This is a genomic window from Enterobacter ludwigii (genome assembly GCF_001750725.1).
GTDB lineage: Bacteria > Pseudomonadota > Gammaproteobacteria > Enterobacterales > Enterobacteriaceae > Enterobacter > Enterobacter ludwigii.
In genome coordinates this window covers 4,532,397-4,589,738 of the sequence record NZ_CP017279.1, presented here as the reverse complement: position 1 = coordinate 4,589,738, position 57,342 = coordinate 4,532,397, and the positions used below count along the sequence as shown (strand labels likewise).

55 protein-coding genes and 1 tRNA gene (2 of these 56 running past the window's edge) are annotated in these 57,342 nt (G+C 54.2%); 27 read left to right on the top strand and 29 right to left on the bottom strand.

Annotated features, from left to right (window positions below; genetic code table 11):
- The 3 genes from mutH to BH714_RS21605 form a co-directional block, all read left to right on the top strand.
- Positions 1–690 carry the 3' portion of a DNA mismatch repair endonuclease MutH gene (gene mutH, locus BH714_RS21615; RefSeq protein ID WP_032678891.1) on the top strand. The gene continues 3 nt to the left of window position 1, outside the view, so 690 of the gene's 693 nt are visible here — the last part of the coding sequence; its start codon lies off the left edge, out of view; its stop codon occupies positions 688–690.
- 128 nt (positions 691–818) lie between these two features.
- Positions 819–1,037 (top strand): YgdI/YgdR family lipoprotein, encoded by a 219-nt coding sequence (locus tag BH714_RS21610; RefSeq protein WP_020883776.1) that lies wholly within the window; start codon positions 819–821, stop codon positions 1,035–1,037.
- A gap of 132 nt (positions 1,038–1,169) precedes the next feature.
- The gene (locus BH714_RS21605) at positions 1,170–2,210 is read left to right on the top strand and encodes an NADP(H)-dependent aldo-keto reductase (RefSeq protein WP_025203341.1); all 1,041 of its coding nucleotides are present in this window, start codon (positions 1,170–1,172) and stop codon (positions 2,208–2,210) included.
- A 78-nt stretch (positions 2,211–2,288) separates the two neighbouring features.
- Here the strand turns inward: BH714_RS21605 and lplT are convergent, their stop codons facing one another.
- On the bottom strand, positions 2,289–3,482 hold the full coding sequence (lplT, locus tag BH714_RS21600; protein ID WP_025203340.1) for a lysophospholipid transporter LplT: 1,194 nt from the start codon (positions 3,480–3,482) through the stop codon (positions 2,289–2,291).
- Positions 3,475–5,634, bottom strand: a complete 2,160-nt coding sequence (gene aas, locus BH714_RS21595; RefSeq protein ID WP_020883773.1) for a bifunctional acyl-ACP--phospholipid O-acyltransferase/long-chain-fatty-acid--ACP ligase — start codon at positions 5,632–5,634, stop codon at positions 3,475–3,477. The genes lplT and aas overlap by 8 nt, the downstream gene beginning before the upstream one ends.
- Before the next feature lie 424 nt (positions 5,635–6,058).
- Here aas and galR point away from each other — a divergent pair, with 424 nt between their 5' ends.
- On the top strand, positions 6,059–7,075 hold the full coding sequence (gene galR, locus BH714_RS21585; protein ID WP_020883772.1) for an HTH-type transcriptional regulator GalR: 1,017 nt from the start codon (positions 6,059–6,061) through the stop codon (positions 7,073–7,075).
- On the opposite strand, the gene BH714_RS21580 is transcribed toward galR, so the two are convergent.
- The 4 genes from BH714_RS21580 to BH714_RS21565 all read right to left on the bottom strand — a co-directional run bounded on the left by BH714_RS21580 (position 7,036) and on the right by BH714_RS21565 (position 11,133).
- Positions 7,036–7,512, bottom strand: coding sequence for a GNAT family N-acetyltransferase (locus BH714_RS21580; protein ID WP_014171458.1), 477 nt, complete (start codon positions 7,510–7,512; stop codon positions 7,036–7,038). The two genes, galR and BH714_RS21580, sit on opposite strands and share 40 nt — an antisense overlap.
- On the bottom strand, positions 7,509–8,282 hold the full coding sequence (locus tag BH714_RS21575) for a GntR family transcriptional regulator (protein ID WP_014171459.1): 774 nt from the start codon (positions 8,280–8,282) through the stop codon (positions 7,509–7,511). Before BH714_RS21575 ends, BH714_RS21580 begins: the two co-directional genes overlap by 4 nt.
- A 90-nt stretch (positions 8,283–8,372) precedes the next feature.
- A complete protein-coding gene (locus BH714_RS21570; RefSeq protein ID WP_040019076.1) occupies positions 8,373–9,800 on the bottom strand; it encodes a glycoside hydrolase family 1 protein in 1,428 nt (475 codons plus the stop codon).
- A gap of 7 nt (positions 9,801–9,807) precedes the next feature.
- Entirely contained in the window at positions 9,808–11,133 is a 1,326-nt protein-coding gene (locus BH714_RS21565) for a PTS sugar transporter subunit IIC (RefSeq protein WP_020883770.1), read from the bottom strand.
- A 300-nt stretch (positions 11,134–11,433) separates the two neighbouring features.
- Between BH714_RS21565 and BH714_RS21560 the strand changes: the two genes are divergently transcribed.
- A complete protein-coding gene (locus tag BH714_RS21560) occupies positions 11,434–12,471 on the top strand; it encodes a LacI family DNA-binding transcriptional regulator (RefSeq protein WP_032678896.1) in 1,038 nt (345 codons plus the stop codon).
- Here the strand turns inward: BH714_RS21560 and lysA are convergent.
- Positions 12,441–13,703, bottom strand: coding sequence for a diaminopimelate decarboxylase (lysA, locus tag BH714_RS21555; protein ID WP_040018884.1), 1,263 nt, complete (start codon positions 13,701–13,703; stop codon positions 12,441–12,443). The genes BH714_RS21560 and lysA overlap by 31 nt on opposite strands.
- A gap of 122 nt (positions 13,704–13,825) precedes the next feature.
- Here lysA and BH714_RS21550 point away from each other — a divergent pair, with 122 nt between their 5' ends.
- Positions 13,826–14,749 (top strand): LysR family transcriptional regulator, encoded by a 924-nt coding sequence (locus BH714_RS21550; RefSeq protein ID WP_014171464.1) that lies wholly within the window; start codon positions 13,826–13,828, stop codon positions 14,747–14,749.
- Here the strand turns inward: BH714_RS21550 and BH714_RS21545 are convergent.
- Positions 14,744–15,436, bottom strand: a complete 693-nt coding sequence (locus tag BH714_RS21545; protein WP_020883767.1) for an aspartate/glutamate racemase — start codon at positions 15,434–15,436, stop codon at positions 14,744–14,746. The genes BH714_RS21550 and BH714_RS21545 overlap by 6 nt on opposite strands.
- Positions 15,437–15,572: 136 nt before the next feature.
- Here BH714_RS21545 and BH714_RS21540 point away from each other — a divergent pair, with 136 nt between their 5' ends.
- On the top strand, positions 15,573–15,896 hold the full coding sequence (locus BH714_RS21540) for a cupin domain-containing protein (protein ID WP_020883766.1): 324 nt from the start codon (positions 15,573–15,575) through the stop codon (positions 15,894–15,896).
- Positions 15,897–15,937: 41 nt separating this feature from the next.
- On the opposite strand, the gene wzz(fepE) is transcribed toward BH714_RS21540, so the two are convergent.
- Positions 15,938–17,062, bottom strand: coding sequence for an LPS O-antigen length regulator Wzz(fepE) (gene wzz(fepE) / locus BH714_RS21535; protein WP_040018883.1), 1,125 nt, complete (start codon positions 17,060–17,062; stop codon positions 15,938–15,940).
- A gap of 541 nt (positions 17,063–17,603) precedes the next feature.
- Between wzz(fepE) and BH714_RS21530 the strand changes: the two genes are divergently transcribed.
- Genes BH714_RS21530 through BH714_RS21515 form a run of 4 tightly spaced genes read left to right on the top strand, consistent with a single transcriptional unit; the run spans position 17,604 to position 21,830 of the window.
- Positions 17,604–18,494 (top strand): carbohydrate ABC transporter permease, encoded by an 891-nt coding sequence (locus BH714_RS21530; protein ID WP_014171468.1) that lies wholly within the window; start codon positions 17,604–17,606, stop codon positions 18,492–18,494.
- Positions 18,487–19,389, top strand: a complete 903-nt coding sequence (locus BH714_RS21525; RefSeq protein WP_020883764.1) for a carbohydrate ABC transporter permease — start codon at positions 18,487–18,489, stop codon at positions 19,387–19,389. Before BH714_RS21530 ends, BH714_RS21525 begins: the two co-directional genes overlap by 8 nt.
- Before the next feature lie 12 nt (positions 19,390–19,401).
- Complete coding sequence (locus BH714_RS21520) at positions 19,402–20,529, top strand: ABC transporter ATP-binding protein (protein ID WP_020883763.1); 1,128 nt, start codon at positions 19,402–19,404, stop codon at positions 20,527–20,529.
- A gap of 14 nt (positions 20,530–20,543) precedes the next feature.
- Positions 20,544–21,830: an ABC transporter substrate-binding protein gene (locus tag BH714_RS21515; RefSeq protein ID WP_020883762.1), complete on the top strand. Its 1,287-nt coding sequence runs from the start codon at positions 20,544–20,546 to the stop codon at positions 21,828–21,830.
- A gap of 38 nt (positions 21,831–21,868) precedes the next feature.
- On the opposite strand, the gene araE is transcribed toward BH714_RS21515, so the two are convergent.
- The 3 genes from araE to kduI form a co-directional block, all read right to left on the bottom strand.
- Positions 21,869–23,302 (bottom strand): arabinose-proton symporter AraE, encoded by a 1,434-nt coding sequence (gene araE / locus BH714_RS21510; protein ID WP_223862521.1) that lies wholly within the window; start codon positions 23,300–23,302, stop codon positions 21,869–21,871.
- A 295-nt stretch (positions 23,303–23,597) separates the two neighbouring features.
- Positions 23,598–24,359, bottom strand: a complete 762-nt coding sequence (gene kduD / locus BH714_RS21505; protein WP_040018882.1) for a 2-dehydro-3-deoxy-D-gluconate 5-dehydrogenase KduD — start codon at positions 24,357–24,359, stop codon at positions 23,598–23,600.
- A gap of 63 nt (positions 24,360–24,422) precedes the next feature.
- The gene (gene kduI / locus BH714_RS21500; RefSeq protein ID WP_025203329.1) at positions 24,423–25,259 is read right to left on the bottom strand and encodes a 5-dehydro-4-deoxy-D-glucuronate isomerase; all 837 of its coding nucleotides are present in this window, start codon (positions 25,257–25,259) and stop codon (positions 24,423–24,425) included.
- A 298-nt stretch (positions 25,260–25,557) separates the two neighbouring features.
- Between kduI and BH714_RS21495 the strand changes: the two genes are divergently transcribed.
- Positions 25,558–26,733, top strand: coding sequence for an oligogalacturonate lyase family protein (locus BH714_RS21495; protein WP_040018881.1), 1,176 nt, complete (start codon positions 25,558–25,560; stop codon positions 26,731–26,733).
- 152 nt (positions 26,734–26,885) lie between these two features.
- Here the strand turns inward: BH714_RS21495 and BH714_RS21490 are convergent, their stop codons facing one another.
- The 3 genes from BH714_RS21490 to BH714_RS21475 all read right to left on the bottom strand — a co-directional run bounded on the left by BH714_RS21490 (position 26,886) and on the right by BH714_RS21475 (position 30,024).
- Entirely contained in the window at positions 26,886–27,569 is a 684-nt protein-coding gene (locus tag BH714_RS21490) for a porin (protein ID WP_014171477.1), read from the bottom strand.
- Positions 27,570–27,885: 316 nt separating this feature from the next.
- The gene (locus BH714_RS21480) at positions 27,886–29,064 is read right to left on the bottom strand and encodes an acetyl-CoA C-acetyltransferase (protein ID WP_040018879.1); all 1,179 of its coding nucleotides are present in this window, start codon (positions 29,062–29,064) and stop codon (positions 27,886–27,888) included.
- A 93-nt stretch (positions 29,065–29,157) separates the two neighbouring features.
- On the bottom strand, positions 29,158–30,024 hold the full coding sequence (locus BH714_RS21475) for a LysR family transcriptional regulator (RefSeq protein WP_014171479.1): 867 nt from the start codon (positions 30,022–30,024) through the stop codon (positions 29,158–29,160).
- A 103-nt stretch (positions 30,025–30,127) separates the two neighbouring features.
- On the opposite strand from BH714_RS21475, the gene BH714_RS21470 reads away from it, so the two are divergent.
- Positions 30,128–30,589 carry a multidrug/biocide efflux PACE transporter gene (locus BH714_RS21470; protein ID WP_014171480.1) on the top strand — a complete coding sequence of 154 codons (462 nt, stop codon included), beginning with the start codon at positions 30,128–30,130 and terminating at the stop codon, positions 30,587–30,589.
- A 118-nt stretch (positions 30,590–30,707) separates the two neighbouring features.
- The gene (locus BH714_RS21465) at positions 30,708–31,937 is read left to right on the top strand and encodes an amino acid permease (protein WP_040018878.1); all 1,230 of its coding nucleotides are present in this window, start codon (positions 30,708–30,710) and stop codon (positions 31,935–31,937) included.
- A 32-nt stretch (positions 31,938–31,969) separates the two neighbouring features.
- On the opposite strand, the gene BH714_RS21460 is transcribed toward BH714_RS21465, so the two are convergent.
- Positions 31,970–32,443: an Lrp/AsnC family transcriptional regulator gene (locus BH714_RS21460; protein WP_032670215.1), complete on the bottom strand. Its 474-nt coding sequence runs from the start codon at positions 32,441–32,443 to the stop codon at positions 31,970–31,972.
- Between the two features lie 116 nt (positions 32,444–32,559).
- Between BH714_RS21460 and BH714_RS21455 the strand changes: the two genes are divergently transcribed.
- The gene (locus tag BH714_RS21455; protein ID WP_040018877.1) at positions 32,560–33,171 is read left to right on the top strand and encodes a LysE family translocator; all 612 of its coding nucleotides are present in this window, start codon (positions 32,560–32,562) and stop codon (positions 33,169–33,171) included.
- A gap of 28 nt (positions 33,172–33,199) precedes the next feature.
- On the opposite strand, the gene BH714_RS21450 is transcribed toward BH714_RS21455, so the two are convergent.
- Positions 33,200–33,472: a GNAT family N-acetyltransferase gene (locus BH714_RS21450; protein WP_014171484.1), complete on the bottom strand. Its 273-nt coding sequence runs from the start codon at positions 33,470–33,472 to the stop codon at positions 33,200–33,202.
- Between the two features lie 10 nt (positions 33,473–33,482).
- Entirely contained in the window at positions 33,483–33,713 is a 231-nt protein-coding gene (yjdI, locus tag BH714_RS21445) for a 4Fe-4S mono-cluster protein YjdI (RefSeq protein WP_020883756.1), read from the bottom strand.
- 178 nt (positions 33,714–33,891) lie between these two features.
- Here yjdI and BH714_RS21440 point away from each other — a divergent pair, with 178 nt between their 5' ends.
- From BH714_RS21440 to BH714_RS21420, 5 genes are all read left to right on the top strand, one after another.
- On the top strand, positions 33,892–35,529 hold the full coding sequence (locus BH714_RS21440; protein ID WP_040018876.1) for an ATP-binding protein: 1,638 nt from the start codon (positions 33,892–33,894) through the stop codon (positions 35,527–35,529).
- Positions 35,530–35,532: 3 nt separating this feature from the next.
- Positions 35,533–36,234: a response regulator gene (locus tag BH714_RS21435; protein WP_014171487.1), complete on the top strand. Its 702-nt coding sequence runs from the start codon at positions 35,533–35,535 to the stop codon at positions 36,232–36,234.
- Positions 36,235–36,402: 168 nt separating this feature from the next.
- Entirely contained in the window at positions 36,403–37,491 is a 1,089-nt protein-coding gene (locus tag BH714_RS21430) for an ABC transporter substrate-binding protein (protein ID WP_020883753.1), read from the top strand.
- A gap of 78 nt (positions 37,492–37,569) precedes the next feature.
- On the top strand, positions 37,570–39,339 hold the full coding sequence (locus tag BH714_RS21425) for an ABC transporter permease (protein ID WP_040018875.1): 1,770 nt from the start codon (positions 37,570–37,572) through the stop codon (positions 39,337–39,339).
- Positions 39,332–40,402, top strand: a complete 1,071-nt coding sequence (locus BH714_RS21420) for an ABC transporter ATP-binding protein (RefSeq protein WP_020883751.1) — start codon at positions 39,332–39,334, stop codon at positions 40,400–40,402. The genes BH714_RS21425 and BH714_RS21420 overlap by 8 nt, the downstream gene beginning before the upstream one ends.
- A gap of 77 nt (positions 40,403–40,479) precedes the next feature.
- On the opposite strand, the gene manA is transcribed toward BH714_RS21420, so the two are convergent.
- From manA to BH714_RS21395, 5 genes are all read right to left on the bottom strand, one after another.
- Positions 40,480–41,646 (bottom strand): mannose-6-phosphate isomerase, class I, encoded by a 1,167-nt coding sequence (gene manA / locus BH714_RS21415; RefSeq protein WP_040018874.1) that lies wholly within the window; start codon positions 41,644–41,646, stop codon positions 40,480–40,482.
- Positions 41,643–43,061 (bottom strand): glycoside hydrolase family 1 protein, encoded by a 1,419-nt coding sequence (locus BH714_RS21410; RefSeq protein WP_040018873.1) that lies wholly within the window; start codon positions 43,059–43,061, stop codon positions 41,643–41,645. The genes manA and BH714_RS21410 overlap by 4 nt, the downstream gene beginning before the upstream one ends.
- Positions 43,062–43,112: 51 nt before the next feature.
- Positions 43,113–45,308, bottom strand: a complete 2,196-nt coding sequence (locus BH714_RS21405) for a CBM35 domain-containing protein (RefSeq protein ID WP_040018872.1) — start codon at positions 45,306–45,308, stop codon at positions 43,113–43,115.
- Between the two features lie 11 nt (positions 45,309–45,319).
- Positions 45,320–46,657, bottom strand: a complete 1,338-nt coding sequence (locus BH714_RS21400; protein ID WP_025203318.1) for a maltoporin — start codon at positions 46,655–46,657, stop codon at positions 45,320–45,322.
- A 208-nt stretch (positions 46,658–46,865) separates the two neighbouring features.
- A complete protein-coding gene (locus tag BH714_RS21395) occupies positions 46,866–48,137 on the bottom strand; it encodes a PTS sugar transporter subunit IIC (protein WP_020883745.1) in 1,272 nt (423 codons plus the stop codon).
- 169 nt (positions 48,138–48,306) lie between these two features.
- On the opposite strand from BH714_RS21395, the gene BH714_RS21390 reads away from it, so the two are divergent.
- The 6 genes from BH714_RS21390 to BH714_RS21365 all read left to right on the top strand — a co-directional run bounded on the left by BH714_RS21390 (position 48,307) and on the right by BH714_RS21365 (position 52,553).
- Entirely contained in the window at positions 48,307–48,618 is a 312-nt protein-coding gene (locus tag BH714_RS21390; protein WP_014171497.1) for a PTS sugar transporter subunit IIB, read from the top strand.
- A 14-nt stretch (positions 48,619–48,632) separates the two neighbouring features.
- A complete protein-coding gene (locus tag BH714_RS21385) occupies positions 48,633–49,955 on the top strand; it encodes a PTS sugar transporter subunit IIC (protein ID WP_032680341.1) in 1,323 nt (440 codons plus the stop codon).
- Positions 49,955–50,287 (top strand): PTS lactose/cellobiose transporter subunit IIA, encoded by a 333-nt coding sequence (locus BH714_RS21380; protein ID WP_254915524.1) that lies wholly within the window; start codon positions 49,955–49,957, stop codon positions 50,285–50,287. The genes BH714_RS21385 and BH714_RS21380 overlap by 1 nt, the downstream gene beginning before the upstream one ends.
- Positions 50,288–50,328: 41 nt before the next feature.
- Positions 50,329–51,234, top strand: a complete 906-nt coding sequence (locus tag BH714_RS21375) for an ROK family protein (protein ID WP_040018871.1) — start codon at positions 50,329–50,331, stop codon at positions 51,232–51,234.
- 77 nt (positions 51,235–51,311) lie between these two features.
- Positions 51,312–52,271 (top strand): LacI family DNA-binding transcriptional regulator, encoded by a 960-nt coding sequence (locus BH714_RS21370; RefSeq protein ID WP_025203317.1) that lies wholly within the window; start codon positions 51,312–51,314, stop codon positions 52,269–52,271.
- 69 nt (positions 52,272–52,340) lie between these two features.
- Positions 52,341–52,553: a hypothetical protein gene (locus tag BH714_RS21365; RefSeq protein ID WP_080765218.1), complete on the top strand. Its 213-nt coding sequence runs from the start codon at positions 52,341–52,343 to the stop codon at positions 52,551–52,553.
- A gap of 82 nt (positions 52,554–52,635) precedes the next feature.
- On the opposite strand, the gene BH714_RS24540 is transcribed toward BH714_RS21365, so the two are convergent.
- The 6 genes from BH714_RS24540 to actS all read right to left on the bottom strand — a co-directional run bounded on the left by BH714_RS24540 (position 52,636) and on the right by actS (position 56,655).
- Positions 52,636–52,710: a hypothetical protein gene (locus tag BH714_RS24540; RefSeq protein ID WP_369797172.1), complete on the bottom strand. Its 75-nt coding sequence runs from the start codon at positions 52,708–52,710 to the stop codon at positions 52,636–52,638.
- Positions 52,711–53,363: 653 nt separating this feature from the next.
- Positions 53,364–53,774, bottom strand: a complete 411-nt coding sequence (locus BH714_RS21360) for a hypothetical protein (RefSeq protein ID WP_040018869.1) — start codon at positions 53,772–53,774, stop codon at positions 53,364–53,366.
- Between the two features lie 39 nt (positions 53,775–53,813).
- Positions 53,814–54,584, bottom strand: coding sequence for a DUF3800 domain-containing protein (locus BH714_RS21355; RefSeq protein ID WP_001547062.1), 771 nt, complete (start codon positions 54,582–54,584; stop codon positions 53,814–53,816).
- A gap of 81 nt (positions 54,585–54,665) precedes the next feature.
- Entirely contained in the window at positions 54,666–55,238 is a 573-nt protein-coding gene (locus tag BH714_RS21350; RefSeq protein ID WP_040018868.1) for a hypothetical protein, read from the bottom strand.
- Positions 55,239–55,760: 522 nt separating this feature from the next.
- Positions 55,761–55,834: transfer RNA gene (locus BH714_RS21340), tRNA-Gly, on the bottom strand.
- Positions 55,835–55,914: 80 nt separating this feature from the next.
- Positions 55,915–56,655: an amidase activator ActS gene (gene actS, locus BH714_RS21335; RefSeq protein WP_014171504.1), complete on the bottom strand. Its 741-nt coding sequence runs from the start codon at positions 56,653–56,655 to the stop codon at positions 55,915–55,917.
- A gap of 162 nt (positions 56,656–56,817) precedes the next feature.
- Between actS and idi the strand changes: the two genes are divergently transcribed.
- Positions 56,818–57,342, top strand: partial view of an isopentenyl-diphosphate Delta-isomerase gene (idi, locus tag BH714_RS21330; protein WP_040018866.1) — the 5' portion only. It continues 18 nt past the right edge of the window; the window shows 525 of its 543 coding nt (coding positions 1–525); its start codon is at positions 56,818–56,820; the stop codon falls past the right edge of the window.

Genomic DNA, 57,342 nt, shown 5'->3' with positions numbered 1-57,342 from the left:
CATTCGCTTTTACCCTTGCTTTCACCGCCGTCCAGCGAAACCCAGTTGCTACAGCAGGCGCAGCGTCTGGCTGGCTTTTCGCTTGGCGAGCTGGCGGCAATGGCTGGCCTGCCGATCCCTCAGGATCTGAAGCGGGATAAAGGCTGGATCGGCATGCTGCTGGAGCTGTGGCTGGGTGCAAGCGCAGGGAGTAAACCGGAGCAGGATTTCGCCGCCCTGGGCGTAGAGTTAAAAACCATTCCCATCGATAGCCTTGGGAAGCCCCTGGAAACGACATTTGTCTGCGTTGCACCGTTAACCGGGAATACTGGTGTGACGTGGGAAACCAGTCACGTTCGCCATAAACTGAAGCGCGTGCTTTGGGTCCCCGTAGAAGGAGAACGTCAGATCCCGCTGGCTGAACGCCGCGTTGGCGCACCGCTGTTGTGGAGTCCGGATGAAGATGAAGAGCATCAGCTGCGTCTGGACTGGGAAGAGCTGATGGATATGATTGTCCTCGGTCAGGTTGAGCGCATCACCGCCCGACACGGAGAGGTGTTACAGCTGCGGCCAAAGGCGGCGAACAGTAAAGCGCTCACGGAAGCAATCGGTGCCCGGGGCGAGCCGATACTGACATTGCCACGCGGTTTTTATCTCAAAAAGAACTTTACCGGAGCGCTCCTTGCTCGCCATTTCTTACTCAAAACGTAGTTTTTTACTTATTTTGAGAGCTCTCAAACATAATCACCTGGTTTTTAAGATTTTACCGCTTCCTCCTGTCGAAATATCGGGTTATTACTACACTATGATTTGATACGAGCCAGGTGAGGACGATAACGATGAAAAAATGGGCAGTGTTAATTTCAGCAGTCGGATTAGCGTTTGCAGTATCGGGCTGTAGCAGCGATTACGTGATGGCGACAAAAGATGGCCGGATGATCCTGACAGACGGCAAGCCGGAAGTCGATGATGACACCGGTCTGGTCAGCTACCGCGATCAGTCCGGGAATAAAATGCAGATCAATCGCGACGAAGTCTCGCAAATTATCGAGCGATAAACAGAGAGAGGTCAGTACCTTGCTGGCCTTTTTGATTTTTTTCTTCCCCTTTTGCTTCCCCTCTGCCATGTTTATATTCCTTTGTCGGGAGGTTCCTGACGCGGTCTACATGTCTATTGAAGGAAGCCGGCTATGCATTATCACCGTATCCCCCACAGCTCTCTGGAGATAAGCCAACTGGGGTTGGGCACGATGACATTTGGTGAACAAAACAGCGAAGCCGATGCCCATGCACAACTCGATTATGCCGTCAGCCAGGGCATTAACCTGATTGATGTCGCAGAGATGTACCCTGTTCCTCCACGCCCGGAAACGCAGGGGCTTACCGAAACCTACGTCGGCAACTGGCTGGCAAAACGCGGCAACCGCGAAAAACTGGTTATCGCCTCGAAAGTCAGCGGTCCTGCGCGTAACAGCGATGCCGGGATCCGCCCAAACCAGATCCTCGATCGCAAGAATATCCGTGCCGCGCTGGATGCCAGCCTGAAGCGCCTGCAAACCGATTATCTTGATCTCTACCAGGTACACTGGCCGCAGCGTCCAACCAACTGCTTTGGTAAGCTCGGCTACAGCTGGAACGAAAGCGCTCCCGCCGTTACGCTGCTTGAAACGCTGGAAGCGCTGACCGAATGCCAGCGAGCGGGCAAAATCCGCTACATCGGCGTGTCTAACGAAACGGCTTTTGGCGTTATGCGCTACCTGCACCTGGCTGATAAACACGATCTGCCGCGCATTGTCACTATCCAGAACCCCTACAGCCTGCTCAACCGCAGTTACGAAGTGGGTCTGGCCGAAGTGACGCAATATGAAGAGGTTGAGCTGCTCGCCTATTCCTGCCTGGGCTTTGGTACGCTGACGGGTAAATACCTGAACGGTGCGAAGCCAGCCGGCGCGCGTAATACGCTCTTCAGCCGCTTTACCCGCTATAGCGGCGAGCAGACGCAGAAAGCCGTCGCGGCCTACGTTGATATTGCGAAGCGTCACGGGCTCGATCCTGCCCAGATGGCATTGGCCTTCGTACGCCGTCAGCCGTTTGTGGCCAGCACCCTGCTGGGCGCAACGACGATGGAACAGTTGAAAACCAACATTGAGAGTTTCCATCTGGACCTGAGCGAGGACGTGCTGGCGGAGATTGACGCGGTGCATCAGGTTTATACCTATCCGGCACCGTAAAAAAAGCAAAACGGCAACCTCTGTTGCCGTTTTTAATGTTTGCACCCGCTTGTGAAAAGGCGCTGAAGACGACCCGAATCAGCGGCGGCGCTGCCAGACCCACAAGCCGGCAATCGCCAGCGCGAACAATCCACCGAACCCGACGCCAATCCCTACCACAGGCGCACCGGCTTTAACCGCCAGCGAATACAGGCCCAGCATCAGCAGCATCGCCAGGTTTTCACCGAGGTTTTGCACCGCAATAGCATTGCCCGCCCCGACCGTCTGCTTGCCACGCTCCTGTAATAGCGCATTCAGTGGCACCACGAAGAAGCCTCCCAGAATACCAATCAGGATCAGCAGTACGTAGGCTGGCAATAACGCGTGTTGCAGCGCGAAAAAAAGCACCGCAACGCCAATCAGTATCCCTGCCGGCATGCAGCGAGCAACGGTGTCGAGCGTCACCAGTTTTGCCGCTGCCCCCGCGCCCACCACAATCCCGATCGCCACCATCGCATTAAGGTAGGTTGGCGTCGCGTTGTCCGTGATCCCCAGCGCCACCGGCACCCACAGCACCAGCAGGAAGCGCAGCGTAACGCCAGCGCCCCAGAACATGCTGGTGCCCATCAGAGAGAATCGCGTTTCACCGTTACGCCACAGTACGCGGCAGGCATTGAAGAAGCTGCCGGTCATCGGCTTAAAGCGCCAGGATTGCCCCGGACGCGCCACCGGCAGTTTCGGAATAAACAGGTTAGCGACTACCGCGCCACCGTACACCACGGCACACACGCCGAGGGCCGCCAGCACGTGCCAGTCAGCGAGGACACCGCCTGCGACGGAGCCAAGCAGGATTGCCGCAATGGTGGAGGACTCCATCAGCCCATTGGCTTTCACCAGCTTATCACCGGTGGTCAGCTCCCCGAGAATGCCATACTTCGCCGGGGAGTAGGCTGCGGCGCCAATGCCGACCAGCGTATAGCCAATAAACGGATTGAAACCAAAACAAATGCTGGCGGCTCCCAGCAGTTTCAGGCCGTTGGCAAACATCATTACCCGGCCTTTCGGGAAGCTGTCCGCAACCTGTCCGACAAACGGTGCAAAGATAATGTAAGCGCCCACAAACACCATCTGCAGAACCGGCTGACTCCAGTCGGGGTAAAACTCAGCCTTGAGCAGTGCCAGCGTGGCAAACAGCAGCGCGTTATCGCCAAAGGCGGAAAGGAACTGGGCGGCAATCACCGCCATCATGCCTTTTGAGCGCAGAGAGGTGTTAGTGTGTACTGACTCACGCATTATGTTGTTCCGCCTGTTCAACCATGCCCTTGAGGGTCACGAAGTCGGGCTTACCGCTGCCGAGCACCGGAAGCTGTTTCAGGTAGCGAATATCACGAGGTACCGCCAGCTCCGGAATGCCGTGCTCGCGGGCATAGCTGAGTAACTGGTCGCGCTTAAGCTCGCTGTCGGTGGTGAACAGCACCAGCGCCTCGCCTTTACTTGCATCACTCTTCACAACCGTGGCATGCATCTTGTCGGCGGAGACGCCCGATGCCAGCTGTTCAACCATCTCAAGCGAGACCATTTCACCCGCAATCTTGGCAAAGCGTTTTGCACGCCCCTGGATCTGCACAAAGCCTTGCTCATCGAAACGTACAATATCGCCGGTGTCGTACCAGCCCGTTTCAATCTCGCCATTAACGTTTTCTGCGGTCGGTGCTTCCAGCACGCCGGGGTTTTCCACGCGCAGATAGCCGTTCATCACGTTTGGCCCTTTCAGCTGCAGCCGGCCGCCGTCTTCAATACCAGGCACCGCCAGCAGACGAGCATCCAGCCCAGGCAGAATTCGGCCTACTGTCCCCGGCTTCGCCGCCATTGGCACGTTGATAGAAACCACCGGCGCACACTCTGTCACGCCATACCCCTCGAGGATGCGCAGACCAAATTTGTCCTGCCAGATCTGTCGCGTGCTCTCCTGCAGTTTTTCCGCGCCAGCAACCACGTAGCGCACGCGGAAGAAGTCATACGGATTGGCGAAACGCGCGTAGTTCCCGAGGAAGGTTGAGGTTCCAAACAACACGGTACAGTTACGGTCATACACCAGCTCCGGCACAATGCGGTAATGCAACGGGCTTGGATAAAGGAAGACTTCGGCACCGGTCAGCAGCGGCGTGAAAAGCCCCACCGTCAGACCAAAAGAGTGGAACAGCGGCAGCGCTGACATAAACCGGTCTTTCGCGGTAAAGTCGGCAATGCTTTTGATCTGCTCAACGTTCGCCAGAATACTCTTGTGACTGTGGACGACGCCTTTCGGGTTGCCTTCAGAGCCAGAGGTGAAGAGGATAATCGCGTCGTCTTCCGGCTGCTGTTTCACCTGGGCCAGACGCGGCATCAGCAGATGAGCAAAAATCCACAGTTTGTCGCCTGTCGTCACGTCCGCTTTAAGATCTTCCAGGAAGACCCAGCGTACCTGGGTAAGCTGTTCAGGAAGATGCCACAGTTTGCCTTTGTCGAGGAACTGGCGGGAGGTAAAGACGGTTTTGATTTGCGCTGCCGTGATGGCACTGGTCAGCCCTTTCACGCCCGCCGTGTAGTTCATCATCGCCGGAATACGGCCACGGGAAACGGCACCAAAAATCACCGCCGCACTGATGCCTGCGTTGGGCAGCATCAGGCCAATCTTTTCGCCCTGCTGGCTGTACTTCTCAAGAATACGGCCCACGAACAATGTTTTGGTCAGCAGCTTGCGATAGGTATCCGGGGTAAAGTTGATATCTTCGATGCAGTTTTTCTTCGCGCCGTAGCGGTGCTGTGCCGACAGCAGGGATTCATACAGCGTCTCGCGCGGGCGAACCGCCATACGCGCTTCCATCATAATCTGGTGCAGCATCTCTCCGGCAATTTTACGGCGATCGCGTGCACGGGGCGCGTCAGGCATCGGTAACGACGTTGGCGGCAGGATATGCAACGTAATTTTTGGGAACACGCGCTGCTTTACCAGCCCTTTCAGACGGCTGAAATAGGAGCGCTCCGCCCCTTCAATACGCAGTGGCACCACGGTCGCTTTTGACTTCGCCGCGACAAACCCGGCGCCGTCGTAGATTTTCATCAGTGAACCGGTCACCGAGATGCGACCTTCCGGGAAAATAACCACCGGACGCCCCTGCTCCACCAGACGCACCAGATGTTTAATCATCATCGGTTTGGTCGGGTCGAGCGGCACAAAATCAATCAGCGGCGTGAGCCAGCGCATGTACCACTGCTGGCTGATGGAGGTATAAACCGCAAACACCGGACGCACGGGCAGAAATAGTGCCAGCAGAATGCCGTCGATAAAGGAAACATGGTTTGGTGTGATAAGAACGCGTTCGCCGCGAAGCGCCTGAGCATCGCCAGTGACGCGAATGCGAAAGAGAATACGGAAGAGTGTACGGAAGAACCCAAAAAGCATCTCAACTCCCTTTGCCAGCCAGTGTGAAGGGTTGATAGTAAATGGTGGCAGATTACACGAGAAGTGATACGGGAGCGACTGCAAAGTTGAGGCGAAAAAAAACCTGCGCATCCGCGCAGGTTGGTGCAAGAGAAGAGTACGAAACCGTACTAAGAATTCTCACCAATCAATACCTCTGGGATCTCGACTCTATCAATCTCCCCCTCATCCTCGCCATCGGACAATCGCAACAGCCTGAGGCAAAGTGTAACTAAAGGTTCAGATTGACATTATTCAGACATGACTGGCCGTGTAACGATTACACGGTCAGGGTTGTGCTGCGTCACGTTTGTGGAGGGCGAACCCCCGCGCCCCTTGAATGCACGGCGCTTTTCCGCAACACTATTTCGTGTGTAAACGCTTACCCCCACTAAGAAGGTATGTAATGGCGACAATAAAGGATGTGGCCCGTCTGGCTGGTGTTTCCGTGGCGACCGTCTCGCGCGTGATTAATGACTCCCCTAAAGCCAGTGACGCATCACGCCAGGCGGTGCAAAACGCCATGGAATCATTGAATTATCATCCGAATGCCAACGCCCGCGCCCTTGCCCAACAGTCTACTGAAACCATCGGACTGGTGGTGGGCGATGTGTCTGACCCGTTTTTTGGCGCCATGGTAAAAGCGGTTGAACAGGTTTCTTATCAGACCGGCAATTTTCTGCTGATCGGCAATGGCTATCACAACGAACAAAAAGAACGCCAGGCTATCGAACAGCTGATGCGCCACCGCTGCGCTGCGCTGGTTGTTCACGCCAAAATGATCCCCGATGCTGAACTCATTCATCTGATGAAGCAGATCCCCGGCATGGTGATCATCAACCGAATTATTCCCGGTTTTGAGAAACGCTGCGTGGCACTCGACGACCGCTACGGCGCCTGGCTTGCTACCCGCCATTTGATTCAGCAGGGCCATACCCGCATTGGTTATCTCTGCTCCAATCACCCGATTTCCGATGCCGAAGATCGCCTGCAGGGCTACTACGATGCCCTGCGCGAAAACGGTTTGCCGTGTAATGACCGGCTGGTGGCCTACGGCGAGCCGGATGAGAGTGGCGGCGAACAGGCAATGACAGAGCTGCTGGGGCGTGGACGGAATTTCACGGCGGTTGCCAGCTATAACGACTCGATGGCCGCCGGGGCAATGGGGGTGTTAAATGACAATGGAATCGAGGTGCCGGGAGAAATTTCACTCATTGGCTTTGATGATGTGCTGGTGTCCCGCTACGTGCGTCCGCGCCTGACCACCGTACGTTACCCGATTATCACAATGGCAACGCAGGCTGCGGAGCTGGCACTGGCGCTGGCCGAACAACGCCAGCCACCGGATATCACCCACCTGTTCAGCCCCACCTTAGTCCGCCGTCACTCCGTAGGTTCGCCAGCAGAAGCGGGAGAGGAATAGCGATACAGATGTACCGTTTTGTTCGGGTATTCGAGCGCATCGCCAATGTACTGCCAGCCGTAACGTTCGTAGAAGTCGCGGCAGGCAGACCACAGATGCAGTTCGTGATACCCGGCCTGTGCGGCATAGGCGATAACATGCTGCTGCAGTTTTCCCGCCAGTCCGTTACCACGCGCCGCTTCATCAACGTACAGCGCAGCCAGCCACGGACAAAGATCCTGTCGGGTGATTAAATCGCAGCGCCAGATCCCGACCGTACCCAGAAGCTGTTCGCCCTCCAGAGCAATAAAGGTCAACGGTAACGCGCCCGGCGTCTGGCTATGTTCAACGATGCTCTGGAAAAACGCCCGCGTAAGCCCGTCACCGAACGCCTGCCAGATCCAGTCAGTTACCTGTTCCGCATACTGAGGCGCGGCATAGAGAGGCAGAATAGTCACACCAGCTTCCCCTGAAACACGGGCACAGATTCAAAAAGATAACCGTCAAAATCCGGCGCATCTTCATCGGAGAGTTCAAGTAAGCTCTTTTTCACATTTTCCAGATGCTGGAACATCGCCTGCCAGGCGCCCATCACGTCACGACGGCGAAGCGCCGCGAGGATGGTTTGTCTGTCGCCCAGCCATTTCAGGCGGTATGCACGGCTGGCGATATGCCCATTGAATTGCTGCCACAGCGGGCTGCTGTCCATGTGGTGCCAGATACTCTCTACCGTTGCCAGCAGCATCTGGTTTTGCGTTGCCCCCGCCAGCACCAGGTGAAACATTTTATTGTTGTCCTGGCTGTTATCGTTGGCGGCAATGGCGCGCTGCTCCTGCTCAATAATACGGCGCAGATTGTCGATGTCTGCGCGTGTCGCCATTTTGGCAGCAAACGCGGCGATGTTGCTTTCGAGGAGCTGGCGCGCCTGCAGGATCTCAAAGGGGCCGACGTCGCTGTTCAGAAAACGTTCTTCTTCGTTTTCGTGTTCTTCAGGAATGCGCATCACATAAACGCCAGACCCCTGGCGGATATCCACCGTGCCCTGAAGCTCCAGCATCAGCAATGCCTCACGCACGATGGTACGACTTACGCCGTACTTCTCAGCAATATTTCGCTCGGGCGGCAGACGGGAACCTACGGGATAGTGCCCCTGGATAATTTGCGCCCGTAAATCCTCGCCAATTTCCTGGTACTGTTTTTTTTCCGGCAGGATGACAGCCTTATCCACGTTTTCACCTGTTTTTTCAGTTAATGCGCAGGCCGGGCGTCCTCCCGGCCAGTTTGTGCGCTATTTTACCAGAACCAGCATGGTTTTCGCTTACTTCCATTCATCATCGACCGGGAGCGTGAGCACGCGCGCATCGCGCAGCTGCCGGAACCAGCTCGCCGACCTTTTCGCCCGCCTGGCGCGATTGTTATCGAGATCAATCTCAATCAGCCCGTAGCGGTTTTTGAAGGCGTTCATCGGCGATACGTTGTCCGTGAAGGCCCACAGCATATAGCCATGACAGTTTGCCCCCTCCTCCCGCGCCAGCAGCGTGTAATAGAGGTGCTCGCGAATGAACGCAATGCGGTACTCGTCGTCAATGACCCCGTCACTGTTGCGAAACTGCGCTTCGTTCTCCACGCCCATCCCGCTCTCCGCCACGAACCAGTCGATGTTGCGGTAGTCATTTTTTATCCGCATCGCCATATCGTAGATAATGCGGGGGTAGATTTCCCAGCCGCGGGATTTATTCATTCGCCGTCCTGGCAGTTCGAACGGTTCGTAGTAGTACGCCGGGTGGAACGGTGTCTCCGGATGCCAGGCACGAGACGGCGCTTTCACCCGATGCGGGTAATAGAGGTTTATCCCCAGCTCATCGACGGTGTTCTGCGCAATCAGTTCCAGCTCTTCTGCGGTGTAGTCCCACGCCACCTGATGCTGTTCCAGCAGCGTAAACAGTTCTGGCGGGTAGCGCCCGTGCACCAGCGGATCGAGAAATACGCGGTTATAGAACAGATCGTACTTCTCTGCGGCGTTAACATCGTGCGGCGCGCACGAGCGAGGATAGGTGACTTCGGGGTTGAGAATACAGCCAACCGAGCCAGGGTAGCCTTTGGCGCGAAACAGCTGTACAACCTTTGCCGTCGCCAGAACCTTATGGTGGTTCCACTGCATCCATTTACCGGTATTCTGCTCGTAGGGCCAGCGCAGCGCATCGAGATAAACGCGGGTCTGTACCACGATCGGTTCATTGAAGGTAAACCAGCGGGTGACTTTACCGTGGTAGCGTTCAAAGACTTTTTCCGCATAGCGGACAAACAGGTCGACAACCTGCTTTGAAGCCCAGCCGCCGTAAGTGTCAAGCAGCACGCCCGGCAGCTCGTAATGCTCAAGGCAGATCATCGGCTCAATACCCTGACGGTGCATCTCATCGAACAACGCGTCGTAATAGGCGGCGTACTCCTCGTCCACCGTCACTTTTTCATAGTCGGTTAAAAAACGTGACCAGTTAATCGAGGTTCGGTAGTGCGTCAGCCCTGCCTGCTTCATCAGCGCCACATCCTCGCGAAAGCGGTTGATAAAGTCGGTCGCCACCGCCGGGCCATAGCCGTTGTGCCAGACGTGGCGATCGTTTTTGTACCAGAGATCGATCCACGAATCCTGCCCCGCCTTTTTGCCGCTCCAGCCTTCGGTTTGCCAGGCTGACGCGGCCGCGCCCAGAATGAAATCCTGCGGAATGGTTATCTGTTTTGTCGTCATCACATCCTCATGCATTGTCGGTCGCCTGTTGCAGCGCGGCCTGTTCGGCACGTCGTGAAGCAATCTTCACAAACGGCAGGTAGATAATGACGGCAGTCACAATGCAGATAAGCTGAGTGATGACCGCCCCCATCGATCCGGCGGTGGAGAGCCAGGCGTTGATCAGCGGCGGCGTGGTCCACGGCACCATCACCACGGCTTTACCAGCAAAGCCGGTTACGGTGGCAAAGTAACCGATAGAGCCGGTCACCAGCGGCGTGATAATGAAAGGAATGGCGAGGATCGGGTTAAGCATGATTGGCATGCCGAAGATCACCGGCTCGTTGATGTTAAAGAGCCCCGGACCAATGGAAAGCTTGGCGATCTCTTTCATCTCTTTGCGTTTGGTGGCAATCATGACCGCGATCAGCAGGCCGATGGTCAGCCCCGACCCGCCGATGCTCATATACACATCCCAGAACGGCATGGTGATGATATTCGGCACCTCTTTGCCCTGCTCAAAGGCGCTCATATTAACGGTGATGGCGCCTAACAGCAGCGGCTCGCGGATCGGCTTGATCATCTGGTTGCCGTGAATACCAATCACCCAGAAAAGCTGTGCGACAAACATCAGCAGCAGAATGCCCGGCAGGCTTTGCACCACGCGCTCCAGCGGCTGTTGCACCACCTGATAGACCGCGTCATAGAGATACATGCCGGTGAGTTGATGGAAGACGAAACCCAATGTGGCAATCGCGGTAGTGGTGATGATCGCCGGGATCAGCGCGGAGAACGATGCCGCCACGTTTGGCGGTACGGTGTCCGGCATCCTGATCTTCAGCCCCTTGCGGTTTTCCAGCCAGCAGTAAATTTCTACCGAAAGAATCGCGATAAACATGCCGAGGAACAGGCTGCGGGTATCAGAGAACTGACGCAGCAGCACGTCTTTCACCACGTGCATTTCACCATCCACCAGCATCTCGACGGTTGTCGGCGTCACGCAGATAAAGCAGATCACCGCCAGCAGGCCAGGGAATAAGGATTTGATCCCGTTGATGCGGCCCAGTTCGATACCGATTAAGAACACCGCGCCAATGTTAAGGAAATTCAGGGTGGCGTAATTGAGCGCGCTGGTGATGGGTTTTAGCGTGGCGAGAAAAGAGAGGGACTGGAAGCTCGCCAGGCCATTTTTCGGATCCAGTACCATATTGGAGATCAAGACAGAGAATGCCCCAACGATGATGACCGGCATTAAGGTAATAAAGGCAGACTTGATCGCCATGATATAGCGATAACTGTTGAATTTTGTGGCAAAACTGCCCAGAGCGTCGATCAGTTTTTCCTGTAATGCCATAGGGTAATACCTCAGTAAAAGGGCTTTTATTGGATAAGGTGTACAGCCGGATACTATTGGCATACCAAAAATAGCTTCATGTCGGGTTTTGTTCTGTGATTAAGCTCTCAACGACGTAACAGGTATTCCAAAATGCAGTTTATATCGATTTTGGCATACCACTTAAAACCCTGTATTTCGAACTGACCGATCGTTACCTAAAAGCGTGATCGTGCTGGAAGTTTTGCCCTTCCCGCATCGCTTATGCACCGGATGGTCTGTGTTAAACTGCAGATCGTTACGTGGAATCAGGAATGTCTAATGGCAACAATGCTGGATGTCTCATTGCGCGCGGGCGTGTCGAAAGCCACGGTATCGCGCGTGCTGAACGGCACAGGTCAGGTTAAAGAGAGTACGCGTCAGCAGGTGTTTAATGCGATGGAAGAGCTGGGTTACCGCCCGAATTTTCTCGCGCGTTCGCTGGCGAACCAGACCAGCAACAGCATTGGTCTGGTGGTCTCTACCTTTGATGGTTTTTACTTTGGTCGTCTTCTTCAGCAGGCCTCCCGGCAGACGGAAACCCACGGCAAGCAGCTGATCGTCACGGATGGTCACGACGCCCCGGAGCAGGAAGAGCAGGCGGTACAAATGCTGGCCGATCGCAAATGCGATGCCATCGTGCTTTACACCCGCTACATGAGCGAAAAAGCGATCATGAAGCTGATCCATTCGGTGCAAACTCCGCTGGTGGTCATCAACCGTGAAGTCAGCCAGGCGCCCGATCGCTGCGTGTTCTTCGAACAGCAGGATGCCGCCTTTAAGGCCGTGGATTACCTGATCAACCAGGGCCACCGGGAGATCGCCTGTATCACCGTCCCGATCCACACGCCAACCGGGAAAGCGAGGCTGATGGGCTACCGTAAAGCGCTGGAAAAGCACGGCATTCGTCTGGACGAGCGGCGGATTAAGTATGGCGATGCGGGAATGACGCGAGGATATGAGCTCTGCAAAGAGCTGATTGCCGACGGTATAGCGTTTAGCGCTCTGTTTGCCTGTAACGATGATATGGCGCTGGGTGCGTCCAAGGCGCTACACCAGGCGGGGCTGCGGATCCCACAGGATATTTCCCTGTTTGGCTTTGACGATGCCCCATGCGCGAAATGGCTGGAGCCAGCGCTCTCGTCGGTTTACCTGCCTATCGACAATATGATCGTTACGGCTATCGATCAGGCGATCCGGCTGGCAAAAAACCAACCGGTCGACGCGATCCCGCCGTTCACCGGTACGCTGGTATTACGCGACTCGGTCACGACGGGGCCGTACTTCACTCAGACGAGTTCCAGCGCCAGCAGCTCCTGAATGGTCTGGCGGCGGCGGATCAGCCGCGCCTTGCCGTTATCAAACAACACTTCTGGCAGCAGCGGGCGGCTGTTGTAGTTTGAGGACATTGACGCCCCGTACGCACCGGTATCGTGCAGCACCAGATAGTCGCCTGGTTTAACTTCCGGCAGCGCGCGGGTTTCCACTTTCCCCCCTTCCTGCTGGGTAAAGACATCACCAGACTCACACAGCGGGCCCGCGACAACCGTCTCGATACGCGGCGCGTGAGTTAAATCGCGGCCATCGGCAGCCAGAGCCGAAATGTGGTGATAGCTGCCGTACATTGACGGGCGCATCAGATCGTTAAAGCCGGCGTCAATCAGCACAAAGTGGCGCGAGCCCATCTCTTTCACGCTGCGAACCTGCGCCACCAGCACCCCGGATTCAGCCACCAGGAAACGACCCGGCTCAATTTCCAGCTTCACGGCATGACCAAGATGCGCGGCTACCTGGTCACGCGCGGCGCTCCACAGGCCGTAATAGTGATCGGTGTCGATCGCCTCTTCCCCTTCACGGTATGGAATGGAAAGACCGCCCCCGGCGGAGATCGCTTCCAGATCCTGACCAAACTCGATCACCTGGCGTACCATTGCGCCACAAACCTGCTCAAGGTGCGCGTAATCCACGCCGGAGCCGATGTGCATATGAATCCCCACCAGCTTCAGATTGTAACGCTGCAGTACGTCCAGGGCAGCGGGCATATCGGCATACCAGATACCGTGCTTGCTGTTTTCGCCCCCGGTATTGGTTTTTTGGCTATGACCGTGACCAAAGCCAGGGTTCACGCGCAGCCAGACGCGGTGGCCCGGAGAAACTTGCCCAAGCTGTTCCAGCATATCCACGGACCCGGCGTTTACCGGCACCTGCAGCTCATGGACGCGAGCAAGCGTGGCGTCGTCGATCACATCGGCGGTAAATACAATCGCGTCAGGATCGGCTTTCGGATCAAACCCGGCCGCCAGCGCGCGCTCAATCTCCCCCAGGGAGACGGAGTCGACCTTCACACCCTGCTCACTCATCAGACGCAGAATGTGGATATTGGAGCACGCCTTCTGGGCAAAACGCACCACGTCAAACTGATGCAGGGCAGCAATCTTCTCGCGAACAATCTGCGCGTCGTAGACCCACACCGGACAGCCAAACTCGGCAGGCAGGCGTAGCAGGTTTTCGGCATTCAAATCGGTATCAGTCTGGTTAAGCGGGCGTGGCATGGTCTTTCTCCAGGGTGACATTTTTTTATGATTACGCCACAGCAGGAAGAGAATAAAAAATATCGTTTTATCGCAAGTCTATGCAAAAATGATATGGACAGTTCTCTATATTCAGGTGACCTATGCCCGCCGTCAATTTACGCCATATCGAGATTTTTCACGCCGTGATGACCACGGGCAACCTCACCGAGGCTGCGCAGATGCTCCATACCTCGCAGCCAACGGTCAGCCGCGAGCTGGCGCGGTTCGAGAAAGTGCTGGGACTGAAGCTGTTCGAACGCACCCGCGGCAGGCTTCACCCGACGGTACAAGGGCTGCGCCTGTTCGAGGAAGTGCAGCGCTCATGGTACGGCCTGGATCGCATTGTCAGTGCGGCGGAAAGCCTGCGCGAGTTTCGGCAGGGCGAGCTATCGATTGTCTGCCTGCCCGTCTTTTCACAGTCTTTTTTGCCGACGCTGCTCCAGCCTTTTCTGGCCCGATATCCGGAGGTGAATCTCACGATTGTCCCGCAGGAGTCACCGCTGCTCGAGGAGTGGCTCTCCGCACAGCGCCATGATTTAGGCCTGACCGAAACCCTCTCTACGCCCGCGGGAACGGAACGCACGGAACTGCTCTCTTTAGATGAGGTGTGCGTGCTGCCAGCCGGGCACCCGCTTGCCCGCAAGCAGATTCTGACGCCAGCGGATTTTCACGGTGAGAACTACATTAGCCTGTCACAAACCGACAGCTACCGGCAGCTGCTGGATTCACTGTTTGCCGAGCATCAGGTGAAGCGCAGGATGGTGGTCGAGACCCACAGTGCGGCCTCCATTTGCGCCATGGTGCGCGCCGGGGTGGGCGTTTCGGTGGTGAATCCACTGACGGCGCTGGATTACGCCGGGCGCGATATTGTCATCCGCCCGTTTAGCCTGTCAGTCCCGTTCACCGTGAGCCTGATCCGCCCCCTCCATCGCCCGGTCTCAGCGCTGGTGGAGGCGTTTACGGAGCACCTGATAGCCCATGCCCGTCAGGTGGCGCTTCGTTTATCCGATCGGCAAAGTTTATGACAGCATAAACTCCACGGCATCGGCGGCATGAATCGCGGCGGTATCGAAGACCGGAATCGGGCTTTGCTCTACCGGCACCAGTAAACCGATTTCCGTACAGCCGAAGATCACTCCTTCCGCCCCCTGCTGCGCGAGTTTTTCAATCACGCTGACGTAATATGCCCGGGATGATTCGCTAAAGGTGCCGAGGCAGAGTTCATCAAAGATAATCTGGTTGATGCGGGCCCGGTCTGCCTCATCCGGGATCAGGCTTTCAATGCCAAACTGGCTGCTCAACCGACCGCGGTAAAAATCCTGCTCCATGGTGTAGCGCGTTCCCAGCAGCGCCACACGACGTAACCCGGATGCGGTGATGGCCCGCCCGGTTGCATCGGCAATGTGCAGGAAGGGCAGCGAACAGCGCGCTTCGATATGGGACGCGACTTTATGCATAGTGTTGGTACAGAGCAAAATCCCCTCTGCTCCCGCACGCTCCAGCCCCAGCGCGGCCTCGGCCAGTATTTCCCCGGCTTTATCCCATTCACCGCTCGACTGGCAGGCTTCGATTTCATGGAAATCTACGCTGTGCAGCAGCAGGCTGGCAGAATGCAGGCCCCCCAGACGTTGCTTCACCCCTTCATTAATCAGGCGGTAATAGGGGATTGTCGATTCCCAGCTCATCCCCCCTAACAGGCCGATCGTTTTCATCATCCCTCCTTATGTGTTTGTCCCAGTGAAGCAAACTTGTGATCGTGTTTCCAGTTCTTTATCACGTCGTTTCTTTTTAACCCATGGTGATATAAATTAAATGAAACATTGTTTTAATACATTCTGGGGTGACGATATGTTTATTTTCCACAACGAGACCACGCTTGACGATCTGGGGAACGGCGTGACGCGCCGTATTCTTGCCCATGGCGGTAAAATGATGGCGGTGGAGGTGAATTTTGAACAGGGCGCGACAGGCCCACTGCATAACCATCCTCATGAACAGTTAACGTATGTGCTGTCCGGCGAGTTTGAGTTCACGATTGGAGATGAAAAACATGTGGTGACGGCCGGGGATACCCTCTACAAAAAGCCACATGTGATGCACGGCTGCGTGTGTCTTAAACCCGGCACGCTGCTGGATACCTTCACGCCGGTACGTGAGGATTTTTTGAAATAAAAAAAGGGCGCTGATGACAGCGCCCTTCTCGTCTGCGTTTTTTATTCCGTTACAGGCTCGACCAGAGGATTGCGGCTGAGCATGGCCTCACGCAGTAATACGCTGCCACAGGCAAACAGCCCGCCCAGCAGTCCCGCCAGGATCACAATCAGGGCTTTGCCCGGACCGTCTTTTTTCACCGGCATGGATGGAGAGAGCTGATACTTGAACGGTTCAAGTTTGACGTCTTCGACAGACAGCTTTTTCAGCTGCGCCAGGTAGTATTCCCGGTTCTGGAAGTCTGCGTTCAGCTCAGCGATGTCCTTGAGATTTTTTTCAATCTGCAGTTTTTGCGCGATACCGTCGGCACCGAGCGCGACGGAGTAATCCGGATCGTCTTTAACCGCCTGACCGTTGCTGTAGACCGGCTTTTTGATACCCGCCGCGTTGGCCACTTCCAGAGAATAGTTAAGACGCTGCAGATTGGTGTTGTGCACATTCGTCAGACGTACCCGATCCAGCTCCAGCTGCTGCTCCACCACTTTGGTTTTCAGGGTGATCTGGTTACGGATATTCTCCATGGTTTCCTGCTCAACAATCTGCGAGATGTAATCCACGTAACCTTTAAGAACCGTTTGCGCATCCCCCGCCGTCGGCGCGGTGAAGCTCAATGTCCACGAGACGTACGGCGCTTTATCCGCGTCTTTTGCCAGGGTGTTATCTACCGCTTTCATCTTTTCGGAGATATTGACCACCGCACGATGCAGCTCAAGCGGATCCACATCAGTGCCTTCCAGCTGTGCCATCACGTAAGGTGAGGATTTCATGTACTCCTCAAGCAACGACTGCGACTGGAACTTTTTAATAAACTGATTAAACACGTCCGGACGGGTAATTTTCACGTCCACGTCGAGCACCTGCAGGGCGACCATCATCTGGCGCAGCGGGTTCCACTGCGTCTGTTCCGCCGGTGTGATCACCGCTTTACTGGTCCATTTTTGTGGCAGTAAGAACGCGATGGCCAGTCCAACCAGTGCGAATGCGAAGGCAATCACGATGATACGTTTTTTTGCCGCCAGAAGAACTTCTAACAGTCCCAGAAGGTCAATTTCTTTGGAACTGACTGCCGGGGCCGCGTAATGGGGGAAGTCGAGATCCGTATTTTTTTTTAAATCCATTGCTGACATAGCCATTCTTCTTTTGAGGGTGCAGACCATTTCTGCCTGATTGGTTACAGTGGTCCGATGATACAAGAAAGTAAGAATTATCTGAACGAAAGAATGATCCAGCTGTAGACCTGCTATCAGAATTAGTAGTTAGTTTCTCCACGGTATTGTCTTTACTAATCATCCGGTTCTTTCCGCCCCGCCCGCCTCTCTCTTCTTTGAACGCCTGAAATAGCGCAAAAATGCCATCCTCATCACCTTATTGAAACACTGTTCCGACTTTGATCACATTTCCGCTATTAAGCGAATGACGCAGAAACAAATAGCAATAATATAAAATAAAACGGCGTTTTATTATCCAGGAACACGAGTTCTACCGTATTGAAACCCAGGCGTTTCGCTCAACGATGAAATCGGAAAAAGTCTTATAAAACAAAGTTAAATGAAGTAACCGTGACACGTATTACCCAGAATATCGCCGTTCAGGCTCGGTTTCGACAGCCTGAAAGGTTGTTACAGACGCAGATTCCGTTTTAAACCATTGATTACCAGGTAGGTAAGTATGAATGAAAACAAGCTGCTGGGGCTCGCGTGGATATCACCCTACATCATTGGGTTGATACTCTTTACGGCTTTCCCCTTCGTCTCATCGTTTTTCCTGAGTTTTACGGATTACGACCTGATGAGCCCGCCGGTATTTAACGGCATTGAAAATTACCGCTACATGTTTACGGAAGACACGCTCTTCTGGACATCAATGGGAGTGACGTTTGCGTATGTATTTCTGACCATTCCCCTGAAGCTCGCCTTTGCATTAGGGATTGCGTTTGTTCTGAACTTTAAATTACGCGGTATTGGATTCTTCCGTACCGCCTACTATATTCCGTCGATCCTCGGCAGCTCCGTAGCCATTGCTGTTTTGTGGCGCGCGCTCTTTGCCATTGATGGTCTGCTGAACAGCTTTATTGGCGTATTTGGTTTTGACCCGGTGAACTGGCTGGGGGAGCCCTCGCTGGCCCTGATGTCGGTCACCCTGCTGCGCGTCTGGCAGTTCGGTTCCGCGATGGTCATCTTCCTGGCCGCGCTGCAAAACGTACCGCAGTCGCAGTATGAAGCTGCGATGATCGATGGGGCATCCAAATGGCAGATGTTCACGAAAGTGACCGTGCCGCTGATCACGCCGGTGATTTTCTTCAACTTCATTATGCAGACCACCCAGGCGTTCCAGGAATTTACCGGACCGTATGTCATTACCGGCGGCGGGCCAACGTATTCCACTTACCTGTTCTCACTCTACATCTACGACACCGCGTTCAAATACTTTGACATGGGTTACGGCGCAGCACTGGCGTGGATCCTGTTCCTGGTGGTGGCCATTTTTGCCGGTATCGCCTTTAAGTCATCGAAATATTGGGTGTTCTACTCCGCCGATAAAGGAGGCAAAAATGGCTGATATCCAACAACTTTCCACAGCGAGGGCGATTGCCGAGCGTGAAGTCGCCCGCACGCTGCGCAGAGAGAAAATTAACGCCGCTGTGCGCTACGTGATCCTGCTGTTTGTCGGCCTGCTGATGCTTTATCCGCTGGTGTGGATGTTCTCAGCGTCGTTCAAACCGAACCACGAGATTTTCACCACTCTCAGCCTGTGGCCTGCCCATGCGACCTGGGACGGTTTTGTGAATGGCTGGAAAACCGGTACCGAATACAACTTCGGCCATTACATGCTGAACACCTTTAAGTATGTGATCCCGAAAGTGATCCTGACCATTATCTCCTCCACCATCGTGGCGTACGGCTTTGCGCGCTTTGAAATCCCGTGGAAGAAATTCTGGTTCGCCACCCTCATCACCACCATGCTGCTCCCCAGCACCGTGCTGCTGATCCCGCAGTACCTGATGTTCCGTGAAATGGGCATGCTCAACAGCTATATGCCGCTGTATCTGCCGCTGGCCTTCGCCACCCAGGGGTTCTTCGTCTTCATGCTTATCCAGTTCCTGCGCGGCGTGCCGCGTGACATGGAGGAGGCGGCGCAAATTGACGGCTGTAACTCGCTTCAGGTGCTGTGGTACGTGGTGGTGCCGATCCTGAAACCGGCCATTATCTCCGTCGCCCTGTTCCAGTTCATGTGGTCAATGAACGACTTTATCGGGCCGCTGATTTATGTCTACAGCGTGGATAAATACCCGATAGCACTGGCGCTGAAAATGTCCATCGACGTCACCGAAGGGGCGCCGTGGAACGAAATTCTGGCAATGGCGAGCATCTCCATTCTGCCATCCATCATTGTCTTCTTCCTGGCACAGCGCTACTTCGTCCAGGGCGTCACCAGCAGCGGAATTAAAGGTTAAGAGGGAAATATTATGGCTGAAGTTATCTTCAACAAACTGGAAAAGGTCTACTCCAACGGCTTTAAAGCGGTACATGCCATTGACCTGAAAATCGCTGAAGGAGAGTTCATGGTGATCGTCGGCCCCTCCGGCTGCGCCAAATCCACCACCCTGCGCATGCTGGCCGGCCTGGAAACCATCAGTGGGGGTGAAGTCCGCATCGGCGATAAGATTGTGAACAACCTCGCGCCGAAAGAGCGCGGGATTGCGATGGTGTTCCAGAACTACGCGCTCTATCCCCACATGACGGTGCGCGAAAACCTGGCCTTTGGTCTGAAGCTGAGCAAACTGCCAAAAGATCAGATTGAATCTCAGGTCAACGAAGCAGCCAAAATCCTTGAGCTGGAAGAGTTACTCGACCGCCTGCCACGCCAGCTTTCCGGCGGCCAGGCACAGCGCGTGGCGGTAGGCCGTGCGATTGTGAAAAAGCCGGATGTATTCCTGTTCGACGAACCGCTGTCAAACCTCGACGCCAAACTACGCGCCTCAATGCGCATTCGTATTTCCGATCTGCACAAGCAGTTGAAGAAATCCGGTAAACCGGCGACCACCGTCTACGTCACCCACGACCAGACCGAAGCGATGACCATGGGCGACCGCATCTGCGTGATGAAGCTCGGCCACATCATGCAGGTTGATACCCCTGACAACCTCTACCACAAGCCGAAAAACATGTTCGTGGCAGGCTTTATCGGCGCGCCGGAGATGAACATTCGTCAAAGCCAGCTGGTGGAAAACGCCGGGAAACTGCACATCGCCATCGGCAATGAAACCATGCCGCTGAACGCCGGGATGCAGGAGAAAGTCTCCGCTTATGCCGGGCAGGCCATTTACTACGGCGTACGTCCGGAATTCGTTTCCCTCTCCGACGCACCATTCGTTGACGGGGGCTGCAGTGGCGAAATGGTTCGCGTGGAAAACATGGGCCACGAATTCTTCGTCTATCTGAAGGTTGCGGACTACGAACTGACCGCCAGAATTCCTTCTGATGAAGCTAAGCCCATGATTGATAAAGGCCTTCATCGCAAGGTGTATTTCAAATTTGATATGAATAAATGTCATATTTTTGACGCAAAAACTGAACAGAACCTCTCTCTCTGATGGAGTTTATAAAAATGAAAAAAGTGCTTTTAAGCGCAGCAATCTCCGCGACGCTGGGCCTTACCGCTTTGCCATCGATGGCGCAAGATGTTGAATTACGCATGTCCTGGTGGGGCGGTAATGGCCGCCATCAGGTGACGTTGAAAGCGCTGGAGGAATTCCATAAGCAGAACCCGGATATCAACGTTAAAGCAGAGTACACCGGCTGGGATGGGCACCTCTCCCGCCTGACCACCCAAATTGCGGGCGGCACCGAGCCGGATGTGATGCAGACCAACTGGAACTGGCTGCCAATCTTCTCGAAAACCGGCGACGGGTTCTACGACCTGAACAAAATGAAAGACGTGATCGACCTGACCCAGTTCGATCCCAAAGAACTTCAGTCCACCACCATCAACGGCAAGCTGAACGGCATTCCGATCTCCGTCACCGCACGCGTGTTCTACTTCAACGACGAGACCTGGAAAAAAGCCGGTATTGCATACCCGAAAACCTGGGACGAGCTGATGGCGGCGGGTAAAACCTTCGAGAGTAAACTCGGCAAGCAGTACTACCCGGTCGTGCTGGAGCATCAGGACACGCTGGCGTTGCTGAACTCGTACATGATTCAGAAGTACAACATCCCTGCCGTGGACGAAAAAACCAAGAAGTTCGCCTACAGCAAAGCGCAGTGGGTGGAATTCTTCCAGACCTACAAAACGCTGGTGGATAGCCACGTCATGCCGGACACCAAATACTATGCGTCGTTTGGTAAGAGCAACATGTATGAGATGAAGCCGTGGATCCAGGGAGAATGGGCGGGAACCTACATGTGGAACTCCACCATCAACAAGTATTCCGACAACCTGAAGCCACCGGCAAAACTGGTGCTGGGCAGTTACCCGATGCTGCCGGGCGCAACCGATGCGGGCCTTTTCTTCAAACCGGCGCAGATGCTCTCGATTGGTAAATCCACCAAAAACCCGGAAGCGGCGGCGAAACTGATTAACTTCCTGCTGAACAGCAAAGAGGGAGTAGATACGCTGGGTCTGGAGCGTGGCGTGCCGCTGAGTAAAGCCGCGGTGCAGTTCCTGACCGAAGACGGCACCATCAAAGAGAGCGATCCGTCGGTCGCGGGGCTGCGTCTGGCGCAGTCTCTGCCGGCCAAACTTTCCGTGTCACCTTACTTTGACGATCCGCAGATTGTGGCCCAGTTCGGCACCTCTCTGCAGTACATCGATTATGGACAGAAATCCGTGGAAGAGACTGCCGCTGACTTCCAGCGTCAGGCTGAACGTATTCTGAAACGCGCGATGCGCTAACGAAAAGCCGGGTGGTCTCTTCGCCACCCGGCAACAGACTACACGCCAATATTACGCAGCTTCTCGCCGGACATCAGCCTGCGCTCGATATGCTCCAGCGTGACGCCTTTGGTTTCAGGGATCAGCCAGAACGTGACCCCGATAAACGCGACGTTGAGAACCGTATAGAGCCAGAAGGTTCCTGCCGCGCCGATTGAATCCAGCAGCGTCAGGAAGGTCGCGCCGATGATCATGTTCGACACCCAGTTGGTGGTCGTGGAACAGGTGATACCAAAGTCGCGGCATTTGAGCGGCTGAATTTCGGAACACAGGATCCACACGACGGGCGCAGCGCTCATCGCATATCCGGCAATACACATCATGGTCATGCCAACAGAGAGCCAGGAAAGACCGCTTGAGGCCGTGCCGTTATCAAACTGCATCAGGCAGTAGCCAAGGATCAGCGTACCGAGCGCCATGACGCTAAAGCCAATCTTGAGTGCCGGTTTACGTCCGGCTTTATCCACGGTGAACACCGCGATAAAGGTGGCGAACATAAAGGTCAGCCCCACCACCAGCGTGGCAACCATTTGCTGTTCCGTGGTGGTGAACCCCGCCATTTTGAAGATACGTGGCGCGTAGTACATGATGATGTTCATCCCGGTGAACTGCTGCATTGCCTGCAGCAACATGCCGAGGAACACCGCGCGGCGTACGTTGCGGTTGATCTTAAACAGCGCCCAGCCCCCCTGCTTCAGCTTCAGGCTTTCGCGGATCTCGTTCAGCTCTTCACGTGCTTTTTCTGAGGTATCACGCAGCATCCGCAGCACCTCTTCCGCTTCCACATGACGGCCCTTTTGCGCCAGCCAGCGCGGACTGTTTGGCAGGAAAACCACCAGAACAATCAGCACCAGCGCCGGGAGCGCCAGCACGCCCAGCATCGCGCGCCAGTTGCCGCTGTAACTGAAATAAGTGTCAGACAGAAACGCCAGCACGATACCCAGCGTCACCATCAGCTGGTACATACTGATCATCTTGCCGCGCACGTTCTCGCTCGCCATTTCGGAGAGGTACAACGGCGCAGTGTAAGAGGCAATCCCCACCGCCACGCCGAGCAGCACGCGGGAGAGCAGCAGCATTTCCACGTTCGTGGCAAATGCTGACCCAATGGAGCCGGCGACAAACAGAATCGCCCCCACCATCAGGCTGTATTTGCGCCCGAGGCGGAACGAAAGCCAGCCGTTAAACAGCGCGCCGATGGCCGCACCCAGCATCATGCTGCTGACCACCCACTCCTGCAGGCGGTTACTCAACGTAAAGTGATCGGTGATAAAGGGCAGCGCCCCGGCGATCACACCAATATCCAGACCGAACAGTAAACCGGCCACTGCAGCCGCGATGGAGACAAACTGATTCATGCGTCGGGTATCACGCAACGCGGCGGGCATAAGGGTAGAGTCATTTATAGATGTCATATTTTCCTGCCTGAACAGCGAAATTCGTTAACTGAAATTACGAGATAGCGCGGAAAAGTGTCAGGCCGTAATTCGCGAAGATATGGATTATTTCGCTGTGGCATAGCGATCTGTGATGGACATTACAATTTCAACTAACGATGAAATACCGCCATTTTTTATTAATCATTTAATTTTTAAGCAATAAAACTGTGATGCATATCATTTATGATTTTTTAGTATGGATTTTTCGTCTTGAGCCATATGGATAATGGCAATTTTTGGGCAAAAAAAACCTCCACCCACCGGCAGAGGTTTAAGACGGAATACGCAATTAACGCGCCAGCCAGCCGCCATCGACCGCCACGGTATAGCCGTTGATGTAATCGGATGCCGGAGAGGCCAGGAATACAATCGGCCCCTTGAGATCGTCCGAAAGGCCCCAGCGGCCCGCCGGGATACGGTCGAGGATTTCCGCGCTACGCTGTTCGTCAGCACGCAGCTGCTGAGTGTTATTCGTCGCCATGTACCCCGGCGCAATCGCGTTGACGTTGATGTTGTGCTTCGCCCACTCGTTTGCCAGCAGACGGGTAACGCCCATCACCGCGCTCTTGGATGCGGTATAAGACGGCACGCGGATACCGCCCTGGAAGGAGAGCATAGAGGCGATATTAATGATCTTGCCGCCTTTCCCCTGGGCAATGAAATGTTTCGCCGCCGCCTGGGATATAAAGAACACGCTCTTAATGTTCAGGTTCATCACGTCGTCCCAGTCGCGCTCGCTGAAATTAATCGCGTCTTCACGGCGAATCAGTCCGGCATTGTTCACCAGAATGTCGATATGGCCGAATTCCGCCACCGCGCGATCCAGCAGTTCAGGGATGGCGTCAATTTTACGCAGATCGGCGGTCAGGCTCAGAAAACGACGCCCCAGCGCGGTGACGCGCTCGATGGTTTCAGTAGGCTCAACAATGTTAATCCCGACGATATCGCAGCCCGCTTCCGCCAGCCCTAACGCCATACCCTGGCCCAGTCCGGTGTCACAACCGGACACCACAGCCACTTTACCCTGCAGAGAAAATGCATCCAGAATCATGTTTGTTCCTTAATCTTTCAGCGCCTGTCACCAACAGGCAGGTTTATGCTTAACTGCCTGCGGCTAGCGCAGATCGTTAACCGCGACGTGGTCCATGTCATCAAAGACCTGGTTTTCACCGACCATACCCCAGATGAAGGTGTACGCTTTCGTGCCTACGCCCGAATGAATAGACCAGCTCGGCGAAATCACCGCCTGCTCGTTATGCATCACGATATGGCGCGTTTCCTGCGGTTGCCCCATCATGTGGAACACGCAGGCGTCCTCGTCCATGTTGAAGTAGAAATACACTTCCATACGGCGCTCGTGGGTATGGCACGGCATGGTGTTCCACAGGTTGCCCGGAGCAAGCTCGGTCAGCCCCATGCTGAGCTGGCAGGTTTCCAGCACATCCGGAACAAAGTATTTATTGATGGTGCGACGGTTGCTGGTGAGGTTGTCACCCAGCGTCACCGGGGCGACATCCGCCGGGGTCACTTTTTTGGTGGGATACGGGGTATGTGCGGGCGCACAGTTGTAGTAAAACTTCGCCGGTTTACCGCTGTCGATGCTGGCGAACACGACCTCTTTCGCCCCTTTACCGACATACAACGCGTCGCGATGACCTATCTCATAGCACTGTCCGTCTACGGTGATGGTACCGGGGCCACCGATGTTAATCACGCCCAGCTCGCGACGCTCAAGGAAATAGCTCACACCAAGCTGTTTACCCACTTCTCCGCCCACGGAGACGGTCTGCGTCACCGGCATAATCCCGCCAACGATAATACGGTCGATATGGCTGTAGACCATGGTGTACTTATCGGCCTCGAACACCTGCTCGACTAAAAACTCATTGCGCAGCCCCTGAGTATCCAGCGTTTTGGCGTGCGCACTGTGGATGCTTTGTCTGACGTCCACCGTAACCTCCAGAAATGATCGTGCCCGCAGGCAGAAAATTAACGAAACGACGTTCCGTTTTCATGATGAGCACAGTCTAGCCCCAGAGAAGGGGGTTTTCAATTACATTTAAAACAACGTTTCATTTTTTCTGTTTGTTTATACCAGAAATGGCGTTCGGATCACGATAAAGAGAGCCAGACATTAATCTCGCCAATGCAACAGACAAAGTGCGCCATCAGTCACACATAATGAAACATTGTTTTGATAATTTAATACTCACTTTTTAATCTACTTTTATCGTTCAAAGGAGTGCATTATGGCTAAAGGTATGCGGGTCAAGCTGAACTACGCGGTCAGCCACGATCCGGATACAGGCGTGGAAGTCACCCGCCTGACCCCACCCGACGTGACCTGTCACCGCAACTACTTCTACCAGAAGTGCTTCTTTAATGATGGCAGCCACCTGCTGTTCGCAGGAGCGTTTGACGGTCACTGGAACTACTACCTGCTGGATCTGCAGAAGGCCGAAGCGGTACAGCTGACGGAAGGCGCGGGGGATAATACCTTTGGCGGGTTCCTCTCTCCGGATGATAAATCCTTCTACTATGTGAAGAACGACCGCACGCTGCTGGAGGTGGATCTCCATACCCTGGTAGAACGCGAGGTGTACCGTGTCCCTGATGACTGGGTCGGTTACGGTACCTGGGTCGCCAACAGCGACTGCACCAAACTGGTTGGGATAGAAATCGCCCGACGTGACTGGACGCCGCTCAACGACTGGAAAATTTTCCACGACTTCTTCCATAAGGGGCCGCACTGTCGACTGCTGCGGGTGGATCTGAAAACCGGTTTAAGCACCACAATCCACGAAGAGAAAAACTGGCTTGGCCACCCTATCTATCGTCCGTTCGATGACAACACGGTGGCGTTTTGCCATGAAGGGCCCCACGACCTGGTCGACGCCCGCATGTGGCTGGTCAACGAAGATGGTACGCACGTGCGCAAAGTGAAAACGCATGCGGAAGGCGAAAGCTGTACCCATGAATTCTGGGTGCCGAACGGTTCTGCCCTTGTGTATGTCTCTTATCTGAAGGGCCAAAAGGGCCGCACCATCTGCAGCTTCAATCCGGATACGGGCGTCAATGACGCAGTCATGCCAATGCCCGCCTGTTCCCATCTGATGAGCAACGTTGACGGCTCCCTGCTGGTGGGCGACGGTTCAGGCACGCCGGTTGATGTGAAGGATACGCACGGTTACACCATTGATAACGATCCTTATCTGTACGCCTTTGACGTGGCAAAAAAAAGCTACTTCCGCATTGCCCGTCACGACACCTCCTGGGCAACGGTGGCAAATAGCCGCCAGGTCACCCACCCGCATCCCTCCTTTACTCCGGATGAGAAAGCGGTGCTGTTCAGTTCCGATAAAGACGGTCAACCCGCCCTCTATATCGCGAAACTTCCTGAGCAACCTGAAATGTTGCATGCATGATTTGAGTTTGTGTTTCTGTAACTGGCCTTGCCCTCCGTTTCGGAGGGCTTTTTTTTCAGTGGGCTTTTGCCCGTTGGGCGGCGCTTATCAGACATGGGTAAGCCGGGTTGGCACTGGCGCTACCCGGCAATGTTCAGCGGAATAACGTGATATCAGAAAGAATAGGCCACGCCTAAACGAAGGCGGGTCTGGCGTTCATCGGTGTCTTTCACGCCGATGTTACCCACTTCAACATACGGTGCCCAGTTTTTATCCCATTTATACGCCAGCTTGGCGTTATATTCGTTGGAATAATCTTTGTTATTATTACGAACCATACCTTCAGAACTCTTCGCATAAACATAATTGAGTTCGGTACGCCAGTCACCCATTACCCAGCCAACCCAGGCATCACCACGGTTAACTTTGTCGTCATCTTTATTCGAGCTTGACGGGTAGCGGGTATATTCATAACGATAACGCGCGGCAACGTAGAAGCCGTTGTCGAAACTATATTGCAGATGCAGATTCGGTTTATATATTGTGCGGCTGTCGTTACTTTCAAGGGTAAACGCCGGCGTCAGTGCAATATTCTCAGTCGCTTTCCAGCGCCAGCTAATTTGATCTTCATGCCCGTTACCCACCACATCCGCAAACGGCTGGTCGGCTTTATCACCACCGGATTTCCATTTAGCTTCTACAGAAAAACCGACCCCGTTAGCAAAGCGATGTGAGACCGAGACACGGTCAGCATTGGCACCACTGTCGATATATTCATGGCGCAGATCGACGGTAACGGCCTGAGCCATGAAGGACGTACCGATAAGGGAAGTAAGGACCAGAGATTTCTTAAACATGAAAAAACCCTCAACTGAAATAATGTTTCTTATTTATGAAACTGCAGTTTATTTTTTAAAAAACATTATTTTAGTGACAAAGATCGTAATTATTTGTTTCATTTTTTTTGGCAAAGATGGACGTGACACCCATCAACAAACAGGGTGTATTAACGTGAAATTATCGGAGGGGGATCACACTAAGACGTTAACAACGATAATAATTAAGGCCGTAATTATTCAATAACAGAGTGAGAATGTGCTAATAACGGTTAATTCGTCATACGTTATGTAAAAAAAAACCTCCTGAAGGGAGGCTCTTTTATGCGGGCGGATTTTAGCGTTCAATGGCGAGGGCGACACCTTGTCCACCACCGATACAGAGCGTCGCAATGCCTTTGCGGGCATTGCGCTTTTTCATCTCATGCACCAGCGATACCAGAATTCGACAACCGGACGCGCCGATAGGATGACCCAGTGCGATTGCCCCACCGTTCACGTTTACCCGCAGGGGATCCCATTCCAGCATTTTGCCAACCGAGATTGCCTGTGCGGCAAAGGCCTCGTTGACTTCAATCAGATCCACATCAGAGAGTTGCCACCCTGCGCGTTCCAGGCAGCGACGGGTAGCATAAACCGGGGCGATACCCATTAACGCAGGATCAACACCCACGCTGGCAAATGCCTTAATGCGGGCCAGGACGGGCAGATCCAGCTCGAGGGCTTTGCTTTCACTCATCATCATCACGGCCGCAGCGCCATCATTAATGGAGGAGGCATTTCCCGCCGTCACTGAGCCCTGAGTTTCAAACGCAGGATTGAGCCTCGCCAGCCCTTCAGCGCTGGCGTCGGTGCGCGGCTGCTCATCGGTATCCACCACGGCAGCCTCACCATTCTGACGCTGCGTGCTGACCGGGACGATTTCATCCCGAAAGCGCCCGGCATCAATCGCCGCGCGCGCTTTTTGCTGCGAGCTTAACGCGTAAGCGTCCTGCAACTCACGGCTGATACCATACTCACGAGCCAGATTTTCCGCCGTCACGCCCATATGATAGTCATTGAACGCATCCCACAGACCGTCATGCACCAGACTGTCGAGCAACTGGCTGTTGCCCAGCTGCGCGCCGGTACGGCTGTCGGTCAGCACGTGTGGTGCCCGGCTCATATTTTCTTGTCCGCCGGCAATCACGACATCCGCTTCACCACACTGAATGGCCTGCGTCGCCAGATGCAGCGCTTTTAATCCTGAGCCACAGACGTCGTTGATGGTGATAGCGGAGACGGTATTGGGCAGGCCACCCTTGAGCGCCGCCTGACGGGCAGGGTTTTGCCCGGCACCGGCGGTCAGCACCTGTCCCAGGATCACCTCATCAATTTCATGTGCTGCAATCCCGCTGCGTTCCACCAGCGCTTTCACCACTACGCTGCCCAAATCAACAGCCGAGTGGCGTGCAAGCGCCCCCTGAAAACAGCCGATAGCCGTACGCAACGCACCCACTATAACGACATCTTTCATCACAACCTCTGTGTTAAATGACATGACGATAGTAGTGGATTGTTATTGGCAATTATCTTAATTGTTTAAAAATAGTGAGTTTAATCACAAGGATTAGCGCGCATCCTGCAGATACTGCCGCAGCCAGCTTCCGGCAACGCCGGGCGGGGATCGTTTATTCCAGAGCAGATCGATACCGATCGCCCGTGGCCAGCCGGGGACATTCAGCTGCACCAGCGATTTCGCGGCGGCAAATTCATCCACCAGCGCGCACGGCAGCACGCACCAGCCAAACCCCTGAACCGCCATACTCAGCAGTAACAGGTAGTTGGGTGCCGACCAGACGGGTCCGCGTGCGAGCGTTGCCTCCCGCTCCAGATAGGTGCTGAGCCGCAATTCCCGCCAGCCGTGCAGCTCATCGGCCTGGATTTCTTGCTGCCCGGCCAGAGGATGGTTGGTCGCGACATAGATTGCCATCCGGGTCTGTATCGGCAACCGGGTAAAACCAATATCGGTCGGATAACTGTCACGCGCTTCCGTGAGACCAACCTGCGCACGCGACTTCTGCAGCAGATCGATAACGTCCTCTTCCTCGCCAATCAGGCATTCAAATTCGGTATGGGGAAAGCGCTGGTCGAACTGGTTCATCAGGTCTTCCAGCACGTCCGGGTTGAGGGTATCGGAAAGAACAAACGTCAGGCGCGCCTCCGTTTGTGCCGTTAACGACACCGCCAGTTCGTCAAGCCGCGTGCTGGCCGCGAGGATCGCCTGCACATAACCCAGCACCTGTTCGCCCTGGGCGGTTAACACCGGCTGACGGGCCGAACGGTCAAACAGATCGAAGCCCAGATCGGCTTCAAGATTGGCGATGGATGTGCTCACGGTCGACTGGCTTTTACGTAACCGACGCGCGGCGGCAGAAAAAGAGCCCGCCGCGACGGTCTCAACGAATGCGGTAAGGGCTTCAGGTGAATAACGCATGCACTATCTACTTTATCGATGGATACCATCTTTAATATATCACCTTTAGCGATAACAATAGGCCGCATCAACGCCAAAATGCGTATTCACGAGGTCTAAAACTATGCAACATCAGGATGCACTCCAACGTAAACTGCCGGAGCGGATCTTTCATGCCGTCTGTTTCGAAGGGATTGCCACGGCGATCCTCGCCCCGACGGCGGCGTGGCTTATGCAACGTTCCGTGGTGGAGATGGGTGGATTGACCATTATCCTGGCAACCACGGCCATGCTCTGGAACATTATCTATAACGTCGGCTTCGACCGTTTCTGGCCGGTTCACCGCATCACACGCACGGCAAAAATCCGCGCACTGCATGCGCTGGGATTCGAGTGCGGGTTTATTGTGATCGGCGTGTCGATAGTCGCCGCGGTGCTGGGCGTCACGCTGCTGCAGGCATTCACACTGGAAATTGGTTTCTTCCTGTTCTTCCTGCCGTACACCATGTTCTATAACTGGGCTTACGATACGCTGCGCGAGAAATTCCTTAAACGTCGCCAGCAGCGACGCGCCCTCGCAGGCTAATTCCCTCTGGCCGGACGCCCGCTCCGGCCAAACTCCTTCGAAGCAACTGCGCTCTCAACCCATAATTATGGTAAATTGCGCTCCATTCTGTTGGTTTGATAGTTGATACGTTGCTCTAATGTCGAAAATTTGGTCAAAAGATGAGACTCTCTGGAGTTTCGCTCTCTATGGCACGGCCGTGGGCGCAGGAACGCTGTTCTTGCCCATTCAGCTGGGCTCCGCAGGCGCTATCGTCCTGTTTATCACTGCCCTTGTGGCCTACCCATTAACCTACTGGCCGCACCGCGCGCTGGCACAATTCATCCTGTCGTCGAAAACAAAAGGCAATGAAGGGATCACCGACGCCGTCTCCCATTATTACGGCAGGAAGATGGGCAACCTGATCACCACGCTCTATTTCATCGCCTTCTTCGTGGTGGTGCAGATTTATGCAGTGGCCATCACCAACTCGTTAACTGAGCAGCTGGCAAAACACATGACGGTGGATACCGCCGTTCGCGTGCTGGTCAGTTTTGGCGTGGTGCTGGTGTTAAATCTGATCTTCCTGATGGGACGGCATATCACCATAAAAGTGATGGGCTTCCTGGTGTTTCCGCTGATCGCCTACTTTCTGTTTGTCTCGCTCTATCTGACCGGAAGCTGGCAACCCACGCTGCTCACAAGCCAGATGGCATTTGACCGCCATACGCTGCATCAGGTCTGGATTTCGATCCCGGTGATGGTATTCGCTTTCAGCCATACGCCGATTATCTCGACGTTTGCCGTTGACCGCCGTGAGAAGTTTGGCGACGCCGCCATGGACAAGTGCAAGAAAATCATGAAGGTGGCGTACCTGATTATCTGCCTGAGCGTGCTGTTCTTCGTGTTCAGCTGCCTGCTCTCTATTCCACCGTCCTATATCGTTTCGGCAAAACAGGAAGGGGTAACCATTCTGTCGGCGCTGTCGATGATGCCCTCTTCTCCGGCATGGCTGGGGATTTCCGGGATAATTGTGGCGATTATCGCCATGTCGAAATCGTTCCTCGGCACCTATTTTGGGGTGATCGAAGGGGCGACGGAGATTGTGAAGTCATCGCTGAACCAGGTGGGCGTGAAAAAGAGCCGCGCCTTTAACCGCGCGCTCTCCATCATGGGGGTGTCGTTAATCACCTTTGCGGTGTGCTGCATTAACCCGAATGCCATTTCGATGATTTATGCCATCAGTGGTCCGCTTATCGCCATGATCCTGTTTATCATGCCGACGCTGTCGACGTACCTGATCCCGTCCCTGAAACCGTACCGATCTGTCGGCAACCTGCTGACGCTGATCGTTGGCGTACTGTGCGTGTCAGTGATGTTTGTAGGCTAAACGCCCCTGCGCCCGGCGTTCTGCCGGGCGCGTTATTCGTCACGCCCTGAGATGTCGAGCGGAAACGGCCTGTCCTGCACGACCGTTTTCATGACCAGCGTTGAGCGAAGATGCTGAACGCCGGGCATCGCAGAGAGCTTCTCATCATAGAGTTTCTGAAAAGCCGGCAGGTCGCGGGTCACGACGTGCATCAGATAATCAGGATCGCCAAATAAACGCTGCGCCAGCACAATTTGCGGGATCTCTTCCACCGCCTCCTCAAAGGCGCTCACCGCCTTTCTGTCGCCCTCTTTCAGCGTCGCAAACACGATCGCCAGAAAGTTAAACCCCATTTTGGCGGGATCGAGACTGGCCCGGTATCCCGTAATGGCCCCGCTTTGCTCCAGCGCCCGCACGCGCCGGTGACACGGCGAGAGGCTCAGGTTCACCCGTTCAGCCAGCTCCGTAAGAGATAAACGGCCATCAGCCTGCAACTGCGCAAGAATTTTTCGATCGATGCTGTCCATGTGGAAGATTTTGTCAATTTCACCGTCTTTTGAGCATAACATTGAAAACTCATTTCGTCCGGATACCGATATGCTTTCTCTCTGTTGACGGGTGAAATTCTGGAGTTTTACAGACGATGGAAATGAGTATTGTGGCTGGGTTTTGGGTGGTGTCTTTCCTGCTCATCATGACGCCGGGCGCCGACTGGGCTTACGCTATTAGCGCCGGCATCCACGGGCGGCGCGTGATACCCGCAGTGATGGGCCTCATGTCCGGGCATCTGCTGGCGACACTGATTGTGGTCGCGGGCGTGGGCGTCATGATGGCGCAACATCCGCTGGCATTATCCGGGCTGACGATAGCGGGAGCACTTTACTTGCTGTGGCTTGGTATCTCACTGTTACGCGCTCCTGGCGCACCGGAAAGCGCCACAACCTCGGCGGCAAACTGGAAACAGTGGGCGGTGAAGGGATTATGTATCAGCGGCCTTAACCCGAAAGTTTTTTTGCTGTTCCTGGCCCTGCTTCCACAATTTACTGACCCGAAGGGAAGCTGGTCGGTTGCGATGCAGATGTCCGCGCTGGGCTTGCTACACCTCATCACCTGTACGCTGGTCTATCTGCTGGTGGGATACGGTTCAAAAGCCATCCTGGCCACCCGCCCGCAGGCCGCGCGTCTGGTGAGCAGAGCATCAGGGGGAATGATGGTAGTGATTGCAGTGGTGCTGCTGTTTGAACAGATCAGATAAAAAAACACCGGCCATTGCCGGTGTGTTTCTACGCCCGAATATCGTCATATTCCCGCGTATTATCAAACTCATGTTTGGCAAACGGGCATAGCGGGATAATTTTTCGGTTTTCACCGCGCATCTTCGCGACCACTTTTGCCACCAGCTGTTTACCCACACCTTGCCCTTTCAGGCTCGGATCCACATCGGTGTGCTCGATAATGCTCAGATGCTCACCGGTCGGTACGAAGACAATCTCTGCAACCTGGTTACCGTCAGCATCGTTGACGTAAAACTTGTTATGGCCTTCCAGAATATCCATGGTTCCTCGCTTATTTTTGGCGATACTTCAGCGCACCGCTCGGGCAGGTATCAATCACATGTACAACCGTTTCGACGTCCACTTCATCCGGTATAATCCACGGTTTACGTTTCAGGTTGAAGAGCTTAGCGCTCCCGCGCACGCAATTTCCTGAGTGTTTGCAGATCGCGGTGTTGAAGTAAACGTCAATTTTCTCTCCGGTATAGGCCCGGTAGCCTGCATCCAGTAGCGCTTTATCCACGACATTGCCTCTGTAATTATTCGGGTGCTGAATGAAGCATAGCCTTACGCGATCCTGATAGCTATAACCCCCAAAACGAAAAGCCAGGTCACAACTCTGTTTTCGCCAGATTGCATCCCCCATTTCCTCATGTCAGTCTGCGCAGACCGCTCTAATCAGACTCCCCGCGTCAGGTCGTATGAAACGCAGACTCTCTTTTCAGGTAAAACTTTTTTTAGCGCTGGTGTGCTTCTCCTGCCTGCTGTTAGTTCTGCTGGGAACCATCCTGTTTCATTTTATTGACCGGCAATTGCATCACGATCTTGGCCAGCGCGCCCGGGTTCAGGCCAGCGAAATCGCGTTGATGCCGGGTCTGGCGGAAAACGTCGCGTCCAGAAATATCCCCGCCATCGCCCGTTTAATTCAGCCTATACGGGCCGAAAGTGATGCCAGTTATATTGTCATTGGCGATACCCGGGAACAGCATCTCTATCATTCAGAATCACCGGAACGCATCAATTTACCGATGATCGGCGGGGATAATGCGGAGGTATTACAAGGCAAAACAATTATTTCGGTGCGTAAGGGTGGGATTGGGGTTTCACTGCGCAGCAAAGCGCCCATCCTTAATGCGCAGCATCAGGTGATTGGGATTGTCTCGGTCGGTTATTTGACGTCGTACATTGCGAATATCAATGCGCGTATTCTCTGGCAGTCCGGGTTATACGGTATGGGTCTGTTGCTGTTACTGTTTATTTTTTCCTGGTTGTTTACCCGCAATCTTAAAAAGCAGATGTTCCGCCTTGAGCCAAAAGATATTGCGCAACTGGTCTTACAGCAACGCGCGCTGCTGGAAGCAATGTATGAAGGGGTATTTGCCGTCAATGAAGAAAAGCAGCTGATTTTAATTAACCGTGCCGCCAGAGAGATGCTGGATATTCATCAAAGTGAGAAAGCGCTTATCGGCAAACCGCTGGAAGACGTTCTGCAAACGTCCCCCGGTTTTTTATCTCAGCGCTACGCCTCGGTTAGCCGCGGCAGCCACGACCAGATTGCGGTGCTTAACCAGCGCGAGGTGATTGTGAACCGCGTGGCGATTGAGGTTGAACCTGGTGTTGAAAGCGGTTGGGTTTATAGCTTTCGCGACAAGAATGATATCAACACTCTCAGCAGCCAGCTAAGCCAGATTAAACGCTATGCGGATAACCTGCGCATTATGCGTCATGAACAGCTGAACTGGACCGCCACGCTGGTGGGGTTGCTGCAGATGAAACACTATGACGAGGCGATCCGTTACATCCAGGCACAGTCAGAAGGGGCGCAGCGCGTGCTGGACTTCGTTTCAGCCCATTTTGTCTCGCCGGCCCTGTGCGGATTGCTGCTAGGGAAATATGTCAGCGCCCGGGAAAAGGGCGTTGAACTGCAGTTTGATCCCGCCTGCCAGCTCACCCGCATGCCTGCCAGCATCACGGAAACGGAGCTGGTGTCGGTGATTGGCAACCTGCTGGATAACGCCGTTGACGCCACCCTGAAAGCCCCGGTTCCCGCAGCTGTTGAGCTTTACATTTCCGATCGCAACCAGGAGTTGCTGATAGAGGTGGCCGATCGGGGTTGCGGGGTGGATGAGGCGATGAAACCGCATCTCTTTCGCCAGGGATTCAGCAGCAAGCCGGAAAGCGAGAACGACATTGTGGGCACAGAGCACGGTATTGGCCTGTTTCTGGTGGCAGGCTATATCAACAAGGCGGGCGGCAGCATTGAGATAACGGATAACGCTCCTCAAGGCACGATATTCTCTGTGTTTATTCCCAATCCACTCCCCGTTCGACAGGGCTAACGCATGACCACGACCCGAGCACTTGATGTTGTGATTGTTGAGGATGAGCCGCACCTGGCGGAACTGCATCGCGAGTATATCGAGCAAAATTTCCATTTGCGCGTGGTGGGCATTGCCGCGTCGATTGAGCAGGCGTGTAACCTGATACGCCAGCATCAGCCGAGGCTGATACTGCTGGACAATTATCTCCCGGACGGTAAAGGCGTGGCGTTAATCGATAACCCGCTCCTGAAAAGCTATGAATGCTCGGTGATCTTTATCACCGCAGCCAGCGATATGCAGACCTGTAGCCATGCCATGCGCAGCGGCGCGTTTGACTACCTGATTAAGCCCGTTTTTTTCCAGCGTCTGCACGCCTCGCTGGAGCGTTTTATGCGTTTCATCCACACCGTGCAGCAGGTGAAGGTTGTCGACCAGCATGCGCTGGATCGCCTGTTTAACCTCCCCGCGGCGGACACCTCGCAGACCCCGTCCACAAAGGGTATTGAGCCCCACACCCTGGACCGTATTAAGCGTTTATTTGCGGAACACCCCGAAAAAACAATGTCGGTGGAAGAGGTGGTGGAATACGTCGGGATCAGCAAAACCACGGGCCGCCGTTATCTGGAATACTGCGTGGAAAGTGGGTTAATCAGCATCGAAATGCTGTATGGCAATATCGGACATCCCAGAAGGCTTTACCGCAAAGCGGCAGAGAAAACGTAATCCGTAACCGTTCGTTTGCTAAGCGTCGCGGATTTTATGGTGTTAATTGCTGAAACGACGCCGACAATCACACTTCGGAACCGCAACCCGCGCCCCCCTATTGTCGGCGCGGAGCTATGCGCTATGTTGACAATTAGTTCCTCAAATGTAACTAAAAGGTTAACTATAATGTCGAACATTTTCCGAATTTCTCTGATTACCGCTACCGTACTGTGTTCTGCTTCCGCACTGTCTGCTTTGCCGCAGGGCTACCCTGCTGACTATCAAAAAATGGTCGATGCCGCGACCAAAGAGGGCAAAGTGGTGATCTACTCCACCACCGACACCAAAGCTGCCGGGCCGCTGATTGAGGGCTTCGAAAAAACCTATCCGGGCATCAAAGTTGAATATAACGACATGAACAGCACCGAGCTGTACAACCGTTTTATCAGCGAACAGGCCTCGGGTGGCGGAAGCGGCGATGTGGTCTGGAGCTCCTCCATGGACACCGGGCTGAAGCTCGCTACCGACTACGCCATGGAGTACAAATCACCGGAGCAAAGCCAGCTGCCTAAATGGGCGGTCTGGAAAGATAAAGCCTACGGTACCACCTATGAACCCGTCGTGTTTATCTACAACAAACGGCTGATCCCGGCGGGCGACGTGCCTGATTCCCATGCGGCGCTGGCTAAGCTTATTGCCAGCCAGACGGATAAATTCAAGAGCAAAGTCACTACCTACGACATCGAAAAATCGGGTCTGGGCTTTATGCTCTCGGTGCAGGATCACAAGGCCGATCCTAACTACTTCAAAACCCTGGCCGATATCGCCAAAGGGGGCTTAGCCGTTCAGTCTTCAACCGGCACCATGATGGAGAGGGTGTCATCAGGGGAAAACCTGATCGGTTTTAATATCCTCGGATCCTACGCGGAAGCGCGCGCGAAGAACGATCCGTCGCTGGGGATCGCCTATCCAAAAGATTACACCCTGGTGTTATCACGCGTGTCGTTCATCAGCCAGCAGGCGCAAAACAGCAATGCCGCGAAACTGTGGCTGGACTACGTCCTGTCTGAAAAAGGACAAAGTATTCTGGCAAGCCAGGCGGATATCCCGTCCATTCGTAACGATATCGACGGCAAAAATGATATCGACGGCCTGACGAAAGTGCTCGGCAATGCGCTGAAACCTATCCCGGTTGATGAAAGCCTGCTGGAGTATCTGCAGCCGAAAAAACGCCTGGAGTACATCAAACAGTGGCGTACCGCCGCCGCCAAATAAGCGTCTGAGCGCGACGCGGGCCGTCGCGCTCCTGTTACCTGAGTTCGTTTTGCTGGGCTGCAACACCAGGGATACCCCATGAATACATTACGCAGAAAGTGGCAAAGCCTGCCGCGCGGTATTGTCGTGTTGATAACCGCCCTGGTTATCTACACGCCGCTGTCGTTTATCGTGATACAGAGCTTCTTGTCCGCCCCGTTCTTTTCACCGGCAAAAGAGTGGAGCCTTGAATCATTTGATTTTATCTTCACCGACCCTGATTTCTATAAGGCGCTGAAAAGCGGTTTTATTCTCGCTTTCGGGCTGGTCATCATCGCCATTCCGTTAGGGGGCGTGCTGGCCTTTCTGATGGTGCGTACCGACCTGCCCGGCCGCCGCCTGATTGAACCGCTGATCCTCGTGCCGGTTTTCGTGTCGCCAATGGTGCTGGGATTCGGCTACGTGGTGGCCGCCGGTCCGGTGGGCTTTTTATCCCTCTGGGCGCAGGCGCTGATTGGTTTCGTACCGTGGAATATCTACGACATGTCGAGCATCGTGGTCATTGCTGGCCTGACGCATGTTCCGCATGCCTATCTCTATATTTCGTCCGCGCTGCGAAGCGTCGGTTCCGATGTGGAAGAGGCCGCACGTACCGCGGGTGCGTCGCCGTTACAGGTGATGACCTCGGTCAGCCTGCCGATGGTGCGACCGTCCATTTTGTACGCCATCGTTCTGCTGTTCTTCCTCGGTCTTGAAGTGTTTGGTCTGATGCTGGTCCTCGGCGATCCGGAAGGCAACATGGTGCTGGCAACCTACCTGTACCAGTTGACCAACAAGCTTGGTACCCCTTCCTACCACCTGATGGCGGCGGTTGCAGTGGTGCTTATCTGTATCACCATTCCGCTGGTCATGCTGCAGCGTCGCCTGATGCGTACCGCCAACCGTTTCGTGACCATGAAAGGCAAAGCGTCTCAGGCCCGGGCCTTACCTCTGGGTAAATGGCGCTGGGTGGCGGGCGCGGTGGTCGCTTTCTGGCTCACCGTCACGATCGGCGTTCCCCTGCTCGGCGTGGTGTTACGCGCGTTTATCTCAAACTGGGGCGTGGGCGTTTCGCTGTGGGACGAGCTTTCCCTCAGTACTTTTCGCACGATATGGGCGCAGCCGAACCTGCTGCGCGCCATCGTCAACTCCATGTCCATTGGGGTCATTGGCGGCGCGCTGGCCGTGGCGTGCTACCTGTTTGTCGGTATCGCCATGCACCGCAAACCGGACAATACCACGCGTTTTCTGGATTACAGCGTCCTGGTGCCGCGCGCCGTGCCTGGCCTGCTCGCGGGTCTGGCCTTTCTCTGGGTGTTCCTGTTCCTGCCGATGTGGCTGGATAACTCGCTGAAATCGGGCTGGCTTTCCGGGTTCGCCTGGAGCGACTGGATGCGTGAAAACCTGATTGTCTGGCTACGTTCGCTGCGCAGCACCATTTTCAGCGTCTGGCTGGCCTATACGGTGGTCTGGATGGCTTACGGGCTGAGACTCATCTCGTCCACCCTGCTGCAGGTTGCGCCGGAGCTTGAAGAGGCCGCCCGCAGTACGGGGGCTACGCGTGGCCAGATCACCCGCCATGTCACGATCCCGCTCTCCCGCTACGGCCTTATCGGTTCGTGGCTGCTGATGTTCCTGATTTTTGAACGCGAATATTCAACGGGTGTGTACCTGCTTTCACCCGGCACGGAAACCATCGGCTCGATGCTGGTATCCCTCTGGGCAGCAGGAGCCATTGATATTGTGGCGGCGCTCTCTTTTATTAACATCCTGCTGGTGGTGGTAGGTCTGGGCATTGCCCTTCGTTTCGGAGTCAAAATACATGATTGAATTAGCGGTTAACGATCTGCACCTGACCTACGGTGACAATCCTGTTTTAAAAGGGGTCTCCATGAACCTCAACCGCGGCGAAGTGGTCTCCCTGCTGGGTCCTTCCGGCAGCGGGAAAACCACCCTGCTGCGTGCGGTGGCGGGCCTGGAAAAACCGACTCAGGGCTCGATTATCATTGGCAAAAACAAAGTCTATGACGGCACGCCGCGCAGTGAGATCCCGGCGGAAGAGCGTAACCTGGGCCTGGTGTTTCAGTCATATGCGCTGTGGCCGCACAAAACCGTTTTTGAAAACGTGGCCTATCCGCTCAAGCTGCGCAAGGTTCCGGCCAAAGAGATCCAGCAGCGCGTACAGGACGTGCTGGACCAGCTAGGGCTGGGCCATCTGGGCAAACGCCACCCGCACCAGCTCTCCGGTGGACAACAGCAGCGCGTGGCAATTGGCCGGGCACTGGTCTATAACCCGCCGGTCATTTTACTGGATGAACCGCTCTCTAACCTCGACGCCAAGCTGCGCGAAGAGGCTCGCGTATTCCTGCGTGAACTGATTATCAAGCTGGGCTTATCCGCGCTGATGGTAACGCACGACCAGAATGAGGCGATGTCGATTTCCGACCGTATCCTGCTGCTTAACAACGGTAAAATCGAGCAACAGGGCACACCGCAGGAGATGTACGGCTCGCCGAAAACGCTGTTTACCGCTGAGTTTATGGGCAGCAATAATCGCCTGCACGGCAAGGTTACGGAAGTGCGCGACGGCAAAGCGCGTATCGAAGGCAAAGGCTGGGTGCTGTGGGGCCAGGCCGGTGAAGGGGTACGAAGCGGTGAAGACGCCACCGCGGTGATCCGCGTCGAGCGCGTGGCGGTGGTCGAGGGGCCGGGGGAAAACCAGCTGGCGCTCCCGTTACTGACCAGCATGTATCTCGGCGACCGCTGGGAATACCTGTTCCGCACGCCGGGGGATGATTTTGTCATTCGCGCCTATGGTCACGAGGCCCGGGACCCGCTGCACTGCCACCTTTCGCTGCCTGAAAAGCACGTGTGGATCTTCCCGAAAAACTAAATGTAAAAAGGCTGCGATAAGCAGCCTTTTTTATACCCGACATACTGCCTGCACACGGCAGTGAAAGCCTTACGTCATCAGCTTACCAGGCAAGACTGCCCGCGCTGAGTCAACGTCCATAAGGTTGTGACCGCCGGGATGAACGCAGACTGACCGGCGTTCAGCGTCATGGTGGCACCCTCGGCGTGGCTGAGCGTGGCACTCCCCTTCAGCACCAGCAGAATTTGCGCACGGTCTGTCCGGATGCTTTGCTGCTCGCAATGTTCAATGACGCTAAAGCGAAAATCCGTTACCGGGATCGGGTATTGCTGCATCCCCTCTTCCCGCTGTGGATGCATCCTGAGGCGGTCGGCTGGGGTTTCGTCAAACACCGTACAGCGCACCAATTCTGCCACGTTGATGTTCTTGGGGGTTAAGCCCGCCCGCAGCACGTTGTCAGAACTGGCCATGACCTCAACTGCCGTACCATTCACATAAGCATGTAGCGTACCGGCGCGCAGGAACATCGCCTCACCCGGCGCAAGCGTAATGCAGTGCAGATACAGCGGGGCCAGAGCCCCGATGTCCCCCGGGTAGTCTCGCAGTAGCCGTTCGATAAAGGGCGCTACCGGAGCAAACACCCCGCATGCAAGTCGCGCTTCCAGACACGTCAGCACGCCCTCTTTTTCCGTCGGCTCAAGCGCCATCAGACGCGTAAAAAAGGCCTTAAGCCCTTCAGCATGCAGGTTGTTGCGAAACAGCGACAGCGCGGACGTCAGGGCCGGGGCATCCAGGCGCAAAAAGTGATTAGCAATCTCCTGATACGGCCGGAAGCCGTTCATGGCCATAAAAGGCGTCAGGGCAAAAACCAGCTCGGGCTTATGGTTCGCATCGGTGTAATCCTCTCCGGGCAGGTTGCCCTGACGGGCGAACCCGTCTTCTGCCAGAAGCTTATTGGGATGTACCTGCAGCGACAGTGCGCGCTCCGCTGACAGCAACTTCAGCAGGTAAGGCAACTGCCCCGCAGTTTCTCCCGCGCACGCGCCCAACATCTCTGCCGGCCTCTGTGAAATAAGGTCCTGTAAAGAGCGTAACCCTGTATCGGTTTCAATCTCCGAGCAGCCTGCGGGGTGGCTTCCCATCCAGACCTCGGCCTGGGGTTGATCGTCAGGGTTGAGCAGGCCAAAAAGATGATTAAGCGCTACGCGACTGCCCCAGGCGTAATTTTTGATGCCGTTACGCATCCGGTAAAAAGGCTGACTCATTGCGTATCCTTTTCACATTCGCCAGGGGCGAAGCCATTTTCAGCCGCCAGCTGCGCAAACCACAATGCGTTACGTTTGATTTGTCGCTCCCCGGTGGCTAAATCCAGACGCCAGAAGCCATATCGCCGCTTGAAGCTGTTGATCCAGGACCAGTTATCAATGAAGGTCCACTGATGAACACCAAAACAGTTGGCGCCGTCAGCGATACCACGATGCAGCTGAGCCAGATGCTCCTCCATTAAAGCGATACGGAAGGTGTCATCTATCACGCCATCGGCCTGCACCGGCCCTTCGGACTGCAGATCCATCGCGATGCCAATTTCCGCCAGATACCATTTGATGTTGCCGTAGTTATCGCGAATATTGCAGGCAATGTCATAGATAGCTTCCGGGTGGATCTCGTTATTGTCGCGATAAGGGTTAAACCGTCCCTGAGGATCGACGTAATTTTCGAAATAGACTTCCGGTGTGAAGTAATCGAGCGCGTAAACGCTTTCCCGCGCTTTCACCCTTCTCGGCACATAATAATTCACCCCCAGAAAATCAATTCTCGACTGCAGGATCGTCTCCACATCCTGCCGTGAAACCTCTGGTAAGCAGCCGTTTGCGGTTAAGATTTCGCACAGTTCTTTGGGGAATTCATGTTTAACCAGCGGGTCGAGGAAGCTGCGGTTAAACAGCAGGTCGGCATACCAGGCCGCTTTTTTATCGGCCTCGCTGTCGCTGCGGGTATAAGAAGGCGTGAGGTTGAGCACGACACCAATCTCACCCGGCAAGCCCATTTCACGGTAGACATTCACCGCCCTGGCGTGCGCCAGCATAATATTAAAGGCGACCTGAGCCGCCAGTTTGCCATCTTTTTTACACGGATAATGGAAGTCATATAAATAACCGCCTTCCACCGGCACGATCGGCTCATTAAAGGTTATCCAGTATTTCACCTTATGGCCAAACAGCTCGAACGCGGTGCGGGCGAAGCGGGCAAAAAGCTCAGTTACGTAGGATGACTCAAATCCGCCATATGCTTTTTGCAGCGCCTCGGGCATATCAAAATGGTAAAGATTGATGATGGGCTCGATGCCGTTGGCAATCATTTCATCGAAGTAATCGTTATAGAAGCGGACGGCGTCGCGGTTTGGCTGTCCGGTTTTGAAATCATCGATCAGACGCGACCACTGAATAGAGGTTCGAAACGAGTTAAACCCCGTTTGCTTCATCAGGGCAACGTCTTCTTTATATTTACTGTAGGTTTCACAAACGTGCTGCGGACCAATCTGCTGAAAAAAACGCTCCGGTTGTTCGGCAAACCAGCTGTCCCAGACAGAACGGTGCGGCTTATTGGCTATGCCTTCCGTCTGCGGACCTGATGCCGCTGCGCCCCAAAAAAAACCTTCCGGGAATTGATACCGGTTCATAACGCCTCCTGAATGAAAAAAAGGGCTGCCCCGAACAGGGCAGCCAAATAACTACTCTGCAGTGACTTCAATTGATTTGATGAACATATATCCCCAGTCGCCAGAGAACTTGCCAAAGCTAATGGTGTTGTCCCCTGCCCTGAGCGTGACCGGTACGATCATCGTCTGGCCTTTCTCATCCGTTTGCGGGAATTGAATGCTCACCGGCGTTCCGCCGTTCACAATGAACGAGTTTTTCTTACTCCCCCATTTGCCGTTAAATTTCACGTGCAGGGCAAACTTACCGTCCCAGGGGGCGTTAACCTGCCAGGTCACGCTGTCTCCGTCATTGGCAAAAGGACCAAGGAAACCGTCTTCACCAATCGCTAACGTATCTTTATCGCTCTTGGTAATGTTCAGTTTCCCCTTGCTGACGTCCAGCGTTCCGCCGCCAAAATGACAGTAGTCCGCCGGCACGGGTCCCGCCGCGGCCTTCACGCTAACGTTTACCGTCTTGCTGCTTTTCAGCAGTCCATCGTCAGCGGTAAAGGTCAACGCATAGTCACCGGGAGCCGAGAACCAGGCACGGGTTTCCGCTTTGGTGCTGTCACAAAAGTGGACGTTATCCTTGCCTTCGTGATGCCATGCCACGCTGACCTTCGGCTCCGGCAGATTGTCATCCTGCCAGGCCGCGGTGAGCTGAACGCCTTTATCCACGGTGGTAGAGAGCGCATCCTGCAGAGTGATGACCGGCGGCAGGTTTTTCTGCGTATGCTCAAGGCGAATCACGTTTGAAGGCGCAGACTGACCGCTTTCGTTCTTTGCGATCACCCGGTAGTAGTAAGTCTGGCCCAGCGTCAGGCTGCGATAGTCATCACGGAAGAGATCCATTTTTGCCGGATCCCACTCATTTTTGCCGTCAGAGATATCCTGACCAACGCGGGTCCACGGGCCGTGTGGCTGAGTCGCTCTCTCCACATCGTAATAACGCCCGACGGGAGACCCCATCCAGTTAATGGCAAACGGTGAGTTGCTCTCGCGCAGCTTAGGCGCTTCCGGGACCGGCAGAGCCGGCGCCTTGCTCAGCCCCGCCATTTGCGCCGAGGCGGTTCGCACCAGATTGACGACCTCCATCTCCTGGTTTGCTTTGCCCTCGACCGGGAAGCCAGGCAGATGGTAGCTGTAGTGCCCGGTAAACTCTTTGTGCCAGTAAAAACCACCATCGTGGCGATGACCACGGAAGCCCCAGATAAAGCCCCCCGCCGCCTGCGCGCCATTGACCTCGGTATGCACAATGGCCTGCATGATAGTGTTAAGGTCTTTTTGATCGAGCAGACCAAATTCGCCAACCAGATAGACCTTTTTGCCGCCAATCGCCTCCAGATCGTTGCGAACCTGCTCGGGGTGGTTGTTCTCGGCATTGGTGTAATAGTGGTTACTGATGATGTCGACGTTCGGATCGTTGAGCGCGAAATCATTCACCTTTTTATAGGTACCATCGACGACAAGCTGATGGGGCGCCCACTTGCGGATCCAGGCCGACGTTTTCTGCAGAAAATCAGCATTGGTGTTTTCCAGCTCATTACCCGTTTCCCAGGCCATGATCGCCTTTTCATCGTAGTAATGGCGTCCCGTAATGGTGTTGGTACGGGTAATCACCTGACGGATCACATCCTGATAAGCACGGTAGGTTTTACTGTCGGTTCGATAAAAATCTTCCGGCTTTTCATGATAAAACGCGGCCAGCTGTTCGCGTCCCCCCCACCACCACCAGTGGTCAATAAACGGCAGAATCAGGCGCAGCCCCTGCTTATCCGCCTCGGCAATCATGTTGTCATACACTTTCATGGCCGTTTCATTCAGCCGCGGCATGCCGTCCGGCGTTGCCGGTGCCAGAATATGTGTCTCACGTCCGCAGGCAGCATCATTTTCCTGCTGCACGGAAAGCACATATACGCGCTGTGCTTTAGCACCGGTTTGCACCAGCGCTTTGATCCAGTTCTCCTGCTCTTCAGCAGTCGGCCATCTAAAGTATTGCCCCCAGCCGCGCGGATCGGCCTTACAGGTTCCGCGCGCGTCATCTTCTATACGATGCAGCTCCGGGGCGTGGATCCCGGCGAAGCGAAAGACGCGATCGCCATCTTTTAACGCTGCGCCATCGCGAGTAATAAAGTGTTCAAAATGGGATTGCTCGGCCGCCAGAGCCCCCGCGCTTCCCAGCGCGGAGAGTAAGGAGACGAGAAGCAGTTTTCGAATCGGGAAAGCCATCTCTTTTCTCCTCAGAACCAGACTTCAGCCTGCACACCAAAATTCAGCGTATCGGTATCGCCGCTACGTGAATATCCCCCCGGACTCAGGGTGCCAGTGCTCCAGTCGTAATTTCTGTCCATCGCATCCGAGACGCCTTTATCCCATTTTGCGTAGGTGGCAAAGAAGCGCAGCTGCGGACGGCTCCAGAAACCTGAATCAAAGGTCAGGGTCGGCGCAATGGTCACCTTGGTCAGGCCACCTTTCCCTTTACCGTTTACGCCCATGTAGTTTTTATCATCCAGATATTCGTAGCCCACCTCATATTGCATGGCGAAGTTTTTGGTTATCTGATGATACGGACGGATACCCGCGACCCACATGGAACGTCCCCAGCCGTCATCGTCGTTGGTCCACCAGCGGTAGTTTTTGTCTTTCTGATAAAACGCAAAGGTCGATACTTCCACGTCACCCAGGTTGGCCATGCTGTCCAGCACGACGCGCCAGGATTGCGTATCCTCAAGGTTTGCCCAGCCCCAGCCGTTTTTACCCAGCGAATCCGCGGCGGCCAGGCCTTTGCCATACTGGAAAGCGATGCGGGAGTATCCGTTGGTCAGGCCGTAGAAGCTGTCAAAGTTGTACAGCGCCGTCACGCCGTACCCCTTCTCAGCCGAGGTAGGATGGTTTTCATTGCGGTTCATGTGGTGGCCGATAAGTTCGACGTCGAGCCCGGTGCCGCCGATCTTTTTAAACCACAGGTTAAGCGAATAGTCGTCCGGATAGCCCTGATCCCCCAGATCTACCGGATAAGCTTTGGCTTCGTCGGTGGTCGAGAAGGCATACACACCTGCATCAAAGCGCGCAAAGCCTAAGTCCAGGTTATCGAACCCGCCCCCGGTTCCGTTGTACTGAATGTACTCCCAGTCGAACTGGTGGCTGGAAAGGTTGGAGCTGCTGTAGCGTTTACCGGCCCAGAAGGTCATGTCCGGGGCAAAATCGAGATTCGTTAATTCAGCAAACCCTTCACGGAACTGGGTCTCTTTGCCGTCATCGTCAGTACAGTTCCAGTCGGCAGTACATTTGGTCTGGTGCGTCAGGTTGGCCTGAATACGTGCGACTGCACCTGAATCCGACTTCAGCGTCACCGTCGGGATCAGCTCAATTTTGGTATCTTCTTCGTTACCCAGACGCCATTTCCCGTCAGGCATCAGCCCCACCGAATCGACCCGGTTGCCATCGCTATTGGCAAGAATACCCGAGCGTAAATAGCCGTGGAGGGCGAAATCATATTTCTCATCGGCGCTGGCATAACCGCTGATGACAGTAAGAGCAATCAAGGACAGAGGTATTGATTTCATTAACGTTTGCATAGGTTCCCTTTGAATTTTTATTTTCACGGTTAAACGTGCAGGGGAAATGTAAGGATCAAATCTGGAAATGTACATCCACAAACGGAAAGCGCTTTCCATGTTTGCCGGATTGAATCACAAATTTAAGATCAAAGAGAAAATTTTTGTGAAGAATGTCACGAAATAATCTTCTGCCCATCAGGAACGGGCAGAAGCAGGGAGGCGGGGATTATTTTTCCAGCTGCATCAACTGGCGTTCATGAACCTTGAAGAAGGGGCGATAGAGCATCCATGCATTAAAAAAGGCGAACAGGCACATGCACATATTTTTCCAGCTGCCGTTCGCCGACCAGGCTGCGCCCAGCGGTGAAGGCATAGACCAGGGCAGCATGGCGACGGCTCTGTCGAGCACGCCAAGCTGGGTTAAATACCAAGCTATACAGGCATTTATCAGTGGTACAAACACAAAGGGCAGTAAAAAAACCGGGTTCATGATGACGGGGAAACCAAACAATATCGGCTCGTTAATGTTGAACAGCGACGGCAGAAGGCCAATTTTCCCGACGCTCTTCAACTGCCGGGATCGGCTTCGCATCGCCATAAAGACCAGCGGCAGCGTAGAGCCGATACCGCCAATCAGCAGATAAAAATCCCAGAATCCCTGCAGATAAATATGGGGCAGCACGGCTTCCCCGGCGGCCAGGGCCCGCTGGTTTTCAAACAGATAGGTGAGCCAGAACGGGTTCATGATGCCCGTAATGATCAGGGCGCCATGAATACCGACGAACCATAAAAGATTACATAGAAACAAGGAGATAAGCACAGCCGTAAGGGTATCGGATGCCACGATAAGCGGGCGTAACGCCTCGCCAATCAGCTGCGGCAAAATTTGTCCGGTCGTCTGCAGCATCACGGCATTCATTACGCTAATGGAGAGCATGATCACCAGCAGCGGCATCAGCAGCTGGAAACCATTTCGCGTCATCACCGGTACCTCCTCCGGTAGACGAATGCACCACCCTCTTTTGTAGAAAAACCTTATTATTTCAATAGAGTAAGCGCTTGAAATGAGCGCAGTAAAAAGCCCCATCCCGCCCAGAAAAATATTCGTTGCACCGTTATCCCGAAAGCCAATGAACAGCAAAAAGGAGAGGCAGCCGGTGAGTCCACACAGCCGTTCCGGGAGTTGATACTGCTTGGCCAGACTGGCGCTGGCACCAAACGCGACAATCAGCGCCACCAGTCCGAGCGTCAGCTCAAAGGTTGGCAACAGCATCGGACGCAGCAGCAGATAGACGTGCCCGAGGCGCGATGCACTTGAAATGGCGAACGGTGGAAACAGCAGCGGCACCATCAGGCTTCCCACAATCACAAAAGGCATGGCGAGGGAAAAGCCGTCCCGCATCGCGGTAATATGTTGATTTCTGGTGATTATATTGGCTGCTGGCGTGAGACGTTGCTCAATCAAATCCACAGCAACATTCATCAAATGAATGTTCATAACTCGACCTTAATAGTTCGTGAATAGCCGCGATGATCTCGCACATCCGGACAAAGTGAAAGATTCCCTCAGGTGATCGCGGTCACAATTACCTTATCCACCAATGGAAAGCGCTTTCCGTTTTGTTCCATGATGACTATATTCCAGCCATAAGTTCAAAGGAGACGTTATGAAAAAAATCATGTTGTGTTGTTCTGCCGGGATGTCCACCAGCCTGCTGGTGAAAAAAATGGTCGACGAAGCGCAAAAGCGTGGCCTGGAAGCGGAGATCAAAGCGTTTGGCGTGGCCGAATTCGCCGAGCAGGTCGGTCACTATCAGGTGGTGCTGCTTGGACCGCAGGTGAAGTACATGCAAAGCGATCTTCAGAAACAAGCTGATAAATACGGGATCCGTGTTGAGCCTATCAACATGATGGATTACGGCATGCAAAAAGGGGGCGCCGTTCTCGATTTCGCCCTCTCCCTGATAGATAACAAATAACGAAGGGAAAACCCATGAGCTCTCTGTACGCGAAACTTATCCAGGTCATTGAACAGAAAATTACCCCGATGGCAGGCGCCGTCGGGCAGCAGAAGTATGTGACCTCGATTCGTGACGGCTTTATCACCGCTCTGCCGTTCATGATCGTCGGTTCCTTTATGCTGGTGTTTATTTTCCCGCCCTTCTCACCCGACACGTCCTGGGGTTTCGCCCGGGCATGGCTGCAATTCTCCTTGGATCACCGTCAAGCCCTGATGCTGCCGTTCAACTTCAGCATGGGGATCATGACGATCTTCATTTCAGTCGGGATCGCCGCGAGCCTGGCCAAACATCACGATCTGGATGCCCTTACCGCCGGCATGCTGTCGCTGATGGCATTTCTGCTGGTGGCTGCGCCGTTAAAAGACGGGCAGATTTCTACCGCCTATTTCTCCGGGCAAGGGATCTTCACGGCCATTCTGGTGGCTATCTACTCTACCGAGCTGTATGCCTTCCTGAAGCGTCACAATATTACCATCCGCCTGCCGCCAGAAGTGCCTACGGGCGTTGCGCGTTCGTTCGAAATTCTGATCCCGGTGCTGGCAATTGTTGTCACTCTGCACCCGCTCAACCTCTTCATTGAGGCCCAGCTCGGCATGATTATTCCGGAAGCGATTATGTCGCTGGTGAAACCGCTGGTTGCCGCCTCCGATACGCTGCCTGCCATTCTGCTCTCGGTGCTGGTGTGCCAGGTTCTGTGGTTTGCGGGCATCCACGGCGCACTGATTGTCACCGGAATTATGAACCCGTTCTGGATGGCGAACTTGTCGGTTAACCAGGCAGCAATGGCTGCCGGTCAGGCGATCCCGCACATTTACGTTCAGGGATTCTGGGATCACTACCTGCTGATTGGCGGGGTCGGCTCTACGCTGCCGCTGGCGTTACTGCTGCTGCGCAGCAAAGCAGTGCATCTGCGTACCATTGGGCGTATGGGCGTGGTGCCGGGGATGTTTAATATCAACGAACCGATTTTATTCGGTGCCCCTATCATCATGAATCCGCTCTTTTTCCTGCCGTTCGTGCTGGTTCCGATGGTCAATGCCACCCTCGCCTACTTTGCCCTTGATTTCGACCTGGTCAGTCGCGTGGTCTCGATGACACCGTGGACAACGCCTGCCCCTATCGGCGCATCCTGGGCGGCCAACTGGAGCTTTAGCCCGGTGATCCTCTGCCTGCTGTGCATGGTTACCTCAGCGGCCATGTACTTCCCGTTCCTCAAAGCGTACGAGAAGCAGCTGCTGGAACAAGAGCATGAAAATGCGGTTGAACAATCTGAAGAAGCGGCACAGTCCGCCTGATAGTAAAAACACAGAGGTTACTGATGGAATTAGAAGAACAGGTCATGGGCATTATTATCAATGCCGGTCAGTCACGCAGTCTCTGCTACGAAGCGCTTGGCTTCGCAAAAAAAGGTGACTTTGCTTCAGCCGACGCGCGAATGAAAGAGGCGGCGCACTTCGCCCGTGAAGCGCATCTGGTGCAAACCCAACTGATCGAAGCTGACGAAGGGGAAGGCAAAACCAAAATGACGCTGGTGATGGTGCACGCTCAGGATCATTTGATGACCTCGATTCTGGCGAAAGAACTGGTGACGGAGCTGATCGAACTGTACCGCACTCGTCAGGCATAACCATTCAGGAGAGGCGCTGGCCTCTCCTTTTCGAGGAACGTATGCACTATCTTGGACTCGATATTGGCGGCACAAAAATGGAAGCCATCCTGCTTTCGCCTCAGGGCGAATGCCTTTGGCGTGAGCGTCGTCCGACGCAAAAAAAAAGTTATGACGCCTTTATGCACCATCTGCTGGCGTTTATCGGCGAAGCGCGCGCGGTAAGTGAAGTGCCATTCAGTATCGGTATTGGCCTGCCGGGGGCCATCGACCCACAGAGCGGGCTAATTAAAAACTGCAACTGCCTGGTGCTCAACGGTCACGACCTGAAGCATGATTTAGCAAAGCAGCTCAATCAGCCCGTGTGGATAGCCAATGACGCGGATTGCTTCACGCTGTCTGAAGCGGTTGATGGCGCAGGCGCAGAAGCAGATACCGTCTTTGGCGTAATTGTCGGTACCGGATGCGGCGGTGGCGTGGCGGTACATAAGCGTCTGCTTCAGGGGCCAAACGCCATCGCTGGCGAATGGGGACATAACCCGTTGCCTGGCTATGCCCCCGAGACGGATGGTCCGGCGCAGCCCTGCTATTGCGGGAAACATAACTGTATCGAAACCTTTATCTCTGGCACCGGCTTTGCCCGCCGTTATCCCAGCGAACTGAGCGCGCAGGCCATCATTGAAGCGGCGGCCCAGGGAGACCTGACCGCGCGGGCCCACTGGCGCCACTTTATCGACGCCTTTGCCCGCAGTCTGGCCTCGGTGATCAATATTCTTGATCCGCAGGTTATTGTGTTGGGCGGTGGGTTATCAAATGTCAGCCAGCTGTACGACGAACTTCCGGCCGCCATCAGGCCCTACATCTTCTCGGAAAGCTGCCGTACCCGTATCGTCCCGGCCCGTTACGGCGACGCCAGTGGCGTGCGTGGCGCGGCGTGGCTACCGGGTTTGCACGCCGCGCAGACGTGAAACCGCCTGTGGGGGGCGCTAAGATTCTTAAGGTGGGTTATGTTAAGATAACCAAAACCCACCACGCAGAAAATGCTATGCCAACGATTGACGATGTATCACGATTAGCCAATGTCTCACGAGCAACCGTCTCACGCGTGTTGACGGGGACGCGCGGCGTGCGCGAAGAGAGCCGTGAAGCTGTGCTGCGCGCCGTAGAAGAGCTTAATTATCGCCCAAGCTTTGCCGCGCAAAACCTGGCAAGTCAGTCATCAAGCTACGTTGGTCTGGTTCTCTCTGCGAAGGATGAAAGCAGCGGAGCACGTTTGCTGCCTGCGCTCTCCCGCGCCATGAAAGCGTTGAATAAAACGCTCATCGTAGAGTACGTAAACGATCCTGTTGAGCAGGCGGTCACCGTTGATGATCTTCAGCGCCAGTGCGTTGCTGTCGTAGTCTTTGGGCCGGTTGCGGCCGGTAGCGCAGAGAATGTTATCTCCTTCGATCGTCCCGTGGTGGATGCGAAACCTCAGGGATATGACTTTGCCTTTGCGACGGAAAGCGCCTGTCGTTACATGACGGGCAAGGGCCATCGCAATATCGCACTGGTGATTGACAGCGAACACGATGACAACAGTAAAAAGATGGTGGAAGGCTATCGCAACGTCCTGCAAAACTACTCTTTGCCGTTTAATCGCCAGCTGGTGTTAACGGCGAATGAAGATGTTGAACAGGCGCTGCTGACGCTCATCAATAGTCTGAGCAAGTTTTCCGCCATTGTGGTTAAACGTGATGCCTATGCCGCTGAAGCGATGCGTCTGTTCCGGGAATTTGGCATTTCCGTTCCGCAGGAAGTATCGCTGCTGAGTCTGGAAGATTCACCTCTGGCAACCCAGCTCTATCCACAGCTGACCTGTATCTCGTGGCCAATGGATCAGTTGCTCACTCAGTGCGTTGAGCGCATTAAAAGCCTGGTGGATGGCCGACCTGTTCGCACGTCAGAGCTCTCCCCCGTGATTGGTAAACTCACACCTCGCCAGTCGGTGATGGAAAAAAGCTAGCGGGTACGCAGCGATTGCCGGCTTAAGGGTGTGATAACACAGTAAACGTTATCCCTGTTCTGGAGCGAGATGATGAAAACCTTTCTGTTCATAAGTGCCCTCACCCTTTTCCCGGCGCTCTCCTGCTATGCCATCGCCCAGGAAACGTCCCTGCCGCTGAAAGAGCAAATTCATACCGATGAAGGTACGTTATGCGTGTATGGCGATGCTTCGCGCAGTGAAAAAGTTGTGATGCAGGGCGGCAACGATTGCCCACAGAGTAAAGCGGCAAAACAGTCCTGATTGTTTTGAGGGGGGTGGAGTTATTACCAGGCGGTAAGAATGTACACCCCTTATTTTGATTAAAAGTCAGTCCTCCGACAAATTAAGATGGAGTCTGATCATTAAGCGATAAATGAGGTCTGTACTCGTTATAGCCCTGCCGCAAGCCATTTATGATTTTCCGGGCATGAAAATATCGCTGAATCCATATTCACTCAGACATAACACCCACGGCTTCCCGCTTCACTTCGGATACTTCCATACCGCCAGACTTCTTGCATAAGTTCCAGAAGATGGCGTCTCAAATAGCATCCTTAAGACAGCGTTTCAATGCAAAACCCCGGTTCGGTCTGGCGGAGGATACAGATGATGTGTTTGTCAAAAAACACTTTTTTAAGGGGATGTCCTCATGTGGTTTATACAAATATAACTAACATTGTGATGTGTTAATGAACTGGGAGCAGATCAGAGATTCAGGAGTGATTTAGCGTTTAAAGAGAAGAGTAACCCTAACCCACAGCCTCACGGTCAGAACGCGAAACAGGGTCATAGACGCCACAGAGGAAGGCAAATCGATATACAGCCCGCCCAGCCTTCGGCTGGGAGAGGCGCACGGGGGAAGTTGAAGCCTTAACCGTCGAGGGAGGGGCAGCCATAAGCGTGCAACTTTTCAAACCGGGGATTCAGCTATAGGCTAACGGTAGAATGCGGTTTGTAGACGGTTGTGCGCATATACCCAATACAACCGCATTACTTCATGCGCACAAGCCCCGGAGAGCCACTTGCGGTGGGGATTGCTAACATCTTTTGGGATAAGGCTGCATTCTATTTCTAATACGGCGATACGTAGTCAGCGGGCAGTCTCTCTCGGAACCATTCCCATAAAGCATTCAGTTCAGCAATATCTGATTCAGCTGCCCACTCTTTAACCTGATAGTCTCTCCACGCTAGCGCATTTTCAAGAGCATTATCGATATGTTCGTATAGTCCCTCAAAGCCACACTCCAGCACTTGTCTCGTGTCGTACCCAATACGCATTTGGCGTACATGCAGCAGCTTTAGCGAGTCTTCTTTTGTTGCTGGGTTTGGATCGCCCCAATCGCCCCGCTCAGCACACCAATTGGTATATGCCACGAGTTGCTTTATACATGCTATTTGCGCCAACTTAGCTTCATTACTTCTCATGTACTCAGCTTGTTGCAGCACACGCTTTGTTGCGGGGTCTAGGTCATTGTAACTCATCAAATTTTCCACTCAGATCTAGCTTGCGATAAGGGTAGGTTAGGCCAGCTCTTCCCGCTTAACCAGCGGAACGCTGTAATCTGGACGAATACTCTTGGAACCCGGCATAGCTCGCATCTCTTGCGGGAAGTGCCAAATATTGAAATCCTTATTCGGGAACGTATCGTAATGAAACACATCCCAACCAAGCAGGGCAGCCATCCGCTCAAAGGCAAGCTCTTTAGCCACTGACAGTTCTAGCCTTGGATTCAGATACTTCAAGTACCCGGAGTTCACTGCCCCAGTCAGGATGTCCACAACCTGCAATCCCAGATGGTGCTTAGAGTCGTGCATCGTTACAGACTTAACCAGCTTCTTCATCCCTGCCCTAGCCAGCATATGGTTAGCAACAATGCCCGTCACCTCATCATTCTTTTTGTACTTATCAATCTTCTGGTCAATGATGACTTCAACGTCACTCTTAATCTGCTTAGCAACGTTCTTAACGAGCATTGTGTACGTTTGGTAGAAAGCCAGCTCCCTGTCCGTCTGCCAGTTGTTGTACATATTCTTCACAACGATAATCGAGTGAAAGCAGCATGAGTTCTTGAGCACCATTGCCAGCAGCTCAATGCAGATGTTTGCCTGCCCCGCACTGTTCTTAATCTTCGACCACTTCAACTCACCGACAATGCCGTACTTGTCTTTCAGCTTCTGGACTCGCTCATTGAAGATGTGCAGCGTGTCTTTACGCACACACAGCAAACCAATGCCGTAACAGCGGTCACTCCCTGTCGTACCACTTTCATCACCAAAGGCCACGTATTCCATGCACAATATCCGCTATTAATTTAATGGATATTTTATGCACAACCCAAGCGGCAGGCAATGCCTCGCATTGTCAGCTTATTGTCACTCGTACTCAATTTTGTTGGGTATCGTAACCGGGACTTCACTTCCATATATGAGTGGTGGGTTGAGGTAGGCTATACCATGCAAGCACCCCAAGAATCCTAGCAAATACATGATGATACAAATCAGCTCCAGTCCGAGCTTGCGGTCTATCCCCGGAATCTCATCAGTGACGCTAGTCGTCATCTCTTTGCCAACCAATTGGCTGTACGATGAAACAAAGGACTTGAAGACTTCGGCAGCTCTTGGTGAGTCAATGTTATGTGCAAGTGCATTCCGCAACTTGTTCAATTTATCCAAAGCAGCCCAAACATTTTTAGGAAATTCCATGCCCGGTAAATGAGATCCAAACATAGCATGCACTAGGTTTAGCTTATGGCTAAAGCCGAGCTTAATATTCTCAATCGGGCCGCTATCCCGGCAATGCAATTTCAGAATATAAAAAAGTAATTCCTCAACGAAAAGATGCCCTTTAAGTATGATTGAGGTGGTATCCATACCAGCGTGCAGGTGCTTCTCATACCTTGAGCATCTGGCTTCATAAATGGATTTAAGCCCTTCCTGTGTGCACATCGTGTTCCATCCGGTAGTACCTGTTTTTATGCAGTGTACCAAAGCTATCACATACATGATTCCATACACATACCGCAATAGAATCCATAAAGCCCCGTTGGTGGTACAGCAACAAGCGGAGCCTCTGGCGACTTCATCAGGGTTATGTCAGTTAGTGAGGCTTATCAGGATGACCATGTACCCAAGGGGAGCGAGGCCGAACCGCTGGCAGAGCTTGCATATGGTCTGCAAGTACCGTGACCACCATAAACCTGTTTATCCCCTGCGGCGTCTCGCGACGGCGACAGAACGGGGGCATCGGGCTAAAATGCGCTTCACTAAAAGTTTCAAGGAATCGTGCCGGGTGTGCGGCTTTCAGTTCATGTTGGGCTATCGCGGTATGACCAGTGGAACGACCGCCAGCGCTTTGCTAAACTTCCTGTTCACCGTTCAACAAATCGCGGCAACTTTCAGGGTAAATAGCGGTACTTTGGTCACATAACCTTAGAGTTAACTCGTTGAGTTACAAGGCTTTTAAAGGGCTGGAGCGGGCGAAGGGAATCGAACCCTCGTATAGAGCTTGGGAAGCTCTCGTTCTACCATTGAACTACGCCCGCTTTGAGGTGCGTAAGGCATTATAAACCTTACGCCTCTTCATACAAGCCTCTTTGCAACTAAATGGCGATTATATAATCACTTAGCACTTTGGCTTGCTGCCTGGCGCCGGAAGATAACGCTGCGGATCGATGGCTGTGGCGCGATAGCGGATCTGGAAGTGTAACTTCACCGAGTCCGTGCCGGTACTGCCCATGGTGGCAATCTTCTGCCCAGCCTTCACATTCTGCCCGTTGTTCACCAGCATCGTATCGTTGTGGGCATAGGCAGTGATGTAATCTTCCCCATGTTTAATCATGATCAGGTTACCGTAACCGCGCAGCTGGTTGCCGACGTAGACCACCTTCCCTGCCCCTGATGCATAGACTGGCGTGCCGCGCGCAGCAGCGATATCAATGCCTTTATTGCCCCCCTCAGACAAGGAGTAAGGCAACACGACCTTGCCGCTGGCAGGCCAGACCCAGCAACGCTGGCCGACCGGAGGCCATGAGGACTGCGGCACCGCGTAAGACGGCGTCACTTTAGCTGTTTTGCCTTTAGAGGATTTCTTCGTTGAAGACGCGCCACCGTTAACCTTCAGTTTCTGCCCCACCTCGATGGTGTAGGGTGGAGAGATGTTATTCAGACGCGCCAGATCCTTCACGCTGGTCCCCGTTGCGCGCGAAATCCGATACAGCGTATCCCCGCGCTTAACGGTATAGACCGCACCGGAATAGCTGCCCATATCCGACGACTTGCTTCCTGAACAGCCTGCCAGTAATAGCGTCAGCGTCAGACAAAAAACGGCGGTAATGGGATTTCTCGTCAGGCTTCCTGCAAACAAAACAGATCCTCGGTCAGCGTGAATGGCGCACTATGATACCAGCCCAGACTGATATGGGTCAGCCCTTTTCCGCTCTTGAGAGCAAACGGCGCATGGAGGAATGCAGTATAATGCAGCTGCTGATGGTGCTGAGCCATCCGCATCGTTGGCACTGGAGCATCAATGAGTATTCAAGAACACGTTATTTTGGTAAATGACCAGGGAATGGTGATTGGCACTCAGGAAAAGTACGCCGCGCACACCGCCCACACCCCGCTGCACCTGGCTTTCTCATCGTGGCTTTTTAACGCCAGAGGTGAGTGTCTGGTTACCCGACGCGCCTTAAGCAAAAAAGCCTGGCCAGGGGTCTGGACCAACTCCGTTTGCGGACATCCTCAGTCCGGTGAAAAGACGGAACAGGCTATCATCCGCCGTTGCCGCTTTGAGGTTGGCGCCGAGATCGCCAATATCACCCCCATCGCCGCTGAATTCCGTTACCGTGAAGCCGATCCTTCGGGGATCGTGGAGAACGAGATTTGCCCGGTATTCGCAGCACGCGTCACCAGCGAACTGCATATTAATCACGATGAAGTGTTGGAGTATGAATGGGTCGAACTGGAAGCGTTGTTCCGCGCACTGGACGCTGCCCCCTGGAGCTTTAGCCCGTGGATGGTGCAGGAAGCGACGGTCGCCCGCGACGCGCTCAGG

What these genes read in the sequence shown, in the direction of transcription:
- BH714_RS21545 (WP_020883767.1), bottom strand. Translation starts at nt 15,436, where the DNA reads ATGAAAACGATCGGCCTGTTAGGGGGGATGAGCTGGGAATCGACAATC.
- BH714_RS21450 (WP_014171484.1), bottom strand. Translation starts at nt 33,472, where the DNA reads ATGGATATTCTGGAAGGCCATAACAAGTTTTACGTCAACGATGCTGAC.
- lysA (WP_040018884.1), bottom strand. Translation starts at nt 13,703, where the DNA reads ATGCCACGCCCGCTTAACCAGACTGATACCGATTTGAATGCCGAAAAC.
- BH714_RS21360 (WP_040018869.1), bottom strand. Translation starts at nt 53,774, where the DNA reads ATGAGTTACAATGACCTAGACCCCGCAACAAAGCGTGTGCTGCAACAA.
- kduD (WP_040018882.1), bottom strand. Translation starts at nt 24,359, where the DNA reads ATGATTCTGGATGCATTTTCTCTGCAGGGTAAAGTGGCTGTGGTGTCC.
- BH714_RS21350 (WP_040018868.1), bottom strand. Translation starts at nt 55,238, where the DNA reads ATGTGCACACAGGAAGGGCTTAAATCCATTTATGAAGCCAGATGCTCA.
- BH714_RS21475 (WP_014171479.1), bottom strand. Translation starts at nt 30,024, where the DNA reads ATGCGTTATTCACCTGAAGCCCTTACCGCATTCGTTGAGACCGTCGCG.
- BH714_RS21440 (WP_040018876.1), top strand. Translation starts at nt 33,892, where the DNA reads ATGAAACGCAGACTCTCTTTTCAGGTAAAACTTTTTTTAGCGCTGGTG.
- galR (WP_020883772.1), top strand. Translation starts at nt 6,059, where the DNA reads ATGGCGACAATAAAGGATGTGGCCCGTCTGGCTGGTGTTTCCGTGGCG.
- BH714_RS21520 (WP_020883763.1), top strand. Translation starts at nt 19,402, where the DNA reads ATGGCTGAAGTTATCTTCAACAAACTGGAAAAGGTCTACTCCAACGGC.
- BH714_RS21550 (WP_014171464.1), top strand. Translation starts at nt 13,826, where the DNA reads ATGCCCGCCGTCAATTTACGCCATATCGAGATTTTTCACGCCGTGATG.
- BH714_RS21395 (WP_020883745.1), bottom strand. Translation starts at nt 48,137, where the DNA reads ATGAACATTCATTTGATGAATGTTGCTGTGGATTTGATTGAGCAACGT.
- BH714_RS21465 (WP_040018878.1), top strand. Translation starts at nt 30,708, where the DNA reads ATGTCGAAAATTTGGTCAAAAGATGAGACTCTCTGGAGTTTCGCTCTC.
- BH714_RS21375 (WP_040018871.1), top strand. Translation starts at nt 50,329, where the DNA reads ATGCACTATCTTGGACTCGATATTGGCGGCACAAAAATGGAAGCCATC.
- BH714_RS21355 (WP_001547062.1), bottom strand. Translation starts at nt 54,584, where the DNA reads ATGGAATACGTGGCCTTTGGTGATGAAAGTGGTACGACAGGGAGTGAC.
- BH714_RS21385 (WP_032680341.1), top strand. Translation starts at nt 48,633, where the DNA reads ATGAGCTCTCTGTACGCGAAACTTATCCAGGTCATTGAACAGAAAATT.
- BH714_RS21565 (WP_020883770.1), bottom strand. Translation starts at nt 11,133, where the DNA reads ATGGCATTACAGGAAAAACTGATCGACGCTCTGGGCAGTTTTGCCACA.
- BH714_RS21455 (WP_040018877.1), top strand. Translation starts at nt 32,560, where the DNA reads ATGGAAATGAGTATTGTGGCTGGGTTTTGGGTGGTGTCTTTCCTGCTC.
- BH714_RS21430 (WP_020883753.1), top strand. Translation starts at nt 36,403, where the DNA reads ATGTCGAACATTTTCCGAATTTCTCTGATTACCGCTACCGTACTGTGT.
- BH714_RS21540 (WP_020883766.1), top strand. Translation starts at nt 15,573, where the DNA reads ATGTTTATTTTCCACAACGAGACCACGCTTGACGATCTGGGGAACGGC.
- BH714_RS21420 (WP_020883751.1), top strand. Translation starts at nt 39,332, where the DNA reads ATGATTGAATTAGCGGTTAACGATCTGCACCTGACCTACGGTGACAAT.
- BH714_RS21460 (WP_032670215.1), bottom strand. Translation starts at nt 32,443, where the DNA reads ATGGACAGCATCGATCGAAAAATTCTTGCGCAGTTGCAGGCTGATGGC.
- BH714_RS21530 (WP_014171468.1), top strand. Translation starts at nt 17,604, where the DNA reads ATGAATGAAAACAAGCTGCTGGGGCTCGCGTGGATATCACCCTACATC.
- BH714_RS21560 (WP_032678896.1), top strand. Translation starts at nt 11,434, where the DNA reads ATGGCAACAATGCTGGATGTCTCATTGCGCGCGGGCGTGTCGAAAGCC.
- BH714_RS21480 (WP_040018879.1), bottom strand. Translation starts at nt 29,064, where the DNA reads ATGAAAGATGTCGTTATAGTGGGTGCGTTGCGTACGGCTATCGGCTGT.
- BH714_RS21515 (WP_020883762.1), top strand. Translation starts at nt 20,544, where the DNA reads ATGAAAAAAGTGCTTTTAAGCGCAGCAATCTCCGCGACGCTGGGCCTT.
- BH714_RS21605 (WP_025203341.1), top strand. Translation starts at nt 1,170, where the DNA reads ATGCATTATCACCGTATCCCCCACAGCTCTCTGGAGATAAGCCAACTG.
- BH714_RS21435 (WP_014171487.1), top strand. Translation starts at nt 35,533, where the DNA reads ATGACCACGACCCGAGCACTTGATGTTGTGATTGTTGAGGATGAGCCG.
- BH714_RS21370 (WP_025203317.1), top strand. Translation starts at nt 51,312, where the DNA reads ATGCCAACGATTGACGATGTATCACGATTAGCCAATGTCTCACGAGCA.
- BH714_RS21400 (WP_025203318.1), bottom strand. Translation starts at nt 46,657, where the DNA reads ATGCAAACGTTAATGAAATCAATACCTCTGTCCTTGATTGCTCTTACT.
- BH714_RS21410 (WP_040018873.1), bottom strand. Translation starts at nt 43,061, where the DNA reads ATGAACCGGTATCAATTCCCGGAAGGTTTTTTTTGGGGCGCAGCGGCA.
- BH714_RS21405 (WP_040018872.1), bottom strand. Translation starts at nt 45,308, where the DNA reads ATGGCTTTCCCGATTCGAAAACTGCTTCTCGTCTCCTTACTCTCCGCG.
- BH714_RS21610 (WP_020883776.1), top strand. Translation starts at nt 819, where the DNA reads ATGAAAAAATGGGCAGTGTTAATTTCAGCAGTCGGATTAGCGTTTGCA.
- BH714_RS21470 (WP_014171480.1), top strand. Translation starts at nt 30,128, where the DNA reads ATGCAACATCAGGATGCACTCCAACGTAAACTGCCGGAGCGGATCTTT.
- BH714_RS21525 (WP_020883764.1), top strand. Translation starts at nt 18,487, where the DNA reads ATGGCTGATATCCAACAACTTTCCACAGCGAGGGCGATTGCCGAGCGT.
- manA (WP_040018874.1), bottom strand. Translation starts at nt 41,646, where the DNA reads ATGAGTCAGCCTTTTTACCGGATGCGTAACGGCATCAAAAATTACGCC.
- aas (WP_020883773.1), bottom strand. Translation starts at nt 5,634, where the DNA reads ATGCTTTTTGGGTTCTTCCGTACACTCTTCCGTATTCTCTTTCGCATT.
- BH714_RS21570 (WP_040019076.1), bottom strand. Translation starts at nt 9,800, where the DNA reads ATGACGACAAAACAGATAACCATTCCGCAGGATTTCATTCTGGGCGCG.
- BH714_RS21495 (WP_040018881.1), top strand. Translation starts at nt 25,558, where the DNA reads ATGGCTAAAGGTATGCGGGTCAAGCTGAACTACGCGGTCAGCCACGAT.
- BH714_RS21425 (WP_040018875.1), top strand. Translation starts at nt 37,570, where the DNA reads ATGAATACATTACGCAGAAAGTGGCAAAGCCTGCCGCGCGGTATTGTC.
- BH714_RS21490 (WP_014171477.1), bottom strand. Translation starts at nt 27,569, where the DNA reads ATGTTTAAGAAATCTCTGGTCCTTACTTCCCTTATCGGTACGTCCTTC.
- BH714_RS21390 (WP_014171497.1), top strand. Translation starts at nt 48,307, where the DNA reads ATGAAAAAAATCATGTTGTGTTGTTCTGCCGGGATGTCCACCAGCCTG.
- lplT (WP_025203340.1), bottom strand. Translation starts at nt 3,482, where the DNA reads ATGCGTGAGTCAGTACACACTAACACCTCTCTGCGCTCAAAAGGCATG.
- BH714_RS21365 (WP_080765218.1), top strand. Translation starts at nt 52,341, where the DNA reads ATGATGAAAACCTTTCTGTTCATAAGTGCCCTCACCCTTTTCCCGGCG.